The organism is Ferruginivarius sediminum, from assembly GCF_003344765.1.
Taxonomy (GTDB): Bacteria; Pseudomonadota; Alphaproteobacteria; order Kiloniellales; family Rhodovibrionaceae; genus Ferruginivarius; species Ferruginivarius sediminum.
In genome coordinates this window covers 166,553-221,079 of record NZ_QPMH01000002.1, presented here as the reverse complement: position 1 = coordinate 221,079, position 54,527 = coordinate 166,553, and the positions used below count along the sequence as shown (strand labels likewise).

At 67.3% G+C, this 54,527-nt stretch carries 55 protein-coding genes and 1 tRNA gene (2 of these 56 running past the window's edge); 29 read left to right on the top strand and 27 right to left on the bottom strand.

Annotated elements, in window-relative coordinates; all coding sequences use genetic code 11:
- The 4 genes from DRB17_RS03010 to DRB17_RS20440 all read right to left on the bottom strand — a co-directional run.
- Positions 1 to 346: the beginning of an HpcH/HpaI aldolase/citrate lyase family protein gene (locus DRB17_RS03010; protein ID WP_114580681.1), read on the bottom strand. It extends 635 nt beyond the left edge of the window; the window shows 346 of its 981 coding nt (coding positions 1-346); the start codon lies at positions 344 to 346; its stop codon lies off the left edge, out of view.
- Positions 347 to 472: 126 nt separating this feature from the next.
- On the bottom strand, positions 473 to 1,396 hold the full coding sequence (locus tag DRB17_RS03005) for a site-specific tyrosine recombinase XerD (protein ID WP_277738559.1): 924 nt from the start codon (positions 1,394 to 1,396) through the stop codon (positions 473 to 475).
- A 12-nt stretch (positions 1,397 to 1,408) separates the two neighbouring features.
- Positions 1,409 to 3,283 carry a hypothetical protein gene (locus DRB17_RS03000; RefSeq protein ID WP_147274783.1) on the bottom strand — a complete coding sequence of 625 codons (1,875 nt, stop codon included), beginning with the start codon at positions 3,281 to 3,283 and terminating at the stop codon, positions 1,409 to 1,411.
- Positions 3,264 to 3,404 carry a hypothetical protein gene (locus DRB17_RS20440; RefSeq protein WP_164496320.1) on the bottom strand — a complete coding sequence of 47 codons (141 nt, stop codon included), beginning with the start codon at positions 3,402 to 3,404 and terminating at the stop codon, positions 3,264 to 3,266. Before DRB17_RS20440 ends, DRB17_RS03000 begins: the two co-directional genes overlap by 20 nt.
- A gap of 200 nt (positions 3,405 to 3,604) precedes the next feature.
- Between DRB17_RS20440 and DRB17_RS02995 the strand changes: the two genes are divergently transcribed.
- The 4 genes from DRB17_RS02995 to DRB17_RS02980 all read left to right on the top strand — a co-directional run bounded on the left by DRB17_RS02995 (position 3,605) and on the right by DRB17_RS02980 (position 7,431).
- Complete coding sequence (locus DRB17_RS02995; RefSeq protein WP_421778390.1) at positions 3,605 to 4,228, top strand: shikimate kinase; 624 nt, start codon at positions 3,605 to 3,607, stop codon at positions 4,226 to 4,228.
- Positions 4,222 to 5,343: a 3-dehydroquinate synthase gene (gene aroB, locus DRB17_RS02990; RefSeq protein WP_114580678.1), complete on the top strand. Its 1,122-nt coding sequence runs from the start codon at positions 4,222 to 4,224 to the stop codon at positions 5,341 to 5,343. Before DRB17_RS02995 ends, aroB begins: the two co-directional genes overlap by 7 nt.
- A 92-nt stretch (positions 5,344 to 5,435) precedes the next feature.
- Positions 5,436 to 6,755 carry an HlyC/CorC family transporter gene (locus DRB17_RS02985; protein WP_114580677.1) on the top strand — a complete coding sequence of 440 codons (1,320 nt, stop codon included), beginning with the start codon at positions 5,436 to 5,438 and terminating at the stop codon, positions 6,753 to 6,755.
- A 73-nt stretch (positions 6,756 to 6,828) separates the two neighbouring features.
- On the top strand, positions 6,829 to 7,431 hold the full coding sequence (locus DRB17_RS02980; protein WP_114580849.1) for a DUF2889 domain-containing protein: 603 nt from the start codon (positions 6,829 to 6,831) through the stop codon (positions 7,429 to 7,431).
- A gap of 98 nt (positions 7,432 to 7,529) precedes the next feature.
- Here the strand turns inward: DRB17_RS02980 and DRB17_RS02975 are convergent, their stop codons facing one another.
- On the bottom strand, positions 7,530 to 7,895 hold the full coding sequence (locus tag DRB17_RS02975) for a ribbon-helix-helix domain-containing protein (protein ID WP_114580848.1): 366 nt from the start codon (positions 7,893 to 7,895) through the stop codon (positions 7,530 to 7,532).
- 171 nt (positions 7,896 to 8,066) lie between these two features.
- Positions 8,067 to 8,354, bottom strand: coding sequence for a BolA family protein (locus DRB17_RS02970; protein ID WP_114580676.1), 288 nt, complete (start codon positions 8,352 to 8,354; stop codon positions 8,067 to 8,069).
- Between the two features lie 89 nt (positions 8,355 to 8,443).
- Here DRB17_RS02970 and DRB17_RS02965 point away from each other — a divergent pair, with 89 nt between their 5' ends.
- The 5 genes from DRB17_RS02965 (at position 8,444) to DRB17_RS02945 (ending at position 13,413) form a co-directional block, all read left to right on the top strand.
- A complete protein-coding gene (locus tag DRB17_RS02965) occupies positions 8,444 to 9,385 on the top strand; it encodes a DMT family transporter (protein ID WP_114580675.1) in 942 nt (313 codons plus the stop codon).
- Between the two features lie 46 nt (positions 9,386 to 9,431).
- Positions 9,432 to 10,049 carry a DnaJ domain-containing protein gene (locus tag DRB17_RS02960; RefSeq protein WP_114580674.1) on the top strand — a complete coding sequence of 206 codons (618 nt, stop codon included), beginning with the start codon at positions 9,432 to 9,434 and terminating at the stop codon, positions 10,047 to 10,049.
- A gap of 118 nt (positions 10,050 to 10,167) precedes the next feature.
- Positions 10,168 to 11,166 (top strand): cobaltochelatase subunit CobS, encoded by a 999-nt coding sequence (gene cobS / locus DRB17_RS02955; protein WP_421778341.1) that lies wholly within the window; start codon positions 10,168 to 10,170, stop codon positions 11,164 to 11,166.
- A gap of 86 nt (positions 11,167 to 11,252) precedes the next feature.
- Positions 11,253 to 13,139 carry a cobaltochelatase subunit CobT gene (cobT, locus tag DRB17_RS02950; RefSeq protein WP_114580672.1) on the top strand — a complete coding sequence of 629 codons (1,887 nt, stop codon included), beginning with the start codon at positions 11,253 to 11,255 and terminating at the stop codon, positions 13,137 to 13,139.
- Positions 13,140 to 13,230: 91 nt separating this feature from the next.
- On the top strand, positions 13,231 to 13,413 hold the full coding sequence (locus DRB17_RS02945; RefSeq protein ID WP_114580671.1) for a hypothetical protein: 183 nt from the start codon (positions 13,231 to 13,233) through the stop codon (positions 13,411 to 13,413).
- Between the two features lie 522 nt (positions 13,414 to 13,935).
- Here DRB17_RS02945 and DRB17_RS02940 read toward each other — a convergent pair.
- From DRB17_RS02940 to cobB, 3 genes are all read right to left on the bottom strand, one after another.
- On the bottom strand, positions 13,936 to 14,367 hold the full coding sequence (locus DRB17_RS02940) for a copper chaperone PCu(A)C (protein WP_147274782.1): 432 nt from the start codon (positions 14,365 to 14,367) through the stop codon (positions 13,936 to 13,938).
- A 62-nt stretch (positions 14,368 to 14,429) separates the two neighbouring features.
- Positions 14,430 to 15,017, bottom strand: a complete 588-nt coding sequence (locus tag DRB17_RS02935; protein ID WP_206607762.1) for a uracil-DNA glycosylase family protein — start codon at positions 15,015 to 15,017, stop codon at positions 14,430 to 14,432.
- Complete coding sequence (cobB, locus tag DRB17_RS02930) at positions 15,014 to 15,748, bottom strand: Sir2 family NAD+-dependent deacetylase (protein WP_114580669.1); 735 nt, start codon at positions 15,746 to 15,748, stop codon at positions 15,014 to 15,016. Before cobB ends, DRB17_RS02935 begins: the two co-directional genes overlap by 4 nt.
- 84 nt (positions 15,749 to 15,832) lie before the next feature.
- On the opposite strand from cobB, the gene DRB17_RS02925 reads away from it, so the two are divergent.
- The 3 genes from DRB17_RS02925 to DRB17_RS02915 are packed head-to-tail and all read left to right on the top strand — an operon-like array spanning position 15,833 to position 18,125.
- Positions 15,833 to 16,339, top strand: a complete 507-nt coding sequence (locus DRB17_RS02925; protein ID WP_114580668.1) for a low molecular weight protein-tyrosine-phosphatase — start codon at positions 15,833 to 15,835, stop codon at positions 16,337 to 16,339.
- Positions 16,336 to 17,190: a fructosamine kinase family protein gene (locus DRB17_RS02920; RefSeq protein ID WP_114580667.1), complete on the top strand. Its 855-nt coding sequence runs from the start codon at positions 16,336 to 16,338 to the stop codon at positions 17,188 to 17,190. The genes DRB17_RS02925 and DRB17_RS02920 overlap by 4 nt, the downstream gene beginning before the upstream one ends.
- Positions 17,187 to 18,125 carry a DMT family transporter gene (locus DRB17_RS02915; protein ID WP_114580666.1) on the top strand — a complete coding sequence of 313 codons (939 nt, stop codon included), beginning with the start codon at positions 17,187 to 17,189 and terminating at the stop codon, positions 18,123 to 18,125. Before DRB17_RS02920 ends, DRB17_RS02915 begins: the two co-directional genes overlap by 4 nt.
- Here DRB17_RS02915 and thpR read toward each other — a convergent pair.
- The 3 genes from thpR to DRB17_RS02900 form a co-directional block, all read right to left on the bottom strand.
- Entirely contained in the window at positions 18,074 to 18,646 is a 573-nt protein-coding gene (gene thpR / locus DRB17_RS02910) for an RNA 2',3'-cyclic phosphodiesterase (protein ID WP_114580665.1), read from the bottom strand. The two genes, DRB17_RS02915 and thpR, sit on opposite strands and share 52 nt — an antisense overlap.
- 88 nt (positions 18,647 to 18,734) lie before the next feature.
- Entirely contained in the window at positions 18,735 to 19,775 is a 1,041-nt protein-coding gene (locus DRB17_RS02905; protein ID WP_114580664.1) for an NADP(H)-dependent aldo-keto reductase, read from the bottom strand.
- A gap of 32 nt (positions 19,776 to 19,807) precedes the next feature.
- Positions 19,808 to 20,497: an arylesterase gene (locus tag DRB17_RS02900; protein WP_161958674.1), complete on the bottom strand. Its 690-nt coding sequence runs from the start codon at positions 20,495 to 20,497 to the stop codon at positions 19,808 to 19,810.
- A 260-nt stretch (positions 20,498 to 20,757) separates the two neighbouring features.
- Between DRB17_RS02900 and DRB17_RS02895 the strand changes: the two genes are divergently transcribed.
- The 4 genes from DRB17_RS02895 (at position 20,758) to DRB17_RS02880 (ending at position 25,736) form a co-directional block, all read left to right on the top strand.
- Positions 20,758 to 21,039, top strand: coding sequence for a helix-turn-helix domain-containing protein (locus DRB17_RS02895; RefSeq protein ID WP_241503723.1), 282 nt, complete (start codon positions 20,758 to 20,760; stop codon positions 21,037 to 21,039).
- Positions 21,039 to 22,295: a type II toxin-antitoxin system HipA family toxin gene (locus tag DRB17_RS02890; protein WP_114580662.1), complete on the top strand. Its 1,257-nt coding sequence runs from the start codon at positions 21,039 to 21,041 to the stop codon at positions 22,293 to 22,295. The genes DRB17_RS02895 and DRB17_RS02890 overlap by 1 nt, the downstream gene beginning before the upstream one ends.
- Before the next feature lie 180 nt (positions 22,296 to 22,475).
- Positions 22,476 to 23,183, top strand: a complete 708-nt coding sequence (locus DRB17_RS02885; RefSeq protein ID WP_114580661.1) for an ABC transporter ATP-binding protein — start codon at positions 22,476 to 22,478, stop codon at positions 23,181 to 23,183.
- Between the two features lie 6 nt (positions 23,184 to 23,189).
- Entirely contained in the window at positions 23,190 to 25,736 is a 2,547-nt protein-coding gene (locus DRB17_RS02880) for an ABC transporter permease (protein WP_114580660.1), read from the top strand.
- A 23-nt stretch (positions 25,737 to 25,759) separates the two neighbouring features.
- Here DRB17_RS02880 and DRB17_RS02875 read toward each other — a convergent pair whose 3' ends face one another.
- Positions 25,760 to 26,110 carry a hypothetical protein gene (locus DRB17_RS02875; RefSeq protein WP_147274781.1) on the bottom strand — a complete coding sequence of 117 codons (351 nt, stop codon included), beginning with the start codon at positions 26,108 to 26,110 and terminating at the stop codon, positions 25,760 to 25,762.
- 130 nt (positions 26,111 to 26,240) lie between these two features.
- Here DRB17_RS02875 and DRB17_RS02870 point away from each other — a divergent pair, with 130 nt between their 5' ends.
- Positions 26,241 to 26,447, top strand: a complete 207-nt coding sequence (locus tag DRB17_RS02870) for a hypothetical protein (protein WP_114580658.1) — start codon at positions 26,241 to 26,243, stop codon at positions 26,445 to 26,447.
- Positions 26,448 to 26,465: 18 nt separating this feature from the next.
- Here the strand turns inward: DRB17_RS02870 and DRB17_RS02865 are convergent, their stop codons facing one another.
- Positions 26,466 to 28,361 (bottom strand): sensor histidine kinase, encoded by a 1,896-nt coding sequence (locus DRB17_RS02865; RefSeq protein ID WP_241503731.1) that lies wholly within the window; start codon positions 28,359 to 28,361, stop codon positions 26,466 to 26,468.
- A 274-nt stretch (positions 28,362 to 28,635) separates the two neighbouring features.
- Between DRB17_RS02865 and DRB17_RS02860 the strand changes: the two genes are divergently transcribed.
- The gene (locus DRB17_RS02860; protein ID WP_114580656.1) at positions 28,636 to 29,265 is read left to right on the top strand and encodes a dioxygenase family protein; all 630 of its coding nucleotides are present in this window, start codon (positions 28,636 to 28,638) and stop codon (positions 29,263 to 29,265) included.
- Positions 29,266 to 29,335: 70 nt separating this feature from the next.
- On the opposite strand, the gene DRB17_RS02855 is transcribed toward DRB17_RS02860, so the two are convergent.
- Complete coding sequence (locus DRB17_RS02855) at positions 29,336 to 30,061, bottom strand: Bax inhibitor-1/YccA family protein (RefSeq protein WP_114580655.1); 726 nt, start codon at positions 30,059 to 30,061, stop codon at positions 29,336 to 29,338.
- Between the two features lie 163 nt (positions 30,062 to 30,224).
- The gene (locus tag DRB17_RS02850; protein WP_114580654.1) at positions 30,225 to 30,404 is read right to left on the bottom strand and encodes a hypothetical protein; all 180 of its coding nucleotides are present in this window, start codon (positions 30,402 to 30,404) and stop codon (positions 30,225 to 30,227) included.
- Positions 30,405 to 30,764: 360 nt separating this feature from the next.
- On the opposite strand from DRB17_RS02850, the gene DRB17_RS02845 reads away from it, so the two are divergent.
- Positions 30,765 to 31,244, top strand: coding sequence for a GFA family protein (locus DRB17_RS02845; protein WP_114580653.1), 480 nt, complete (start codon positions 30,765 to 30,767; stop codon positions 31,242 to 31,244).
- Between the two features lie 85 nt (positions 31,245 to 31,329).
- Here the strand turns inward: DRB17_RS02845 and DRB17_RS20510 are convergent, their stop codons facing one another.
- The 5 genes from DRB17_RS20510 to hemC form a co-directional block, all read right to left on the bottom strand.
- Complete coding sequence (locus tag DRB17_RS20510; protein WP_206607761.1) at positions 31,330 to 32,019, bottom strand: thermonuclease family protein; 690 nt, start codon at positions 32,017 to 32,019, stop codon at positions 31,330 to 31,332.
- Positions 32,020 to 32,496: 477 nt separating this feature from the next.
- Positions 32,497 to 32,572, bottom strand: a tRNA-Thr gene (locus DRB17_RS02835).
- Between the two features lie 165 nt (positions 32,573 to 32,737).
- Positions 32,738 to 34,246 (bottom strand): heme biosynthesis protein HemY, encoded by a 1,509-nt coding sequence (locus tag DRB17_RS02830; RefSeq protein ID WP_114580651.1) that lies wholly within the window; start codon positions 34,244 to 34,246, stop codon positions 32,738 to 32,740.
- A gap of 3 nt (positions 34,247 to 34,249) precedes the next feature.
- Complete coding sequence (locus DRB17_RS02825) at positions 34,250 to 36,625, bottom strand: uroporphyrinogen-III synthase (RefSeq protein ID WP_114580650.1); 2,376 nt, start codon at positions 36,623 to 36,625, stop codon at positions 34,250 to 34,252.
- 123 nt (positions 36,626 to 36,748) lie between these two features.
- Positions 36,749 to 37,714, bottom strand: a complete 966-nt coding sequence (hemC, locus tag DRB17_RS02820; protein WP_114580649.1) for a hydroxymethylbilane synthase — start codon at positions 37,712 to 37,714, stop codon at positions 36,749 to 36,751.
- Between the two features lie 79 nt (positions 37,715 to 37,793).
- On the opposite strand from hemC, the gene tsaD reads away from it, so the two are divergent.
- The 9 genes from tsaD to DRB17_RS02775 all read left to right on the top strand — a co-directional run bounded on the left by tsaD (position 37,794) and on the right by DRB17_RS02775 (position 45,963).
- Complete coding sequence (tsaD, locus tag DRB17_RS02815) at positions 37,794 to 38,840, top strand: tRNA (adenosine(37)-N6)-threonylcarbamoyltransferase complex transferase subunit TsaD (RefSeq protein WP_114580648.1); 1,047 nt, start codon at positions 37,794 to 37,796, stop codon at positions 38,838 to 38,840.
- Between the two features lie 29 nt (positions 38,841 to 38,869).
- Positions 38,870 to 39,865 carry an NAD(P)H-dependent glycerol-3-phosphate dehydrogenase gene (locus DRB17_RS02810; protein WP_114580647.1) on the top strand — a complete coding sequence of 332 codons (996 nt, stop codon included), beginning with the start codon at positions 38,870 to 38,872 and terminating at the stop codon, positions 39,863 to 39,865.
- Positions 39,866 to 39,949: 84 nt separating this feature from the next.
- Positions 39,950 to 40,228: a YciI family protein gene (locus DRB17_RS02805; RefSeq protein ID WP_114580646.1), complete on the top strand. Its 279-nt coding sequence runs from the start codon at positions 39,950 to 39,952 to the stop codon at positions 40,226 to 40,228.
- Positions 40,229 to 40,231: 3 nt separating this feature from the next.
- Positions 40,232 to 40,645 carry an EVE domain-containing protein gene (locus tag DRB17_RS02800; RefSeq protein WP_114580645.1) on the top strand — a complete coding sequence of 138 codons (414 nt, stop codon included), beginning with the start codon at positions 40,232 to 40,234 and terminating at the stop codon, positions 40,643 to 40,645.
- Positions 40,642 to 41,034 (top strand): Rieske (2Fe-2S) protein, encoded by a 393-nt coding sequence (locus tag DRB17_RS02795; protein ID WP_114580644.1) that lies wholly within the window; start codon positions 40,642 to 40,644, stop codon positions 41,032 to 41,034. Before DRB17_RS02800 ends, DRB17_RS02795 begins: the two co-directional genes overlap by 4 nt.
- 189 nt (positions 41,035 to 41,223) lie before the next feature.
- Positions 41,224 to 43,179, top strand: a complete 1,956-nt coding sequence (acs, locus tag DRB17_RS02790; RefSeq protein ID WP_114580643.1) for an acetate--CoA ligase — start codon at positions 41,224 to 41,226, stop codon at positions 43,177 to 43,179.
- 103 nt (positions 43,180 to 43,282) lie between these two features.
- Positions 43,283 to 43,843 carry a DUF488 domain-containing protein gene (locus tag DRB17_RS02785; RefSeq protein WP_114580642.1) on the top strand — a complete coding sequence of 187 codons (561 nt, stop codon included), beginning with the start codon at positions 43,283 to 43,285 and terminating at the stop codon, positions 43,841 to 43,843.
- Between the two features lie 85 nt (positions 43,844 to 43,928).
- Complete coding sequence (locus tag DRB17_RS02780) at positions 43,929 to 44,609, top strand: M48 family metallopeptidase (RefSeq protein WP_241503722.1); 681 nt, start codon at positions 43,929 to 43,931, stop codon at positions 44,607 to 44,609.
- 145 nt (positions 44,610 to 44,754) lie between these two features.
- Entirely contained in the window at positions 44,755 to 45,963 is a 1,209-nt protein-coding gene (locus tag DRB17_RS02775) for a multidrug effflux MFS transporter (RefSeq protein ID WP_241503721.1), read from the top strand.
- 19 nt (positions 45,964 to 45,982) lie between these two features.
- Here the strand turns inward: DRB17_RS02775 and DRB17_RS02770 are convergent, their stop codons facing one another.
- On the bottom strand, positions 45,983 to 48,034 hold the full coding sequence (locus DRB17_RS02770) for a transglycosylase domain-containing protein (protein ID WP_114580639.1): 2,052 nt from the start codon (positions 48,032 to 48,034) through the stop codon (positions 45,983 to 45,985).
- Positions 48,035 to 48,216: 182 nt separating this feature from the next.
- The gene (locus tag DRB17_RS02765) at positions 48,217 to 50,310 is read right to left on the bottom strand and encodes an AsmA family protein (RefSeq protein ID WP_114580638.1); all 2,094 of its coding nucleotides are present in this window, start codon (positions 50,308 to 50,310) and stop codon (positions 48,217 to 48,219) included.
- A gap of 195 nt (positions 50,311 to 50,505) precedes the next feature.
- Here DRB17_RS02765 and DRB17_RS02760 point away from each other — a divergent pair, with 195 nt between their 5' ends.
- Positions 50,506 to 51,000: a septal ring lytic transglycosylase RlpA family protein gene (locus DRB17_RS02760; protein ID WP_114580845.1), complete on the top strand. Its 495-nt coding sequence runs from the start codon at positions 50,506 to 50,508 to the stop codon at positions 50,998 to 51,000.
- Positions 51,001 to 51,021: 21 nt separating this feature from the next.
- Here DRB17_RS02760 and DRB17_RS02755 read toward each other — a convergent pair whose 3' ends face one another.
- The 4 genes in view from DRB17_RS02755 to aroA are tightly spaced (at most 27 nt apart) and all read right to left on the bottom strand, a layout consistent with a single transcriptional unit that may run on beyond the window.
- On the bottom strand, positions 51,022 to 51,909 hold the full coding sequence (locus DRB17_RS02755; RefSeq protein WP_114580637.1) for a transglutaminase-like domain-containing protein: 888 nt from the start codon (positions 51,907 to 51,909) through the stop codon (positions 51,022 to 51,024).
- A 27-nt stretch (positions 51,910 to 51,936) separates the two neighbouring features.
- Entirely contained in the window at positions 51,937 to 53,433 is a 1,497-nt protein-coding gene (locus tag DRB17_RS02750) for an alkaline phosphatase family protein (RefSeq protein ID WP_114580636.1), read from the bottom strand.
- Positions 53,433 to 54,197 (bottom strand): class I SAM-dependent methyltransferase, encoded by a 765-nt coding sequence (locus DRB17_RS02745; RefSeq protein ID WP_114580635.1) that lies wholly within the window; start codon positions 54,195 to 54,197, stop codon positions 53,433 to 53,435. The genes DRB17_RS02750 and DRB17_RS02745 overlap by 1 nt, the downstream gene beginning before the upstream one ends.
- A protein-coding gene (gene aroA, locus DRB17_RS02740) for a 3-phosphoshikimate 1-carboxyvinyltransferase (protein ID WP_161958672.1) crosses the window boundary here: on the bottom strand, positions 54,190 to 54,527 show its 3' end. Its footprint extends 991 nt past the window's final position; only the last 338 of its 1,329 coding nucleotides appear in the window; its start codon lies off the right edge, out of view — the gene reads right to left on this strand; it ends in the stop codon at positions 54,190 to 54,192. The genes DRB17_RS02745 and aroA overlap by 8 nt, the downstream gene beginning before the upstream one ends.

Genomic DNA, 54,527 nt, shown 5'->3' with positions numbered 1-54,527 from the left:
CATAGACGTCGGCGGCGGTGCCGACCTTCGGGATCATGATAAGGTCCAGCCGGTCGCCGGTGCGCTCCAGCACCTCGACCACGTCGCGGTACATGTAATGGGTGTCGAGGCCGTTGATGCGCACCGATATCGTCTTGTCGCCGAAATCGATGTCGTTCAGCGCCTGGATGATGTTCTCGCGGGCCTGCTCCTTGTCGTCCGGCGCGACGGCGTCTTCCAGGTCCAGAAAGATCACGTCGGCCGCCGACGTCGCCGCCTTTTCGAGCATCTTCGCGTTGCTGCCGGGAACGGCAAGCTCGCTGCGGTTCAGGCGGGCAGGCGCTTGCTGGACGATCTTGAAGCTCATCGGCTGTTTCCCCCTTGGGTGGAACGGATGGTTATCGTGAACCGGTATGCGGCGTTGCCGCAGTTGGCGACGACACTCGCCTTTCGCGGCGAGATTTTCAAGCCGCCCCCTCGGGCGGGTAGGCGCCTACCCGGACGGTAAGCCGCGCGCCAGCGGGTGTTTCTCCGTGACCAGCGCCTTCAGCCGCTCGTCGAGCACGTGCGTGTAAATCTGCGTGGTCGAGATGTCCGCATGGCCCAGCATCTCCTGCACCGAGCGCAGGTCGGCCCCGTGGCCCAGCAGGTGCGTCGCGAAGGCATGGCGCAGCACGTGCGGCGTCACCTTCGCCGGGTCGAGCTTGGCGTCGAACGCCAGCTTCTTCAGCATCTGCGCGAAACGCGCCCGCGTCAGGTGGCCCTCCCGAGACCGGCGCGAGGGGAACAGCCACGGGCTGTCCGCGCCGCCGGGCGCGAAGCCGCGCCGCACTGGCAGATATTCGGCCAGCGCTTCCCGCGCCGGTTCGCCCAGCGGAACCTGCCGTTCGCGCCCGCCCTTGCCGCGGACCAGCAGCAGGCGCGGGTCATTCCTGGCCGCCCGGGCCGGCAGCGTCACCAGCTCGCTGACGCGCAGGCCGGTAGCGTAGAGCACCTCCAGCAGCGCGACGAGGCGCAGCCCCTCCGCGCCCTCAACTGTGCGGGCCTGTTTCAGCAGGTCGCCCACCTCCGCCTCGCTCAGAACCTTCGGCAGCGGCCGGCCGCGCCGGGGCGAGTCGAGCGGATCGGCGGGATCGTCGCCGCGCATGCCCTCGGAATAGAGAAAGCGGTAGAACTGCCGCAGCGTGGACAGCCGGCGCGCCAGGGTGCGCGGGCTCAACCCCGCCTTGGCAAGTTGCCCCAGGAAGGCACGCAGGTCGTCGGCGCTTGCCGTCGCCACCGCGCCGCTGCGTCCCGCAAGGAAGTCGGAGAGATGCCGTAGATCGACGCGGTAGGCGTCGACGGTATTGATGGAGGCGCCGCGCTCGCCCGCCATCATCTCCAGGAACCGCTCAATGACGAGGCTGTCGCCGTCCACGCCCGAAAGCCCTCAGATACCGCCGGCCACGACGGCTTCGATGGCAAGTCGCCGCGCCTCCTCTTCCAGCCCTACCTGGTTCAGAGCCTTCAGCGCCATGCCAAGAGCCACCGGATGGCAGTCCGAAATGCCGGTTCCACCGAGGGCCATCACCGACAGCAGGACCGCTTCGCCCAGCCGTCCGCCCTCCCCCGCTTCCTGCAAGGCGAACAGCAGGGCGGCCGGCGGCGCCGCGCGGGTGTCGCCCGGTCCCTCTGCGGCAATTTCCGCCCAGCTTCGCGATTCCCGCGTCCCGAAAGCCTGGAAGGCGGTCTGCAGCAGGCTTTCGCGCGCGGCCACACCGTCATCCCCGCCGACCTGGGTCGAGCGCCACGCGGCAAGGCCGCCGTTGACCGGCACCTCGCCGCCGCCCGAGAGCCGGGCGTAGGGCCACAGCATGGTGACGGCCGCCGCGGCCTCCGGATTTATGATGGCCTCCTGGCGCGCCATCATCAGCCAGCGGTTGGCGGCCTCGGCCCGGTTCGCGGCATACAGCGCCCGGCCCGCCGTGGCCGCGAACCACGCCAGTTCCGGCTTTACCTCGATATCGGCCAGGATCGGCGCGAACAACCGGGCCAGCGGCAGGTAGAGGCCACCGTCGGCGGAATTCAGGGCTTCGCGCACCAGCTCGGCCCGCACGGCGGCGGCCGGGTCGCTGCGCGCGGCCTGATACAGCAACGCGCGCCGGCGGACCGGCGTCATGTTTTCGTCCGCCGCCGGGCCGTTCAGACTGGCGGCGTTGCGCAGGCGGGCTTCCTGGAACTCGAAGCGCATGTAGATCGGCCGCAAGCGCTCCGCCGCCAGGGCCCCGCGCGCGGCGGCAAGCTCGGCCGCGACGGCGCGCACCTCGGCGGAGGTGCCCTCGTGCGCGGCCACCGACATCAGGCCGGCAACCTCCATGCCGGCCAGCGACTCCTTCGCGACCGGCAGTCCGCCCGCGAACATCAGCGCAAGCTGCATGGGCCCCGGCGCCTCGACCACAGGGGCCGATCCGGCGCCCTGCTCTACCGCGGAGAAAACTGCGAAGAAAGGCACGTCCGTGTCGCGGCCGACCTCCCGCAGCAGGGACACCGTGAGGCTGGCCTGACCGATATGCCCGGCATGGATCTGGCAGACCGCCATCGCCTTTTGCCAGAACACCGCGTCGTATTCGCCGACAGCGTCGCGGACCTTGTTACAGGCTCGGTCCCGCTGGTGGGCAAGCAGCAGGGCCTCGACGTGCAGGCGCGTCAGTTCGGCGTCGCTGAAGCGCTGCGGCGCGACGCGCAGCAGGTCGATCAGCCCGCCGGTCTCGCCAAGCGCGGCGAGACGCTCGGCGCGCAGCTTCAGCAGGTTGTCCTCGCCCGCCTGCGCGGCCTGCTGGCGATGCGGCGGGGCGGCGCTGGACAGCAACAGCCGACGGGCCAGCGCGCGTAGGCTGTGCGAGCCGATGTCGGCGGGAATGCGGGGAATCAGCGCCTCGACCACGCCGCGCGGCGTGCCGGCCCACATGTCGGCGCGAAAACCGCCCGCGCCTTGATCGAGCACGCCGACGGAACCGGTGGTCAACTCGTCCAGGCGGTCGACCTCGATCCCCTCGATGTCGCGGCTGCTCGACGGCTTTTCCTTGGCGGACCGCCGTTCGGGCGCGCTCTCTTCGGGATCGGCCGTGTCAGGCTCGCCGCTGGACACCGCTTCGCTGTCTGCGGCACCGCCCGACGACGCCTCGCCCGCCGGTTCCGGGTCGAGGGGCGCAAGGCGCAAGGGCTCGCCGACGTCGTCCTGCGCCGCCGCCATCCCGGGCACGAGGCACAGGACGAGCGCGGCAGCGGCGATGGATGCGCGCACCCTAGCGGTCGAAACGATCATTCGGTATGACCTTCTCCACGGTCCGGGTCGGAGCCGGGATCTCCCAGGTCATGAGGAACACGCCGCCGGCGACGATCGCCGCGACGACCAGGACTAAAAGGGCAACACTCAAGCTCTTCATCGCTCGCCCATGCTGGGTCGCTTCTGGATCATCGGGCCCGGACAGCGACCCGGCGCCCGGCTCTATTCCGCTGCGCGGACTTGCATCCGACCAGCGCGGTCGTGATAGGGTCCGAGTATGGCGAATTTGCGGCAACGCCCCGCCGCGCGCACGCCCCGGCGGGGGTTGAACGGCGGGTGCGGCACCCCTTCTCTAGTAGCGTGATGCCCGAGAGCACATCCGAAATCAAGGTTCCGCGGACCATCGTCCTGGTCGGCCTCATGGGGGCCGGCAAGACCTGCATCGGCAAGCGCCTGGCCGCCTGTCTGGGAACCGAGTTCGTGGACGCGGACGCCGAGATCGAATCGGCCGCCGGCATGTCGATCTCCGAGATCTTCGAGGTCCATGGCGAGAGCGGATTCCGCCAGGGCGAGCGCCGCGTGATCGCGCGACTGCTGCGCCGGCCGCCACACGTAATGGCGACCGGCGGCGGCGCGTTCATGAACGAGAAGACGCGCGAACTGATCAAGCGGCGCGCCATCTCGGTCTGGCTGCGCGCCGATCTCGACCTGCTGGTCCGGCGCACCTCGCGGCGCAGCCATCGCCCGCTGCTGCGCGGGCGCGACCACCGGGAGGTGCTGGGCAAGCTGATGGAGGAACGTCACCCGGTCTACGCCAAGGCGGACGTCGTGGTGGACAGCGCGGACGGCCCGCCGGAGGCGATGGCGGAACAGGTTGCCCGGGCGGTCATGGATTATGTCCGCCGCAGCGGCATCGATGGACCGGAGGAGGTGGCCGACGATGGCTGCATCCTGCCGGAGAGCGACAAGGAAATGACCTGGTGAGCGAGATCGAACGGCTGCGCGTCGAGCTTGGGGCGCGCGGCTACGACATTCTGGTGGGCCCCGGCCTGCTGGCCACGGCCGGCAAGCATATCGCCCCGGTGCTGCGCCACGAGCGCGTCTTCATCATCACCGACGAGACCGTGGCTCGGCTGCACCTGGAAGCCTTGGAGCGGGCGCTGCGCGAGGCGGGAATCGCCTACGAGGCCCTCGTCCTGCCGGCGGGCGAGCAGGCCAAGAGCTTCGAACACCTGGAGCGACTGACCGACAAGCTGCTGGCCTTCCGGATCGAGCGGCGCGACGCCCTGATCGCGCTGGGCGGTGGCGTCATCGGCGACCTGGCCGGCTTTGCCGCGGCGATCACGCTACGCGGCGTGGACTTCGTGCAGATCCCGACGACGCTGCTGGCGCAGGTGGACAGCTCTGTGGGCGGAAAAACCGGCATCAACAGCGCGCATGGCAAGAACCTGATCGGCGCCTTCCACCAGCCGCGGCTGGTGCTGGCGGATACGGAGGTGCTGGACACGCTGCCCCGGCGGGAGCTGCTGGCCGGCTATGCCGAGGTGGTCAAGTACGGCTGCATCGACGACGCGGAGTTCTTCTCCTGGCTGGAGACGCGCGGCCTCGACGCCATCGAGGGCGATCCGGCTGCCCGGCGCCATGCCATCGTAACCTCCTGCCGGCGCAAGGCCGCCGTGGTCGCGCGCGACGAAACCGAGTCCAGCGGCGCGCGAGCACTGTTGAACCTGGGCCATACCTTCGGCCACGCGCTGGAGGCGGAGTGCAAGTACGGCGGTGAATTGCTGCACGGCGAGGCGGTCGCCATCGGCATGGTGATGGCCGCCGACCTGTCGGTCGAGCTGGGCCTCTGCCCGTCCGAGGACGCGGCGCGGATTCGCAACCATCTTGCCGCCGTCGGCCTGCCCACCGGGTTCGAGCACATGCCGGGCCGCGTGTGGTCGCCGGCCCGCCTGCTGGACCATATGAGCCGCGACAAGAAGGTACAGGACGGGCGCGTAACCTTCGTCCTGCTGCGCGGTATCGGCCAGGCCTTCGTCAGTCACGAGGTGGACCCCGCGGCGGTCGAGGCGCTGCTTACAAACGCGATCGCGGCATGACCCACGCTTGCGCGCGAAGCGCGGGAGAGATGACGATGCGTGACGGGAACGTGGGGCGCCTGAGAGGTCAACGGACGGTTCACTTCGAATAGATGGACACACATATCCTATTTTTGCTTGGCGCCATTGTGCTGTTGCTGGTGGCGTCCGGCTTCTTCTCCGGCTCGGAAACCGCGCTGACGGGGGCTTCGCGACCGCGCATGCACTCCCTGGAACAGCAGGGAGATACAGCGGCGGCGACGGTCAACGCCCTCTGGCAGCGCAAGGAGCGCCTGATCGGCGCCATCCTGCTGGGCAACAACCTCGTCAACATCATGGCCTCGGTGATCGCCACGGGCGTCTTCATCACCCTCTTCGGCGAGGCCGGCATGGTCTACGCCACCATCATGATGACGGTGCTGGTGCTGATCTTCTCCGAGGTGCTGCCGAAGACCTACGCCATCCATCACGCCGACCGGATGGCACTGGCGGTTGCTCCGATCATGCGGGTCATCGTCATTGTCTTCGGCCCGGTGAACCACGCCGTCTTCCTGATCACACGCTCGACCCTGCGCATTTTCGGGGTGGACATAGGCTCACCCCTGGGCTCGGCCCAGAGCGAGGAGGAGCTGCGCGGGGCCATCGACCTGCACGCCGGCGGCAGCGAGGAAGTGCGCCAGGAGCGGCAGATGCTGCGCTCCATCCTCGACCTGGGCGACGTCGAGGTGAGCGAGATCGTCACCCATCGCAAGAACGTCGTCACCCTGAACGCCGACATGCCGATCGAGGACCTGATCGGCGAGATGTTCTCGATCCCCTATACGCGGGTCCCGGTCTGGCGCGGCACGCCGGACAACATCGTCGGCGTCCTGCACGCGAAGGAGCTGTTCCGCGCCTACAAAACTGCCCACGGCGAGGTCGGCGGCCTGAACGTGGCCGAGATCGCCAATCCGCCGTGGTTCATCCCGGATTCCACAGACCTGCTAAGCCAGCTTCAGTCGTTCCGCCGCCGGCACGAGCATTTCGCCATCGTCGTGGACGAGTATGGTGAGATGGTCGGCATCGTCACGCTGGAGGATATCCTGGAGGAAATCGTCGGCGAGATCGCCGACGAGCACGACATCCATATCGAGGGCGTCAAGCCGTTGAAGGACGGGGCCGTCATCGTGGAGGGCACGGTGACGATCCGCGACCTGAACCGGCAGTTCGAGTGGCGCCTGCCGGACGAGGAAGCCTCGACCATCGCCGGCCTCGTGCTGCACGAGGCCCGGCGCATCCCCGAGGTGGGCCAGGTGTACGTCTTCCACGGCTTCCGCTTCGAAATACTGGGCCGTCAGCGCAACCAGATCACTTCAGTCAAGATGACGCCGCTGAGCGACGGCGAGGACGACGCCGGGCCGGTGCCGGAAGAGGACGCCGGGACGCCAGGCTGAGCGCCGCACGCTTGACCGCCCACGGCCAGCCTCTATGCTGCGACGCAGCATGTTTCGGGAGGGCACAATCGCCATGCCGCTGTCGCAGCCAGCAGAGCGCGAAGAGCTACACCACCGCCGCTACGATTTCCGTGGCTTTCGCCGCGCCGACGGGTTGTGGGACATCGAGGGACGGCTTTGCGACATCAAGGCCTATCCGTTCGAGAACGAGGACCGTGGCACGATCCAGCCGGGCGAGGCACTGCACGACATGGAGATTCGCCTGACCATCGGCGAAGACTTCGTGGTCCGTGATGTCGAGGCCACGACGAATTCCGGGCCGTTCCATGTCTGCCCGGCCATTGCGCCCAACTACCGGAAATTGATCGGAAAACGCCTTGGGGCCGGCTGGCGGCGCACCCTGCGGGACGAGGTGGGCGGCACCGAGGGGTGCACGCACTTGACCGAGATGCTGGGCGCCATGGCGACCGTGGCGTTCCAGACGCTCTATCCCGTCCTGGCAAGCGAGGGAAAGCTGAAGGCCGCATCCGGAAGGCGTCCGCCGCTGATCGATAGCTGCCACGCCTTCCGTAGCGATGGGCCGGTGGTCAAGCGCGAATGGCCGAAGCATTACACCGGCGAGGACGAGCCCGCCGAAGAGCCCGTTCACGAGACCGCCAAAGCCGGCAAGCCCTAGAGCATTTCCGCGATTGGCGGAAACGCGAAAATGCCCTGGCTTCTTGATTCGGCGTGTTTCAGGACGACGAACCGGTCCCTGCTTCAGCCAGGATTGCTCTAGCCTGCACTCGGCTGCACCGAATAATCGCCGTTCCAGCCATTGCCGTTTGCGCTGTTTGCGGGCGCGCCGTTCTTGTCGTTGCCGAACAGCACACCGTGGCCGGCCAGGAAATGGCCGCGCTCCGTGGCGGCACTGCGGAAATAGCTCAACACGAACACCCGAACGCTGGATGTCAGGCCGGAGCCCCGGCGATAGCGGTCGACATAGGCGACGATATCGCTCGTCCGGCTTCTCTCGCGCTGGCAGATTTCTTCCAGACCTTCCCACATCTCCGGTTCCAGACGCAGGCTTGTCCGGCGGCCGTTGATCGTCACGTTCCTGCTGACGAGCCCGCTGGCCTCGCTGTCATCTTGTTTGTTCATGATTGCAACCTGCTTTTGAAGCATCCCCCAAACGTCTGTAGTTTGTATCACGCCAGGGTATGCAAGTTATGCGATTTTGCAACCATAAATTACCGAATTCGAGAAAAAAACACGTGTTACGTGTATCGCGGCTTCCATACACCGGTTGTTCGAGTCGCTAACCATCTGATTTCATAGCGCTTCCGTCTGCCGGTCCTGGTCCGGCGTCATCGCCTTGATCTGCAGTGCATGGACACGTTCCGCCAGCTCCTCCGACAAAAGCGCATAGACCATGCGTTGCCGCTCCACCCGGCTCCGGTCCTCGAAGGCCGCGGACACGATTTCCACGTGGAAGTGCGTTTCCCCGCCGGGTCGCCAGCCCGCATGGCCTTCGTGCTTGTGTGAATCGTCCCGGACCTCAAGACGGACCGGGTCAAGCCCCTCGCGAAGCTTGCGCTCGATGCGTTCGGCAATCTGCATGGCTGGGTCTTGCTAACCGTGATTGTGGACAGGGGGGAACCTGATACCGTCCGCAGCGACCTGTCAAGCAAGCCCATGAGCACTCCAGCATGACCCGGACAGATCAAGCCCCAGCCACGGCCGCCCGGCAGCCGGTGACGGCGCGCGGCGCCTATCTGCTACTGGGCGCTATCGTGCTGCTGTGGGGCGCCAACTGGCCGGTCATGAAGGTGGCCCTGGACTACGTTCCGCCGCTATGGTTCGTCGCCGCCCGCCTCCTCATGGGCCTGGTCACGCTGGCAGCGATCCTTGTAGCCTCAGGGCGGTTCATTCTGCCGCGGCGCGGCGATATCCCGGTGGTGATATCGGTAGGGTTGCTGCAGATGGCGGGGTTCCTCGGCTTCGTGAACATCGGCCTGCAGGAGGTCGACGCCGGCCGGTCCGCCATCCTGGCCTACACGACCCCGCTGTGGGTCACGCCGGCCGCCATCCTGCTTTTGGGAGAGCGCCTGAACTGGCGCAAGGGACTGGGGCTGCTGCTGGGACTGGCGGGCGTTGCGGTCCTGTTCAATCCGCTGAACTTCGACTGGTCCGATACGGAAAAGGTGACGCACAATGCTGTGCTGATGCTGGCGGCGCTGTGCTGGGCCGGTGCCATCTTGCATATTCGCGGGCACCGCTGGATATCCTCGCCCCTCCAACTCGCGCCCTGGCAGATGGCCGTGGGCAGCGTGCCCCTGCTGATCGCGGCGTGGGCATTCGAGGGGCCGCCGACGGTGGAGTGGTCGCCGGGCATTGTCGCCGCCATCGCCTACAACGGTCCGCTCGCGACTGCCTTCTGTTTCTGGGCCTCGGTCACGGTAAGCCGGAGCCTGCCGGCGATCTCGACATCGCTCAGCCTGCTGGGTGTGCCTGCCGCCGGGATGCTGTTGGCCGCCGTTACCCTGGGCGAGATGCTGTCGCTCACGCGGCTGGGCGGCTTCGCCCTGATTTTGGGCGGGCTTGCGATGGTCCAGCTTACCGACCTTGCCAGGTCCGGGGGCGCGCGCTGAGCCCGGCTTGTCAGGCCGGGGGGCTGTCCCCATACTTGGCAGTGCCATGAGTCGCACGCAGCCAGATGCCCTGTCGCGCCCCTTCCGACGTACCGGCCCCGGTGCGGAGCGGCATGTGCGCGCCTGCGACCATCCCGATTGCCCGGAAGAGGGCGTGCACCGCGCGCCGCGCTCGCGCGACCGGCTGAACGAGTACTATTGGTTCTGCCTGCAGCACGTGCGGGAGTATAACCGCGCCTGGAACTACTTCGCCGGGATGAACGAGGACGAGATCGAGTACGAGCGCCAGCGCGACACCACCTGGCACCGACCCTCCTGGCCTTTTGGCAGCATCGGCGCCGGCCCGTACCGCCCCGGCACCGGCGGCTTCCGTGACGACTTCGGCTTCTTCTCGGAAGAGCGGGATGACGAGGCAAACGAGCGCCGCCAGTGGAACAGCGGCCGCCGCGAGCGCGCGCGCTGCGGCCAGGCGAGCGAGGAGGACCAGGCCCTGGACGAGCTTGGCCTGGATCCGCCGGCCACCTTCGCCGAGGTCAAGGTGCGCTACAAGGAGCTGGTAAAGCGCCTGCACCCCGACGCCAACGGCGGCGACAGGTCGCAGGAGGACAAGTTGAAGGCGGTAAACAGGGCGTACGCTACGCTGCGAACCCTTTATGTGAAGTGAGGGCGCACACGCCTCGGGGGTACCCAAGGCGCCGGCCAGCACTTACATTACCGATGGGCGTAACCTCCCGAATTTCAGGACGGCGCCTGCCCGTCGTGGCAGGCGGATGATGGAAAGGATGACTATGGCTGCTGACACGACAAATGCCGCACCGGCGGACGGGCCCGACATCAAGATCTCGGTGCGCCAGACGTTCGGCATCGATTCCGACATGCAGGTGCCCGCGTTCAGCCAGCCGACGGAACATGTGCCCGAGCAGGACGAGACCTATCGCTTCGATCGGGACACCACGCTGGCGATCCTGGCGGGCTTCGCCTATAACCGCCGCGTCCTGATCCAGGGCTATCACGGCACCGGCAAGTCGACGCATATCGAGCAGGTGGCCTCGCGCCTCAACTGGCCTTGCGTGCGCGTCAACCTGGACAGCCATATCAGCCGCATCGACCTGATCGGCAAGGACGCCATCGTGCTGCGCGACGGCCAGCAGGTGACCGAGTTCCGGGAGGGGCTGCTGCCCTGGGCGCTGCAGCATCCGACCGCTCTTGTCTTCGACGAGTACGACGCCGGCCGCCCCGACGTCATGTTCGTGATCCAGCGAATCCTGGAGGTCGAGGGCAAGCTGACCCTGCTGGACCAGAACCGGGTCATACACCCGCATAAGGCGTTCCGCCTGTTCGCCACGGCGAACACCGTGGGCCTGGGCGACACGACCGGCCTTTATCACGGCACGCAGCAGATCAACCAGGGCCAGATGGACCGCTGGAACATCGTGGCCACGCTGAACTACCTGCCGCACGACGAGGAAACCCAGATCGCCCTGCAGAAGCTGCCCGGCTACGATACGGAACAGGGGCGCCAGACCATATCGGCGATGGTGAACTGCGCGGACTTGACCCGCAGCGGCTTCATCAACGGCGATATCTCCACGGTGATGAGCCCGCGCACGGTGCTGACCTGGGCCGAGAATGCGCAGATCTTCAACGATGTCGGCTTCGCATTCCGGCTCAGCTTCCTCAACAAGTGCGACGAACTGGAGCGACCCGTGGTGGCGGAATACTACCAGCGCTGCTTCGGCACGGACTTGCCGGAAACGGGCGTCGAGGCCACGCTGGTCTAGAGCATTTTCGGGCGACGAGCCGGTTCCCACTTCGTCTGAAAACGCTCTAGCGGGCGTTCAAGCGGCACCGCGGCGGTAGTGAGGCGATGAGCGACCAAGAGAACCCCATCGAGCGTTTCAAGCGGGCGACGGCCGCCACCATGCGGGCCATCGCCGAGCGCGACGACCTGACCGTGAATTTCTCCGGCAAGGGCCAGGGGATGCGCGGCAGCGAGGCGCGCCTGCCCCTGCCTGGCCGCGAGTTGAGCGCGCAGGACGCCGCGATGGTGCGCGGCGAGGCGGATTCCCAGGCGCTTCGGCTCAAATATCACGACGACTCCGTGCATTCTTCGAACCGGCCGACGAACGAGGCCGCGCGCGAGATTTTCGACGCCATCGAGCAGGCCCGCTGCGAGGCGCTGGGCAGCCGCCGCATGGCCGGCGTCGCCGCCAACCTGGATGCCGCAATGGACGAGCACTATCGCGCGCGCGGCTATTCCCACATCCAGCACCGCGAGGACGTGCCGCTGTCGGAGGTGCTGCGCGTCATGGCGCGCGAGTCCCTGACGGGCATGAGCCCGCCGCCCTCGGCCAAGGCGATGCTGGACGCCTGGCGTCCCACACTGGATACGCAGGTCCTGCGCGATATCGACGAGCTGAGCCAGGTCGCGGACGACCAGGGAAACTATGCCAAGGCGGTCCGGCGCATGCTGCGCCATCTCGACCTCGACGCCTCCTCGGAGGAGGAAGAAGCGGCCAGCGAGGAGGACGAGCAGGCCGAGGCGGAGGAGAGCGAGGACCAGCAGGGCGAGGGCGAAAGCCAGGGCGGCGAATCGGACTCGTCCGAATCGACCACTTCGATGGAAGGGGATTCAAGCGACGAGGGTGATAGCGCCGGCGCCGAGGAGGAGGACAGCGACAGCGAGGGCCAACTTATCTCGGGCTCAAGCTCGGAGCAGCCGGGCCGGCCGGGCTCGCAGCCGCGCCATCAGGACCGCCGCAACGCCCGCGACGAAGAGGCCTATGGCGCCTATACGACCGAATTCGACGAGACCATAGACGCCGCCGAGCTCTGCGATCCGGACGAGCTGACGCGCCTGCGCCAGATGCTGGACCAGCAGCTTGCGCACCTACAGTCCGTCGTTTCCCGCCTTGCCAACCGGCTGCAGCGCCGGCTTCTGGCCAAGCAGACGCGGGCGTGGGAGTTCAACCTGGAGGAAGGCGCGCTCGACACCGCCAGGCTGGCGCGCGTGGTGGTCAATCCCGAGTTCCCGCTGTCCTACAAGCAGGAAACCGAAAGCGACTTCCGCGATACGGTGGTCACGCTGCTGATCGACAACTCAGGCTCGATGCGCGGACGGCCGATCACCGTGGCGGCGATGAGTGCGGACATCCTCGCCCGCACGCTGGAACGCTGCGGCGTCAAGGTCGAGATTCTGGGCTTCACCACGCGGATGTGGAAGGGCGGCCAGTCGCGCGAACGCTGGATCGCCAACGGCAAGCCGGCGAATCCGGGCCGTCTCAACGACCTGCGCCATATCGTCTACAAGGCCGCCGACACGCCCTGGCGGCGGGCGCGGCGCAAGCTGGGCCTGATGCTGCGCGAGGGCGTCTTGAAGGAGAACATCGACGGCGAGGCGCTGTTGTGGGCGCACAACCGTCTGATTGCCCGCTCGGAGCAGCGGCGCATCCTGATGGTGATCTCCGACGGCGCGCCGGTCGACGACTCCACCCTATCGGTCAATCCGGGCAACTACCTGGAACGTCACCTGCGCGAGGTGATCGACGAGATCGAGCGCCGCTCCCCCGTGGAGTTGACCGCCATCGGCATCGGCCACGACGTCACCCGCTACTACCGGCGGGCCGTCACAATCTTCGACGCGGAGCAGCTTGGCGGCACGATGCTGGAACGCCTCGCCGATCTGTTCGACGAAGAGCCGCTGACCCCCACAGGCCGGCGGGGCGGGGCACGGGCGGCCGGCGGTCGGCGGTAGCGATACATCCCGGTCCGCCTCTACCTGTTGACGTAGCCACCGCGCACCATCATGTGCGGAGCAGGCATCCGGCAACCGAAGAGAGGCCGAGATGACGGACAAGCTCAACAAGATCAGCTTCGATCTCCAGGGCGCCATGCGACAGCTGGGCCGCATGACCCGCAAGGGCGTCGACACGGTAAAGGGAAAGGCCGAGGCGCTGTCGGAGGACGACGACCGCGAGGAGCGGAATACCCGTCGCGACCGTGCAGCCCGAGGCGACAGCGGCGAATAGGGCGAATAGTCCGCGCTACGCCACACCTGTATCTCCATCACTTTCGGGACGGCGTGCTCCCCCTCATCCCCCTGCCTGCCTTTTGGCGGGCGGAGCGGCTGCCTTGTGTGTCATGCAGTTTGCCATGGTGTAGCGGTCCTGATGATGGTGTTCAGGATACGGAGCAGGCGAGGAAGGCAACCTTCTTGGGTCGGCCTTGGGCTTGGTCGTTTCGGGGCCGTGACACCCCGTCGGCCCCTCCGCATATGCCGGCAAACGCGTCAGGATTCAGGGTGTTGGATTGATTTGCCCGTTTTACGGGTGGTTTGAGCGGGCGCCTATAACCCGGCCAGCCGCAGGGATGGCCGGCGGGTGATAAATGTCTGCGAGAAACTTGTGACTTGCAACTTTTTCGCCACCCTCCTTTCTTGCCGTGCCGCAAAGCCGCGGCACGGCAAGAAAGGAGGGACTGTATGGAGCATCCTGAAGCCCCTCTAATTTCGGTTCTCCAGCCGCATTCGTCGAGAAATTTTACACGCAACCTCAGTGCCCCGGCGTCGACTCCACGATCACGTCGATGGCGACCTCCCCCGCATCCTTGAAACGCAGGGTCAGCAGGAAGCGGTCGTCGACCTTGAGCGGGCGCTTCAGGCCCTCCATCCAGACATGCACGCGCCAGGCGGCCAGGGCCAGCGGCTGTCCGGGCTGCAACACCAGGTCGCCGATCCGCTCCGCGTTCGCGCCCTTGCCGGTGCGCAGATAGACCTTCTCGGCGACTGGCGACGACAACTCCACGAGATGCACCTCGCTGTCGCCGTCGTTCAGCAGCGGCATGTAGACAGGCCCGGCATCCGCCTCCGTCGGCGGCGCCCAGGCGTGGCCGATAGCGATCTTCTCCAGCTTCGCCGAATGCGCCAGCGCCGAGCCCGGCAGCAGCAGCAACAGAACGGCGAGCGTCAGGGCAATGCGACGCATGGATACCTCCTTGTCCCGGATGATGTGGGGTTTCGCTCGCGCGGCGCCACCCGTGCCGCGCTTCACAACAAGTCGTGCACCCGCTTTCGCAGGACCGGCAGCAGCTCGGCCTCGAACCAGGGATTGCGCTTCAGCCACGCGGTGTTCCGCCAGCTTGGGTGCGGCAGCGGAATGCAGGCGGGCAGATACTCGGCGAATGCACGCACCGTCTCGCTCATGGTGCGCTTGCGCTGGCGCCCCAGGTAATAGGCCTGCGCGTAGCTGCCGACCAGCAGGGTCAGCTCCACGCGGGGCAACACCGCCAGCAGGCGTGCATGCCACAGCGGTGCGCACTCCGGCCGGGGCGGCAGGTCGCCGCCGCGCGGGTCGCGGCCCGGATAGCAGAACCCCATCGGCGCGATGGCGATGCGCGTCTCGTCGTAGAAGGTATGCCGGTCGATGTCGAGCCAGTGGCGCAGGCGGTCCCCCGACGGATCGTTCCAGGGAATCCCGGTGTTGTGTACCTTGGTGCCCGGCGCCTGTCCCACGATCAGCACGCGCGCGCCCGAGGCGGCGCGGACCACCGGACGCGGCCCCAGCGGAAGCTCCGCCGCGCACACCTCGCAGGCGCGGATTTCGTGCAGCAGCTTTTCCAGGCTTTCCCCGCTCACTGGGACTCCGGAATGCCCTCGCGCAGCAGCCGCTCGACATAGGCCGGCACGATCTCGCTTGCAGCGCCATGCAGGTGCTCGTGGAACTGCACGCTGCCGTCGGAAGGCTCCAGGTTCAGCTCCACCGTATGCGCATCGCCATAGAAGCCGGCCTCCTGCACGAAGCCCGCGGCGGGGTAGACCGAGCCGGACGTGCCAATCGAGATGAACAGGCCGCAGGTGCCCAGCGCGGCATAGATACGCTCCATTTCGAACGGCATCTCGCCGAACCAGACCACGTGCGGTCGCAGCCGGCCCACGGCGCCACAGGACGGGCAGGCCGTCTCCACCGTGATGTCGTCCTTCCAGGAATGCGCCTCGCCACAGGCTTCGCAACGTGCTTTCAGCAGTTCGCCGTGCATGTGGATCAGGTTTCGCTGCCCGGCGCGGTCGTGCAGGTCGTCGATGTTCTGCGTGACCACCAGGACCTCGCCGGGCCACGCCTGCTCCAGGCGGACCAGCGCCTCGTGCGCCGCGTTCGGCTTCACATCGGACTCGACAAGCTGCCGGCGCCGGTCGTTGTAGAACGCCTGCACCCGCGCCGGGTTGCGGTGGAACGCCTCCGGCGTGGCGACATCCTCCAGCGACACCCTGGACCAGATGCCGTCCTTGTCGCGAAAGGTGTCGAGGCCGGATTCCTTGGAGATTCCGGCGCCGGTCAGGACGACGATGGACGGACTTGCTTTCGACATGGCGGCGGGGATGGTAAACGATGGCGCGCCAGGAGCAACCCGCTGTCCAGGCGCGTACCGCACACAATCGCGAGGGCCAGACCCATGACCGGCGCCAGCGGCGAGCCGACCCGCGTCCTTTTCGTCTGCACAGGCAACATCTGCCGTTCGCCAAGCGCGGAGGCAGTGGCCGCGCGCATTGCCGAGAAAGCCGGGCTGGGCGCGCGCTTTGCCTTCGATTCCGCAGGCACCGGCCGCTGGCACATCGGCGAGCCGCCGGACCCCCGCGCGATAGAGGCGGCGGCGCGGCGCGGCTATGAACTCCACCATCTGCGTGCGCGCCAGGTGGAAGCCGGCGACTTCGACCGTTTCGACCTGATCCTGGCGATGGACCGGGGTCACCACCGCCAGCTTCTGGCAATGTGCCCGGACGGCAAGGCGAACAAGCTGCGCCTCTTCATGGAGTTCGCACCGCCCGGCAGCGGCGGGATCGATGTTCCCGACCCATACTACGGCGACGACTCCGGCTTCGAGACCATGCTGGACATGATCGAGAACGGCGGCCGCGGCCTGATCGAGCAACTTGCCGGGGACGGAGCCAGCGCGCGATGACCCTCGCGGCCGATACCGCCGCACGCATCGAAGCGACGCTCGGCCGCAAGCCGCTCTCGGCACGGCCGCTGCCCGGCGGCTGCATTGCCGAAGTCCTGCGCGTCGAGTTGTCAGACGGCGGAACCGTCGTCGCCAAGCTGGCCCCGAAGGGCGGCCTCGCCATCGAGGCCTACATGCTGGACTACCTGGCACGGCACTCGTCCCTGCCCGTGCCGGCGGTCCTGCGCGACGACGACGACCTCCTGCTTCTGGAGTTCCTGGACGGCGGCGACCGGATCGACGCGGCGGCCCAGGAAGACGCGGCGCATCACGTCGCCGCGCTGCACGCGGTGACGGGCGAGAACTTCGGGCTGGAGCGGGATACGCTGATCGGCCCGCTGCACCAGCCGAACCCGCCGACGGCGCGCTGGGTGGACTTCCTGCGCGAGCAGCGCCTGCTCTACATGGGCCGCACGGCGCTGGACAGCGGCCATCTGCCCCGGAAGGTCTTCGCGCAGCTTGAGGCGTTCTGCGGCAAACTTGAAAGGTATGTCGAGGAGCCGGCCGCCCCGGCGCTGATCCACGGCGACATGTGGGGCGGCAACGTCCTGGCCCGCAACGGCCGCATCGCCGGTTTCATCGATCCGGCGATCTACTACGCCGACCCGGAGATCGAGCTGGCCTTCACGACCCTGTTCGCCACCTTCGGCGAGCCGTTCTTCAAGCGCTATGCCGAGCTGATCGGCCTGCGCGACGGCTTCTTCGAGGTTCGCCGCGATATCTACAACCTCTATCCGCTTCTCGTTCACACGGCGCTGTTCGGCGGTGGCTATGCCGGGTCCGTCGCCCGCATTCTGGAGAGGCTCGCATGACCGCGCATGTAGCGGCGGGCGAGAGCCGGACGGGCCTGGGCATCGCGGCGATGATCGCCGGCATCTTCTGCATGGCCTCGATGGACGCCATGGCGAAGTGGCTGGGCGAGGGTTATCCGGTGGCGCAGGTGGTATTCTTCCGGGGCCTGTTCGGCCTGCTGCCCGTCCTGCTGCTGGCGCAGTGGTCGGGCGGCCTGCGGTTGCTACTTCCTGGCCGACCCTGGGTTCACGTCATGCGGGGCGGACTTGCGGCCGCGGCGATCTTCAGCTTCTTCACGGCGTTGCAGTACATGCCGCTGGCCGAGGCATGGGCTATCGGCTTCTGCGCGCCGCTGGTGGTGACGGCGCTGTCGCGGCCGCTGTTGGGAGAGCCGGTGGGCTGGCGGCGGTGGCTGGCCGTCGGTGTCGGCTTCCTGGGCGTCCTCATCGTGGTGCGGCCGGGTCTGGCGGCGTTCCAGCCGGCCTCGCTGCTGGTGCTGGTCACGGCCGTCTGCTACGGCCTTATCATGATCACCGCGCGCAAGTACGCGGCGACGGAGAGCACGCCAGCGCTGGTGTTCTACACCACGCTGACGCCGATGCTTCTCGGCGCGGCGATGCTGCCGGTGGAGTGGACGACACCGGCGGGCCTGGACTGGGTCCGCTTCGTCGTGCTGGGCCTGCTGGGCGGCTCGGCGATGCTGCTGCTGACGCAGGCATTCCGGCTGGCCCCGGCGGCCGTGGTCGTGCCCTTCGACTACACGGCGCTTATCTGGTCGACCGGCTGGGGCTGGCTGATCTGGAACGACTGGCCCGATACCTACGACTGGCTGGGCGCGGCAGTGGTGGTCGGCGCCGGCCTCTACGTCATGCATCGGGAGGCGCGGTTGCGCCGGCGCGCGGCTCAGGCGGACGCGCTGCGCGCTTCGGAAGAGACTTCCACCTCAAGCGGGTAGACCGCTTCCTCGCGATAGATCGGCCCCTTCGGCGTCAGCTTGCTGGAGTACAGCACGAAGCGGTCGACGTGAATTGGACCGCTGCGGAACAGCGCATGCTCGTGCAGGAAGTTGCCCAGCTTCGGCCCCGGCGGGCCCTTGAAGCGGGCGATGGTGACGTGCGGCCGGAACTTGCGGCGCTCCGGCTCCACCCCGGCCCGCTGCACGGCCTGTTCCACCTTCGTCTGCAGGCGAGTCAGCGGCTCCGGCGCCTCGACACCGACCCAGAGCGCATTCACCTTCTTGCCGTTGCCGAAGCTGCCGATATCGGCAAGCTCCATGTCGAAGGCAGGCACCCGGATCTCGCCGAGCGCGGCATCCACGTCGGCGGCTTCCCGGCCGTCAAGCTCGCCCAGGAAGCGCAAGGTCAGGTGCATGTTGTCCGGATCGACCCAGCGGGCGTTGTCCAGGCCGCCAGCCATAAGCGCGAGGCGGTCGGTCAATTGTTCCGGCAGCGGAATGGCGACGAACAGGCGCATCATGGCGACCCCCGTCTTTCGCGCTTACCAGCCTTCGCCCGGATAGGTCAAGCGGACTTGCTGTTCGCCCCTTGGGTTTGAGTGCCCCACCTCAAGGGCAGGGGTAGGTGTAGACCTTGTGGATCGCCTCGATCTCGTCCAGCACCTCGTTTGACAGCTTCACCTCCTCGGCGGCGATGTCGGTCTTCAGGTGCCACATCTTGGTGGCGCCGATGATGGCCGAGGTGGTGAAGGGCCGCGAGACGACGTAGGCAATCGCCATCTGCGCCGGGTCCAGACCGTGCCGCTTGGCCAGATCGACATAGGCGGCGACGGCCTTTTCCCCCTGCGGCGTGCGGTAGCGGCTGTTCTGCGGTTGCAGGGTCAGGCGCGCGCCTTCCGGGTTCGCCCCGCCCAGGTACTTGCCGGTCAGCGTCCCCGCCGCCAGCGGCGCATAGGCCAGAAGGCCGCAATCCTCACGGATCGCGATCTCGCCCAACCCCGCCTCGAAGCTGCGGTTTAGCAGGCTGTAGGGGTTCTGGATCGAGGCGATGCGCGGCCCCTTGCCCCTGTCGGCCTCCTGCAGGTAGCGCATCGTGCCCCAGGGCGTCTCGTTGGAGATGCCGACGTGGCGGATCTTGCCGGCGCGGACCAGACCGTCCAGCGCCGCCATCGTCTCCTCGTAGGAGGCCCAGTCGCCCGGATCCTCGGCCACGTCGTAGCCCAGCTTGCCGAAGAAGTTCGCCGGCCGCTCCGGCCAGTGAAGCTGGTAGAGGTCGATGTAATCGGTTCGAAGGCGCCGCAGGCTGTCATTCACCGCCTCTTCAAGCTGCGCCTTGTCGAAGCGCGGGCCGCCGCGCACCTTCGTGAACCGCTTGCCGGGGCCCAGCGCCTTCGTCGCCAGGACCACCTTGTCGCGCGTGCCGCGCGCGGCGAACCAGCTCCCGACAATCTCCTCGGTCCGCCCCAGCGTCTCGTCGGCATAGGGCGTGGGGTACATCTCGGCCGTGTCGAAGAAGTTGACGCCCCGGTCGAGGGCATAATCCATCTGCTCGTGGCCGTCGGCCTCGGTGTTCTGCGTGCCCCAGGTCATCGTGCCCAGGCAGATCGCGCTGACGCGCAGGCCGGTTCGGCCCAGCGGCCGGTATTCCATGTTGCTGCTCCCCCTTGTCCGCGGCGGCTTGGTCAGCCTTGTGTCTCGCGACTTTTGCGCGCTTTCTGAATCAGATCTTCGACTTTTGGAAGTATATTCTCGACGATGACGGCCACGCCCTCGGCGTTGGGATGAATGCCGTCCGCTTGATTGAGGTCGCGGTTGGTGGCGACCCCCTTCAGGAAGAAGGGATAGTAGACGACGTCGTGGTTCCGCGCCAAGCTCGGGTACAGGCCGTCGAAGCTGTCGACATAATCCGCGCCCATGTTGCGCGGCGCCTTCATGCCGGCCAGCAGCACCGGAACGCCCTTCTCTTCCAGCTTGCCGAGAATGGCGTCCAGGTTCCGGCGCGTCACGGCCGGGTCGATGCCGCGCAGCGCGTCGTTGGCCCCCAGGACGACGATGGCCGCGTCCACGCTGTCCCGCATCGCCCAGTCCAGCCGCGCCCTGCCCGCCTCCGTCGTGTCGCCGGAGTTGCCGCCATTGACGACATCGACAGCATGGCCCCGCGCGCGAAGCGCGGCTTCAAGCTGCGCGGGAAAGGTATCGCCCTCCGTCAGGCCATAGCCGTGCACCAGGCTGTCGCCGAACGCCAGCAGTTCCAGCGTGGCCGGCCGGTACGGTCCGTTCGGCGTCGCCATGACGGCGAGCGGCAGGGCGGCGAGCATGACCGCAACCACGGCCGCGAAGCCGGCCCCGCGTGTAGTCCGGACGAATTGCATAGTCTCGTCTCGCAGTCATCCAATTGAATCCTGCTACCATATCGGCGGGAGGTGCGATAGCAGCAACCCAGCCGGGCCTCTTTGCAGGATTGGTGTTGCCTTTAGAGACTTAAGAATACGAACGCATCTCGGTGGTTCAGGCACGCAGCCGGCACGAAAGCCGCTGGTTGAATCTTACCGATTGGGATGATTTGGGCTTGCGCAATGGCGGGGTGTGATTCATCTTACCGATCAGTAAGAATACGGGAGCGAGGTGTGCGTTGGCTGGTGAATCTGACCGATCGGTAAGCCTGGAGACAGCTGCGGACTTCGGCCGTATGGTCCGGATGCGCCGGCGCGAGCTTGGGTTGTCGCAGCAGGATCTGGCCCTGACGATCGACAGCGGGGAGCGGTTCATCGTCGACCTGGAAAAGGGGAAGGCGACTTGTCAACTGGATAAGGCCCTACGTGCGGCAGCGGCACTCGGCATTCGCCTGGGGGACATCTCGCGCCGTGAACGTAGCACAGGAGGCGGCGGCTACCAGGGATTGTTCGACGATTGATGACCATCCCGTTGTACTACGAAACTTTTCAAGTCGGCGTCGTCGAGCAGCAAGGCCATGGCCCGGTGTTACTCTACGATCCCCGGTGGCGCGCCACCCCTGAAGCGTTTCCCGTCTCCCTCAGCATGCCGATGGAGCAGGCCGAGCATCCGACGGAGACACTGCTTCCATGGTTGATGAATCTCCTCCCCGAGGGAGATCCGTTGCGCACGGTCGGCAGCGTACTCGGCAAAGCACCGGAAGACGTACTCGCGCTGCTGGAGCGCATCGGTGCGGATACGGCCGGCGCTCTCTCGGTGGGCGCGCCGCGGGATCGCGAGCGGGCGGGCTATCGCCAAGTTAAGAACCAGGTTGATCTCGCCAAGATCATCGACGGGCTGCCCGCCAAGCCTTTCCTGGTCGACGAGCAGGGGGTGTCGATGTCCCTCGCCGGGGCGCAGTACAAGCTGCCGATTCACCTGGCGGACGACGGGACGATCGGGGTCCCGGTGTATGGCGCGCCCTCCACGCATATTCTCAAGCCCGACAATTCGCGCTTGCACGGCAGCGTCGCCAACGAAGCCCTGTGTCTGATGCTGGCGCAAAGGGTCGGACTTTCGACCTGTGAGGTGACGACGGGTCGCGCGGGCGACCGCACATACCTGATCGTCACGCGCTACGACCGTGAGCGACGGCGCGACGGCCGAATCCGGCGCCGACACCAGGAAGACTTCTGTCAGGCCCTGGGCCGGCCGCCAGGCGCGAAGTACGAGCACAACCAGACGGGCTGGCGCGGGCCCGGCCTTGCGACGATGGTGGACCTTGTCCGCAACAGCCTCGTTCCGGGACAGGTTCCGAAGTTTCTCGATGCCGTGATATTCAACATCGCCGTCGGCAACGTCGATAGCCACGCGAAGAACTACAGCCTGCTCTACCCGTTCGACGGCGGGCCGCCGTCTCTTGCGCCTCTGTATGACTTGATGAGCGGCTTGGCTTGGGAGGGGGTGACGGAGAATCACGCGCAAGACATCGGCGGCCAGAACCGTGGCCGACACATCTACGGGCGTCACTGGGAGCGTATGGCCCGCTCCTGCGGACTCAACGCAACACGAACGCGCCAGCGCGTGATCGACACCTGCGATCGTGTGCTCGATCAGCTGCAATCCGCCGCCGACGATGTCACCCGGATGCCGGCCGGCGATCACGGCATGCTGGCGGTCTTCGTCGATCGTATCGCCGAGCGGGCTTCCACGGTGCGGACCAATGCGCGGGGCTGAGCAAGCCATCGTTCCAGCAAAACGGGAATTACCGTCCGCTTAGAGCTCTCCCCGCGCTTCCAAGTGCAGCACTTGCGTTCGCATTCGGCAGACCGCGCCCGACATTGATTGCCCCACTGCGCGCGCCATATGGCGTAGGGCGCCACAAACGGGAGGGGAGCCGCCTTGACCTCCGTGCCGATGATCGAACTCGACAACCTGGACCTGACGCTCTCCAGCCAGGCGGGACCGGTGCACATTCTGCGCGGCCTGAGCCTCACCATCGATGCGGGCGAAACGGTCAGCGTGGTCGGCCCTTCCGGCTCCGGCAAGTCCTCCATGATGATGGTGGTGGGCGGCCTGGAACGGCCCAGCGGCGGACGGGTCACGGTCGCCGGTCACAATCTCGGCGGCATGAGCGAGGACGCGCTGGCCACCTTCCGCCGGGACAACGTCGGCATCGTGTTCCAGGATTTCCACCTTATTCCGACCATGACGGCGCTGGAAAACGTCGCCATTCCGCTGGAGTTCGCCGGGCGACGCGACGCCTTCGAGCGGGCGGCGGAGTGTCTGCGCCAGGTCGGCCTGGGCGAGCGCCTCAGCCACTATCCAGGTCAGCTTTCAGGCGGAGAGCAGCAGCGCACCGCTCTGGCCCGCGCCTTCGCCGCCGAACCGAAGCTGCTGCTGGCCGACGAGCCGACCGGCAACCTGGACGGCGCCACAGGCCAGCACGTCATGCAGCTTCTTTTCGACCTCTGCCGGCAGGACGGCACGACGCTGGTGCTGATCACCCACGACGAGGACATCGCCGCCCGCTGCGCGCGGCGGGTCCAACTTGTGGACGGACGCATCCTGGACGACGGCCACGCGACACGGGCGGCGGCCGAGCACGCGGCGGGGGCAAGATAGGTGACGATGGCGCGGATGCCGTTCACGTTGCCGCTGGCCTTCCGCCTGGCGCGACGGGAGCTTCGCGGCGGGCTGAAGGGCTTCAAGATCTTCCTGGCCTGCCTGCTGCTGGGCGTGGCGGCGATTGCGGGCGTCGGCTCGCTCTCGCAAGCCATGCTCCAAGGCGTCAAGGATGACGGCCGGGCACTGCTGGGCGGCGAGATCGACGTCCGCCTGATCCATCGCCAGGCCAGCGAAGCGCAACTCGCCTGGCTGCGCGACAACTCGGCCCGGCTTTCGCGGACGGCGGACCTGCGCGCGATGGCCCGCAGCCGGCCAGGGCAGGACAGCGGCGAGCGGACGCTGGTCGAGCTGAAGGCCGTGGACGACGCCTATCCGCTGTACGGCGAGGTCGGGATAAAGCCGGAACAGCCCCTGCAAGAAGTGCTGGACAATCGCGGCGGCCGGTGGGGCGCGCTTGTCGATCCCTTCCTGATGACGCGGCTGGAGCTTGCCATCGGCGACCCGCTGAAGATCGGCGAAGCGGTGTTCGAGGTGCGCGGCAGCATCGAGCGCGAGCCCGACCGAGCAGCGCGCGCCTTCACCCTGGGCCCGCGCGTCCTGGTGTCGCACGACAGCCTGCCGGCGACCGCGCTGGTGCAGCCGGGCAGCCTGATCTACCACCACTACCGCGTCGATCTGCCGGAGGGCGCCGATACCAAGGCCTGGACACGCGACCTCAACGCGGCCTTCCCCGAAGCGGGCTGGCGGGTGCGGGGGCTGGAGAACGCGGCGCCGGGCATCACCCGCTTCATCGACCGCGTGACGCTGTTCATGACGCTGGTGGGGCTGACCGCGCTTCTTGTGGGCGGCGTCGGCGTGGCCAATGCGGTGACCGCCTACATGGACGGCAAGCGCGCGACCGTGGCCACCTTCAAGTGCCTGGGCGCGCCGGCGCGGCTGGTCTTTCTGACGTATCTGGCGCAGATCCTGGCGCTTGCCCTGCTTGGCATCGCGCTGGGCCTGCTGCTCGGCGCGGCAATACCGCTGGCCGCCGGGCCGGTCCTGGCGGGCTACCTCAACTTCGTTATTCCGGTGGGTGTCTACCCGTGGCCGCTAACCGTCGCGGCGGTGTTCGGCGTGCTGACGGCGCTGGCCTTCGCCCTGTGGCCCCTGGCGCGTGCGCAAGGGATTCCGGCCGCCGCGCTGTTCCGCGATGTCGTCGCGCATCAGACGACGCGCCTGCCAGCCTGGGCCCTGAGTGCCATCGCGGCGACCGGCGGCACCTTGGGCGCGCTTGCCGTGCTGAACGCGGACGACAGGCTGTTCGCACTGGGCTTCGTTGGCGGGACGGTCGGCACCCTGGTTGCGTTCCGACTGGCAGCCACCGGTATCGTTGCGATAGCGAAACGGGTGCCACGGCCTCGCCGGCCCGGCTTGCGGCTCGCGCTTGCCAACCTGTACCGGCCCGGCGCGCCGACGGGCAGTGTCGTGATGTCGCTGGGCCTGGGTCTGACAGTGCTTATCGCGGTGGCGCTGATCGAGGGCAACCTGTCCAGGCAGGTCGGCGAGGAGATGCCCGAAGAGGCGCCCGGCTTCTACTTCATCGACATCCAGCCGCAACAGCTTGAGGCCTTTACTGACTTGGCGCGCAATTTCGAAGGCGTGTCGGAGGTCCACGACGTCCCGATGCTGCGCGGACGCATCACGGGGGTGAACGGCACGCCCGTGGCGGACCTCGCCATTCCGGACGACGTCAAGTGGATATTCCAGGGGGACCGGGGCATCACCTGGGCGCGGACGCCGCCGGACAACGGCGAGATCGTGCGCGGCTCATGGTGGGCGCCCGACGACAGCGGTCCGACCAAGGTCTCCATCTCCGCCGAGTTGGGCGAAAAGATGGGGTTGGAGATCGGCGACACCATTACCGTGAACGTCCTTGGCCGCTCCGTGGATGCGGAGATCGCGAACTGGCGGCGCATCGACTGGTCGGAACTTCGCATCAACTTCGTCATGGTGTTCTCGCCCGGCCTGCTGTCGAACGCGCCGCAAAGCTACATCGCGACCGTCCACATCGCCCCGGACCGCGAAGCCGCGCTGCAGCAGGCGGTGAACGACCAGTTCCCGAACATCTCGGCGATCCGCGTCAAGGATGTGCTGAGCCGCGTTTCCGAATTGCTGGGAAACATCGCCACCGCCGTGAGGGCAACGGCGGCCATCACCGTTCTCGCCGGAACGTTGGTGCTGGCGGGTGCGGTGGCCGCCGGCCAGCGGCGGCGGATCTACGATGCCGTCGTCCTCAAGGTCCTGGGCGCGACGCGGCGGAACGTCACCATGGCCTTCCTGTTGGAATACGGGCTGATGGGGCTGGCCACGGCGCTGATCGCGGCCGTGATCGGCTCCGTCGCGGCCTGGGTGGTGATGACGCGGGTGATGGACGGCGACTTCGTCCTGCTGCCCTGGTCGATCGCCGTGACCGCCATCGCCGCGACGGCCGTCACCCTCGTCTTCGGTTACGCCGGAACCTGGCGCGCGCTACGGCAGAAAGCCGCCCCGCTGTTGCGCAACGAGTGAGCGTTCGCCGGTCGGGGCTGTGCCTACCGTGACACCGACATGCGGATCGTCGTGCCTGGACCGGCAGTGGTGGCCGAGCGGCTGATGCTGTTGCCCCGGTCGTTGCGCAGCGTCACGACAAGCCGCCCCCGAGAGCGCGGCTCGATCTCGCAGTTGACGGTGCGTGCCGCGAAACCCCGGCGATAAGGGACGCGCTCGTCCAGCGTCACGGTTTCGCGCCCGCCATCACCTTCCACCCGGCACCGCGCGGTGAAGGGAAGGTCGGCGCTGCCGCCGATCTCCAGCCAGAGGGTGAGCGCCTCCGCCGCCACGGGCGACGCGGATAGGAGCGCCGCCAGCATTGCCGAAGAGAGAAACGACAGTTGCTTTCGCATGCAGGGACCTTCCCCTGGTCGGGCACGGGCCGATCCACACCTCGAAGGTTCACATTCGGAACTTGAAATGTCCCGAACCGCAACCAGATCAGAATTGGTATCGCCAGGAATTTTCGGGGGAGAACCAGGAATGATCGGCCGCCTGATCGCGCTTGTCGTCCTCGTGGCCGCCGTGCTCGTATTCCTGTGGGGATACCAATCCGACTACGAAGGCACATTCGACCGCACACGCGAGGCTATTGGCTTCGATGCCGGACCGGGCGAAGGCGACCCGACCACGCCCGTTCCCGACTACGAAGCGCGCGGGGAACGCATCGGCGGCCCCAACCGCCACTAGCCGGTCAACTCGTCGACCCTAGGAAGCCACGTTCGCCCGTAGCGTCTGCTCGCCTTCCGTTTCGTCGGCCTGTTCCTCGGCTATCTCGGGAAGGATCGTGCGCTTGGGCGGGAAATGAAGGGTGACTGTCGTGCCCTGCCCCGGGCAGGTATCCACACCCACCTCCGCGCCGTGCATGCGCGAGAGGGAAGCCACGAGCGACAGCCCCAGGCCCGTCCCCTCGAAGCGGCGCTGGAAGTTGACGTCCACCTGGGCGAACGGCTGGAAAGCGCGCGAGACCAGCTTCGGGTCCATACCGATTCCGGTATCCGCGACGGCCAGGTCGATACCGCCGTCCGCGCGTTGTGAAGCCCGCACCGCGACGCTGCCCTCCTCCGGCGTGAACTTCACGGCGTTGGAAAGCAGGTTGATCAGCACCTGCTTGACCGCCCTGTCGTCGGCGAAAAGCTGTGGCAGGTCCGGCGCGATCTCGGCGGACAGCTTGAGCGATTGCGCCTCCCGCCGTCCGCGCACGAGGCGCAGGGCCGAATCGACGAGCGCGCCGGTATCGACCGCGATTTCCTGCAGCTCGAAATGCCCGGCCTCGATCTTCGACAGGTCCAGGATATCGTTGATAAGGCTCAACAGGTGCCGGCCGCTCATCTGGATGTCGTCGGCATATTCGCGGTAGCGCGCGTCGGCTTCGTGCGGGAAGGCCTGATTGCGCAGGAGTTCCGAGAAACCGATGATGGCATTGAGCGGCGTGCGTAGCTCGTGGCTGACGTTGGCCAGGAACTCGCTTTTCGCGCGGTTCGCAGCCTCCAGTTCCATGTTCTGCTGCATCAGCCGTTCCTGGGCGTCGCGAAGCTGCGAGATGTCGGTCAGGTGCCCGTAGCAGTGGATCTGCCCGCCCGCCGCGCTGTCGAGGAACGCGGCCTGCATCAGGCACGGCACCTCGCGCCCGCTGCAGCCTTCGACGATTACCTGCACGCCGTTCACGCGGTCATGGATCGCCTCCGGCAGCGGCCGTCCAACCTCCTCGCCCGGCATGCGCACGCGCGGGCGTCCCGCCGCCTGCATCTGCTCAAGGTTGTCGCAGCCGGCCAATTCCCGGCAGGCTGCGTTGGCGTAAACGATATTGCCGGCCTGGTCATAGGCAATGATGGCATCCGAGGCCTGGTCGGCCATCGTCGTCATCAGCATCAGGTCTTCGCGGTAGGTCCGCGCCACGCGCCCGAACAGCCGGTCCACGGCCTCGCCAAGGTCGTTCCATTCGTCCCCGCCGCCCCGGAACTTGCGCTGATCGGCGTGGGCGGGATCGTCGTGCGCCGCGGCCAGGTGGTCCCGCAGTGCCAGCATCGGCGCCATCGCCTTGCGCCCGACGATGATCATCGTCGCCGCGCACACCACGGTCGATATCATCAGGACAAGGGTGAGGATGCGCCAGACAAAGCCATTCAACTCCGCAGCGATCCACGTTGCGTCGAGGCGCGCGGCCACGCCGTAACGCGTGCCCAGCTCGTCGGCGCTGTAGAACACCTCGTAGCGGTCGCCGCCGGCGGTGCGGCGCGGCGCCTTTACCAGCGCGGCGCGGCCGTATTCGGGCGCCTCGGAAAAGGCGCCGAGAATCTTGCCGTCGGCATCGTAAAGCCGGCCGCCGAGAACCGAGCCGTCCTGGCTGATCAACCGCCCGGCGATGAGAAGGTCGCTGGTGCGGGCATGCGTCTGCGGGCGGAAGGTCGCCGACAGCGCGGCCCGCCCGGCGTGCGCCAGGCGATCGTGCAGATCGGCACGGTAACTGAAGTACGACGGGACGAGGATGGCGCCCTCGACCACCAGGATCGACAGGAACACCACGCCGGCGATCCTTCGGCACAGCCGGCATCGCAACGGCTCCACAAGCCGTGCAAAAGCATTTCGCGTCAGCTTCGGCATTCCGGTCACCACACCCCCTTGGCACCCCAATATACCGTCAGGTTGAAACATAGAGTCTTAATGCCGCGTCAAAGGTTCATCACACGCCTTCAATTCATCGTGAACATATGCCGTCGCCGTGGCCCGCGCGAAGCGCTTGCATGCCCGTGGAACCGGCCCGGTCGCGCTCCGGTCTCTCGACGGCCCCGCCCCTTCTTTATTGCCGTTCCGGACCGGCGGGGGCCGGCGATATACTATGAAATAACGGGCCGTAGAGTTGGGCTGGAGGCTTATCATGCACCGCAGACACCTGCTTGCCGGCGGCCTAGGCGTCGCCGCCGCCGTGACGCTGCACCGCGCCGCGCTGGCCGCGCTTGTGCGGACGCCGGCGCAAACGGCGGGCCCATTCTATCCCAACCGCCTGCCACTCGACCGTGACGCCGACCTGCTGCGCGCCGGCCCGGACGGAGGGATGGCGCAGGGGGAACCGGCGGAGGTGTTCGGCCGTGTGCTGGACCTAGACGGCCGCCCGCTGACGGATATGGAGGTGGAAATCTGGCAGTGCGACGCCCAGGGCTACTACCACCACATCAAGGAGTACACGGGCGGCGACCCGAACTTCCAGGGCTTCGGCCGCACGGCCACGGGAGCGGATGGCGCCTATCGCTTCCGCACCATCAAGCCGGTGCCCTATGGCAGCCGCACGCCGCATATCCACTTCAGGATCCGCGGCCGTGGAACCGAGGGCCTGACGACGCAGCTTTACATCCGCGACCATCCGATGAACGGGCAGGACTTCGTCCTGGCCCGCGTGCCGGAGCGGCTGCGCCCCTCGGTGATGGCCGATTTCAAGCCGGAAGAGACGGGCGGCCCCGCGCTGGCCCGGTTCGATATTGTCCTTGGCCCCGCATTCGTCGGCGACTGAGCGCACAAAGAAAACGGCCCGGGAGAAGCCTTCCCGGGCCGCTTAATGCGATATCCAGTGCCTCGCGCGGCTACTCGCGCATGATGCCCAGGATGTTGAGGACGTGGATGAACAGCACGACGAAGGTGCCGTAGAGCATGTAGGCGCCGAAGATGGCCTTCTTCGCCACGACGTCGCCCATGTCGCCTGCGCTGTACATCGTCTTGATCTGCTGCGTCTCGTAGGCGGTGATGCCCGAGAACAGCAGGACGACGCCGATCGAGGTGATCAGGCTCATCAGCGTGCTCTGCACGAAGAAGACGTTGATCAGGATCGCCACCAGGATGCCGATGGACGCCATCATGAAGAAGGTGCCGAGGCCCGAAAGATCCTTCTTCGTCGTGTAGCCGACGAGGCTCATCCCGGCGAAGGTGGCGGCCGTAATGAAGAACGCGCGCACGATGATCATCGGATCCATCTGCGCATAGACGTAGAAGATCGGTCCGAGCAGGATGCCCCACAAGGCGGCGTAGACCCAGAAACACGCCTGCGCGGCGGCCACGGACTTCGTCGTCATGATCCGCGGCGCGAAGAAGCCGAGACCGAGAATGGCGATGAAAAACACCCAGATCAGGCTGGAGACGGTCTGCACCAGCGCCTGGTTCGTCGCGACGATCATGGCAAGCGCGCCGGTGAAGGCAACGCCAAGCGCCATGTAGTTGTAGACACGCAGCATGTAGCTGCGAAGGCCGACATCGACTCCCGCAGCCTCGGCCTGCGTGTGCGTCATGTAACGGCGGTCGGGACCTTGAGCCATCGAATGTTGTTCCTCTATCCCATGCGGTTGCCAGGATTGTGCCGGATATATTGGCGCGCGGCAAACCGCAATCAAGAAATTTGCGCAGCGCCGGCGCGAAAATTCGGGTTCCACCGTACGGATGACTGTGGGAACTTGGGCACCCCAACCCAATGGATACATTCTATCGGCGTTCTCCGCCAGAGTATTCCAGTTGCCGTGCCTCCCACCGCACGGCGTCCTTCGCGGCACTCAACAACCTGGACGTCAGATGGCAGCCTTGCCGCTCCGCCTGTTGCTGAAGGTGCGTGATGGCTTCGGCCAATCCCTCGGGTGTGCCGTCCTGGCTCTCCCCCATCTTCATTCGTTCTCCCGCCTCATGTCGAAAACCGCAGACACTTTAGAAAAATCGAATGGGTTGGCACACCTACCGATATTCGTAGGTTATTATGCGTCCAAAAATTCAGCCCCGCCGCATGATGCGGCGGGGCTGGGATCACGCCTAAGGGGACTGCGGCATGAGAGACGTCCACGACGTCTTCATAAGATAGACATTGCAAGGCGCCTTCTTATTCCGTCACCCGATATCCGCTGTGCATCCTGCCTGGCCGATCTTTATGGAAAGGCCTTCTGCCTGGGCGTTGTTCGGGCCATCTCGTTTTATCGCACAACGCACCTTTTGCTACGCTGTCAGCTTGCTTGAATGTCGAGAAAGGGCGGACCGATGCGGCTCGAAGGCTCCTGTCACTGTGGTGCCGTGCGATTTACGGTCGAAGCCTACGCGCCGGTGCCTTACCAGCGCTGCTATTGCTCGATCTGCCGCAAGACGGCAGGCGGCGGCGGGTACGCGATCAACCTGGGCGCCGACGCCCGAACGTTGGAGGTTCAGGGACGCGAGGCCATTTCCATGTTCCACGCCAGGGTCGATGGCCATGAGAGCAGCGGCGAGCGGCGGTTCTGCTCGCACTGCGGCAGCGCGCTGTGGGTCTGCGATCCAGCCTGGCCGGACCTGGTGCACCCTTTCGCCAGCGCCATCGACACGCCGCTGCCGGAACCGCCGGAGACCGTGCATATGCTGCTGGCTTCCAAAGCGAACTGGGTACAAGTCGATGCTCGTCCGGGAGACGCCGAATACGACGGCTATCCGCCGGACTCCCTGGAGGAATGGCACCGGACGAGGGGATTGCTTGATGACGGCGGGTAAAGGCGTCTGCCGCCGCCAAAGACATTAAGCTGAAGACACAGACGGGCGCCACTGACGAGCCTGCCTCGAACCACGGCATATGCGGTCACTGATGGGCAGATTGCGCAAGCCGCTGTCCGCGCCGCCAGTCCCAGGGCTGCACGAATCGCCCGCGCCAGATGCCGGCGCGGGCAGCCTTTGCCCAGCGTTCTTCCGGCACGTAGTCGCGGCTGTAACGACGATAGGCGAGCGCCCACCCCTGGCGCACCATCCAGGCATTAAGGTCCGTGCCGTCCGCATAGCAGACCGCAAGCACCCGCTCATATCGATCGCGGCCGTCGCCTTTGCAGCGAACCGTGGCGGCACCGATCCTGTTTTCCAAGGCACGCGTGCTGTCGCGGCCACACGGCCAGCGGCGGCCGTCGTGCCGGCACGATTGACGGCTTTCCGGCGCGTCGATCCCGCGCAGGCGAAAGCGCTCGCCGTCAATTTCCAAGGTATCGCCATCAATGACGGAAGCGTGGGCTTGCCGCATGCCCTGCGCCGCTTGGGTGACGGGCGGCGGGTTCTGCGTGAAAGCAAACCGGTTCGGCTGTGCGAGGAATGCGCCGCAAGCAACGACCGCGGCGAGCGCAGCAAAGCCTGCATATCCTGCCGGGCCCGTGGAGGTGCGTCGCCAGCGACGAGAACGAGACGGATGCTGTATATCCTTCCCGACATTGTCGCGAGCGCGCGCCGGAAACGGCCGTCCGGCACTATGCACGAGTCTCGGCCTTCGTCGGGCTTTGAACCACATGGCCTCGTGGCCCCTCCAGTGTTCCCGCCAAGGAGAACACCCGGAATGGTAGATACGCCGATTGCCTTATTTTACCTGTGAGGAGTTACGAGAGAGTCAACGGGCCGCGAGCGGCGGCTTCGCTACGGCTCCCGAATCAATAGCGATGCCTGGACCACGACCGAAAGAAAGCCCTGCCAACGTCGGCTGGCAGGGCAAGGTGCGGGAAACGCGGACGGTCGGATAGCATTTGCCGCGTTCTGAGGAGGCAGAATAGATGCGGCCGGCGGACCATATCCACTCCCAAGGTTGGGAGGGATGCCCGCTATCTCCACCGCTGCGTTAACGGGCTGGCCGCGTCATGCTGCACCCCAGACCAAGACCTGCGGCGCTTCAGGCTTGTCATTTCAACCTAAGAAGCTTCGCGGCTGCTTCGACCGACATCGCACTTACGAGTGTAAACACCGAGGGACGGGCAGTTTAAAGCAGCATGAAAAATGGTGCCGCAGGACGGATTTGAACCGCCGACCCACGCATTACGAATGCGTTGCTCTGCCAGCTGAGCTACTGCGGCATACCATGAACGACGCTACGCGCGCCAAGTGGCGCGGGCTTGGGCGGAACGTAATGGAGGGCGGCGGGCGCGTCAACGCTGTGTGCAGCGGATTCGTGCGTTTTTGCTGCGTCCGACGACGCCCTGCACCGCCGGAAGTACCCCCCGGAAGATCACCGCGCCGAATCAGGACGGCTGGCGTTCGGCCTGGGCGCTGTCGGCCTCGGGGCGGACCTCGCTTGTCGCGGCCTCACCGGCGGGCGCCTCGGTCGTTTCCGCGTCCTCCACCGCCGTCGCCTGTCCCGAAGCTGCCGCCGCGGCGGCAGCAGCGGCCGGTTTCGCGGCTTCACCCTCCAGCCGGGCATGCTGGGCGGGACCGGCGAGATACTCGGCCTCAGCCTCGGTGATCTGCGGCGGCGTGCGCCAGGCGAAGCTGTCGAAACTGCCGCAATGCCCGCAGGCCGCATGCCAGTCCGCCGCGACGACACCGCAGTGGCCGCAGACCCAGGCCGGGTCCCCCGGCGCGTCGGTGGCGCGGATCAGCCACTGGCGCGCGGCATCCTGATCGCCGTTCTCGCGCTCCTCCAGCTCCGCCATCATGCGGCAGACGGTTTCGCCCGGCGAATCGCCGTCGGCCTTGTCCAGGTGCCGGCGCGCCTCGCCCCACAACCCGGCGTCCAGGGCCGCGCGGGCCAGCGCGATCTCGCTCTCCCGGTGGCCGGGGTTGCGTTCGGCAAGGCGGTTCAGCTTGGTGACGCGGTCGATGGCGTCCTTGGCGGGCCGCGCCTGCCGGTAAAGCTCGATCAGGTCTGGATGCGGATGGCGCGACCAGGTTTCCTCGATGGTCTTCGCCGCGGCGCGCTTGCGATCCTCGGCCAGCAGCACACGTGCGCGCACCTGCGCGGCGGCCGGCAGTTCCGGCACTAGCTTGTGCGCCTGCTTGGAGGTATCCCGCGCCGTGACCTCGTCACCGTCGGCAAGCGCCCGCCGCGCCTTCTCGGTCAACAGCAGACCGCGCCGGCGGTCCGCCTCCTCCCGCGTCAGGACGCCCTGCCGGCGCGAATCGGCGGTGGCCTCCAGCGCCCGGTCCGGGTCGCCGGCGCGCAGCGACAGCTCGAACAGCGAGGACAGCACCCACGGCGTGCGCGGGCGCAGGTCGTAGGCCTGCTTGGCGTAATCCAGCGCCGCCTGCCAGTTGCCGTCGCGCTCCGCCTGCCGCAGAAGGCCGCGCAGGCCCAGGAACCGCGTCTCAGGATTCTCCAGCATGGCATTGAAATAGCGCGTCGCCGCCTGCTCGTCCCCGTTGAGCTGCGCCGCCTGCGCCGACAGCAGCATGGTCAGGGGCGGCTCTTCCAGCAGGTGGTCGGCCTTGCGCGCGAAGCGCCGCGCCTCGTCCGGCTCGCCGGCGGCGACCGAGACCATGCCCTGCGTCAGCGCCTCATATCCGCGACGCCGCCGCCGCCCCTTCGCCCAGCCCGCCACGGAGCCCGGAAGCCGGATGAATCGGCCCCAGAAGCGGTACAGAACCGCCGCCACGCCGGCGACGAGCAGGACGGCGAGAATCAGGATGCCGACGGATGTCTCGATGCGGTAGCCCTGCCACTCGATCAGCACCTGGCCCGGCTGTTCGGCAATCCAGACGGCGGCGGTTACCAGAACCGCCAGCTTCAGGAAGAAGATCAGACCGCGCACCATGGCTTACGCTCCGCCGCCGGCTTCGGCCAGCGTCTCCATTAACCGGGCGCCGATGGCGCTCAGCGCCTGCTCCGCGCCGAGCCTGGCCCGCGCCTGTTCCAGCCAGGGCTGCATCGCCTTTGCCGGCTGTCCGCCAAGCCCCTCGACCGTCTCGACGGCGGCCCGCAGATCACCAGTGTCGAGCCGCGTCTCGGCGCGCGCCAACACGGCGCCGGGGCTGCCCCCCTCGACGTCCTCGCCGACGGGACGCACGGTGACCACGTCGTTCAGCCGCCGCAGCACGCCGCCAACCCAGCCATCCTGCGACTCGCCGGCCGCCGCGGCCACGGCCTGCGCCGCCGCCGGCTCGAAGCGCTGACGCAGCTCGTCGCGGGTGGGGATGCCGCGCTCGGCATAGCCGGCCAGCGCATCCAGCGCCGAGACGACCTCCGAGTCCGCCGGCAGCACCTTGCGTGCGGCCTTCAGTTCCTGCGCGAAGGGCGCGGAGAAGCGCAGCGCGTCGCGCAGCTCGGCGACGGCCAGCGCCTCCATCACCTTCTGGGCGGCGACGGCTCGGGCGACGTCTTTGATGTCCCGCTGGCTCTCCACACGATCCTTCAACGCCGCGAGATCCGCCATGCCCGCTTCAAGCTCGTCGATACGCTGGCGAAGCTGCCCCACCGTCTCGGTCGTGGCCGCCGTCTTCGCCACCTCGTCCAGCCGGCTTCCCAGCCCCTCGACGCGCGCGGCAAGCTGATCGATCCGTCCCGCCGCCGTCTCCATGCGCGCGGAGGCCTGCTCCAGGCGCTCGCCCTGTGTTTCCATGCGCTGCGCCGCCTGCGACAGGCGGCTGTTCAGCCCGGCGACACGCTCGTCCAATTCCTCGATGGGCTGCTGGCCGACAGCGCCGTCCTGTGCCTCGACGGCGCCCAGCCGTTCCTCCAGGTTGGCGACCTGCGCGCTCAGGTCCTCGATGCCCTGCAGGCGCGCGGTATCAGGCTGCACCACGGCGGGCTGCTCGCCCAGGTAAGGCAGCCAGTGGTCGCGCGTGGCCACGGCCGCCGCCGCGCCGGCCACCACGATGGCCGCGCCCAGCAGCATCCCCGGCACCCAACCCAGCGGACGCGGCGCGGGTGGCGGCGGCGGTGGCGGTGCGGCCGCCGTTTCGGAAGCTTTCCCCGCCCCGCCACCTGTCGTGCCGGCGGTCGTTTCGCCGCCGGCGGCCGTGGCCTCGGCGCCGACCGCGTGTTCCGCCGCGGCCGCTTCGCGAGAGGCTTGCTCCGCCGTATCGGCCGCCGACGCGGCGCTCGCCTCGGCGCCGACGGCGTGCTCGCCGGGCGTGGTCTCGACGATCTCGGCGTCCTCGATCGCCTCTTCCTCGCTGCTGGCCCTCAATTCGGCGCGGTCCAGCTCGACACCCTGCTCGCGCGCGGCCGCCAGGATCTCGTCGTGGCGCTGGGCCGGGATCACGCCGCGGTTCTTCCAGCCCTGCACGGTGGACACGGCAACGCCCAGCTTATGCGCCATCGGGCGGATGCCGCCAAAGCGGGCGATGACCGCGTGGGCCGGATTGGCGGGGTCGCCATGCGTGTCGCGCGAATCGTCGTGCGAGGCCGTCCCGTCCGTGGGCTTGTTCGTGTTGTCCTGGTTCATGGCGTCCTTCGTTGCGGCGGATCCCGTCTCTGCGTCGACCGCGATCGCCTCAAGCGCGTCCAGCAGTGCCCCGCGCTCGGGCCGGGCAGCGACACGTACGCTGCGCCACGGTACGGCCGCGGCCTCGTCCGCCACCGCTTGCGACAGGCACACGGCGTGCACGTTCGCGCAGGCGGCGGCAAGGCCTACTTGGTTAACGAGCGTAACAAAGGTGCGTGCCGTTCGGGGAGAGAAAAAAAGTGCGGCATCCAGTCCGCCGGCTTCCAGGGCCGTACGTATTTCCTCCGGCAGGGCCGATGCCGGCTCGGCTTGGTAGAGCGGGGTGCGGCGCACCGTGAAGCCGGCTTCCTCCAGGTTTTCCTTCAATCCGCCCTTGGTAACAGTGCCGGCGGCGTGGAACAGGACTCCATCCGCCGGGTCCAGGCGCTCGCGCACCAGGCGCGCAAGGTCGCGCGCGTCGCCGCCGGCGGCCTCCACCGCAGGGAATCCGGCCTGCCTCGCGGCCCGCGCGCTTGCCTCGCCGACGGCAAGCACCGGCAGGTCGCGCCATTCGCAAAGCCCGGCGAAGGCGCGCACGCCGTTCGCCGAGGTGAACAGCACCGCCTGTACGTCCGATAGATCGACACTGGCGTCCGAACGTACACTTATACCGAGCATCGGCGCCAGCGACGGCACGTGGCCGTGCGTGCGCAGTTCGCCGGCCAGCGGCTCGGAATCTTCAACAGGACGGGTGATCAGAACGCGCATGTGCCTGTTTCGGACCTCAAGCATGAAAACGTACGGCCAGGATGCAGCGCCGTTGATGCGGCGTCGAGGGCGCAGGCGCCGATGGCCCTTGGCGCCCCATCGCGAAAGTGCTCTCCGGAATGTTCAGAAGATATCAGCCAGCGCCTCGAAGAAAGCCTCGCCCGCGGCCTTGCGAAGCTCCGCCCCGGCATCGCGGGCCAGCGACTCGGCCTGTTCCGCCGCGCCGGCGCGTTCGGCGCGCCAGACGCGGCTGCCGTCCGGGGCGGCCACCAGGGCGCGCAGACGCACCTTCGCCGCGTTCTTGCCATCCTCCCCGAACTCCGCCAGGACCCCGATCGGCGTACGGCAGGAACCGTCGAGAACGTCCAGGCACGCGCGCTCTGCATTCACGCGAAGGGCGGAGGGCGCATGGGTCACGGCAGCCACCAGGTCGTGCGCCCTGGCATCGTCCGCCCGCACTTCCAGGCCGATGGCGCCCTGTCCCACCGCCGGCAGTAGCTCGTCCGTCGACAGCACGGCCGTCGCCTTGTCGGCCATGCCCATGCGGCGCAGACCGGCCAGCGCCAGCATCGTCGCGTCGACCTCGCCGTCGCCAAGCTTGCGCAGGCGCGTTTGCAGGTTACCCCGGAAATTTACCACCTTCAGGTCTGGCCGTTGCGCCAGCACCTGGGCCTGGCGGCGCATGCTGGCGGTGCCGACCACGGCACCTTCGGGCAGCGCGGCGACGCTGTCGCCCTTCGAGGAGAACCAGGCGTCGCGCGGGTCTTCCCGTTCCAGGATGGCGGGGATCGAAAGCCCCTCCGGCAGCCACGTCGGCACATCCTTCATCGAATGCACCGCAACGTCGATGCGGCCGTCGAAAAGCGCGTCCTCCAGTTCCTTCGTGAACAGGCCCTTGCCGCCGATTTCCGCCAGACGGCGCTTCTGTTGCTTGTCGCCGGTGGTCTTGACGACGACGATCTCCACCGCCCCCTCGGCGGCAAGCTCGGGGTGGGTTTCGCCGAGGCGGGCCTTTGCGGCCTCGGCCTGGGCAAGGGCCAGCGGGCTGCCCCGGCTGCCGAGGCGCAGGATGGGTCGGGTTTCGCTCATGACGCCCCGTGTCTAGGACGGGCGGCGCGCGGGCGCAAGCCGCTGGCATCATCGCGGCCTTATCCCTATTGTCCGAGCCATGATTGTGCTGGGCATCGAAACCTCCTGTGACGAGACGGCGGCGGCCGTCGTGGACGACACGCGGCGTATCCGGTCGAACCCGGTGCTCTCGCAGCTTGACGAGCATCGCCCGTTCGGCGGCGTGGTGCCTGAAATCGCCGCGCGCAGTCACCTGGACCATCTGGATTCGCTGATCCTGCGCGCGCTGGACGAGGCGGATGTCGGCTTCGGCGATCTGGATGGCGTTGCGGCGACCGGCGGGCCGGGCCTGATCGGCGGCGTCTTCGTCGGCGTGATGATGGCGAAGGCCATCGCAGCGGCGCGCGACCTGCCCTTCGTCGCGGTGAACCATCTGGAGGCGCACGCCCTGACCGCGCGTCTGACCGACGGGATCGAGTTTCCCTACCTGCTGCTGCTGGTTTCCGGCGGGCACTGCCAGCTTGTCGCGGTGAACGGCGTCGGCGACTACACGCGCTACGGCGGCACCGTGGACGACGCGGTGGGCGAGGCCTTCGACAAGACGGCCAAGCTGCTCGACCTCGGCTATCCCGGCGGACCGGCGGTGGAGCGCGTCGCCAGGGACGGCGACCCGCTACGCTTCGCCTTGCCGCGCCCGATGCTGGGGCGGCCCGGCTGCGACTTCTCGTTCTCGGGCCTGAAGACCGCCGTGCGGCAGGCCCGGCAGGGACTGGACAGCTTTGCCGCGCAGGATGCCGCCGACCTTGCCGCCTCGTTCCAGCAGGCGGTGGCCGAGGTGCTGGCCGATCGCTGCCGCCACGCCCTCGATCGCTTCCAGCAGGAACATGGGAAGGCCGGACCATTAGTGGTTGCCGGTGGCGTGGCGGCCAACAGAACGCTGCGCGCGACGCTGTCCGAGGTCGTGGGCGGGCATGATGCCGCTCTGCTGGCGCCGCCGCTGCCGCTTTGCACCGACAACGCGGCGATGATTGCCTGGACCGGGGTTGAACGCCTGCGCCTGGGTTTGAGCGACCCGCTGGACTTCGCGCCGCGCCCGCGCTGGCCGCTGGAGGATCTGCGTGTGCCCTCGCCCGTTTCGCCCGCATAATCGACCGATGCGTTAAGGAAGCCGAAGCCATGCAGACCATCGCCGTCATCGGCGCCGGCGCCTGGGGAACGGCGCTGGCCACTACTGTCCGCCGGGCCGGTCGCGACACCGTGCTGTGGGCACGCGAGCCCGAGGTGGCAAGGCAGATTGCCGAGGAGCACGAGAACACGGCGTTCCTCCCCGGCATCGCGCTGGACCCGGCGATCCGGGCCACCGACGATCTGGAAGCCGCCGCGCGCGAGGGCGAGGCGTTGCTGCTGGCCGTGCCGGCGCAGCACCTGCGCGAGACCGCCGCGCGGCTGGGCGAAACGCTTGAAGCGCCACGCCCCCTGGTAATCTGCGCCAAGGGGATCGAAGTCGGCAGCGGCAGGTTGATGTCCGAAGTGGTAACGGAGACGCTGCCGGGCTGGCCCGTTGCGGTGCTGTCGGGGCCGACCTTCGCGGCCGAGGTTGCAAGGGGACTGCCGACCGCCGCGGCGCTGGCGACCAAGGATGCCAATCTGGGCGAACGGCTGGTCGCGGCGCTGGGCAGCCGGTCATTCCGGCCCTATCTGGGCGACGACCCGATCGGCGCGCAGATCGGCGGCGCGGTGAAGAACGTCGTCGCTATCGCCTGCGGCATCGTTGCCGGGCGCAGATTGGGCGAAAACGCGCGTGCCGCGCTGATCACCCGCGGCCTGGCGGAGATTGCGCGGCTTGGCGCGGCCAAGGGCGCGCGGGCGGAGACTTTGCGGGGCCTCAGCGGCCTGGGCGACCTGACGCTGACCTGCACCGGCCCCGCCTCGCGGAACTACTCGCTCGGCATCGCACTCGGCGAGGGCCGCAGCAAGGACGAGATCCTGGGCGAGCGGCGCTCGGTGGCGGAAGGCGTCTACTCCGCCGAGGCGGTGGTGGCGCTGGCCCACAAGCTTGGCGTCGACATGCCGATCTCGCAGGCGGTGGACGACGTCCTGAACCGCGATGCCGACATCGACGCGGCCATCGAGGGGCTGCTGGCCCGCCCGTTCCGCGCCGAGCAGGCGTGAGCGTCTTTATCCCCGCCATGGCATCGGCTAGCCTCACCGCTCACGAGATTCGGCCAAACAAGCTGAGATGAGAGACCCGGTTTCATGCTTTTCGTCATTCATGCCGTCGACAAGCCCGGCCACGGGCAGGTCCGCGCCGACAACCGCCCCGATCACCTGGAGCATCTGAAAGCGCACAGCGAGCAGATCATCACCGCCGGCCCGACGACGAGCGATGACGGGAGCGAGATGACCGGCAGCCTGCTGATCGTGGACTTCTCCGACCGTGCGGCGGCCGAGCGCTTCGCCGCGGAAGACCCCTACAGCAAGGCCGGCCTGTTCGAGCACGTCGAGATCCAGCCCTGGAAGAAGACCTTTCCCTGAATCATGGCGTACTGGCTGATGAAGTCCGAACCGGGCACCTGGTCGTGGGACGATCAGGTCCGGGACGGCACCGCGGAATGGGACGGCGTGCGTAACTACCAGGCCTCCAACAACCTTAAAGCAATGAAGGTGGGCGACCGCGCGTTCTTCTATCACTCCGTCAACGAGAAGCGCGTCGTCGGCATCGTCGAGGTGGTGAAGGAATACTACCCCGACCCCACCGACAAGTCGGGCCGCTTCGGCATGGTCGACGTCAAGGCGGTGAAACCGTTCGAGCGGCCGGTGAGCCTGCAGGAGATCAAGGCGGACCCGCGCCTGCAGGAGCTGCCGCTGATCCGCCAGTCGCGCCTGTCGGTGATGCCGATCGACGCGGAGTCCTGGCGGATCATCTGCGAGATGGGCCAGACGCAGCCATGACCTTCTTTGCCCGGCCGCCGCGCCGCGAGGACAGGCCGGGGACGCGGTTGTGCCCCCTGGCGGAGATTCCGGAGGGCACGGGCAAGGGCTTCGAGCTGACGGACCGGGATGGCCGCGTCCGGGCCATCTTCGTCGTCCGCCGGAACGGGTGCGTCGTCGCCTACCGCAATGTCTGCCCGCACGCGGGCACGCCGCTGGATTTCAAGCCGGATACCTTTCTGGCGTCCGACGGCGAGACCATCCAGTGCGCCACGCACGGCGCCCGCTTCCGTATCGAGGACGGAGCCTGTATCGCCGGCCCTTGCAATGGAAAGGGACTGACAGGCGTTGCAGTGGAAATCGACGCCAACGGGGCGATCGTTTTGACCCATCGGAGCAACTTCAATTGACCTCGCCGGGTTGTGCGCGACACCCATAGCGCCGATAATGCATCTCGGAAACGCGGGGTCACCGGCGTACGTTATTCCCCGCTCGTCGCGACGACATTGACACCGAGTCAAGAGCAACGATGTCGATACGCAGGCGCGACGAACGCAAAAAGGGGACGGACCCAAGCTACAGGGAGAGAGCGCTGAGCCATGACGGAGGTCGAAACCTATCAGGTTGACGATGAGATCGCGAAAAACGCGTGGGTCGATGAGCCAACCTATTTCAAGATGTATCAACAGTCCGTCGACGACCCGGAAGGCTTCTGGGCCGAGCACGGTAAGCGGATCCACTGGTTCAAGCCGTTCAGCAAGGTGAAAGACGTCAACTTCGGTGCGAACGACGTCCACATCCGCTGGTTCTACGATGGCACGACGAACGCCTGCTACAACTGCCTGGACCGGCATCTTCCCGAAAAGAAGGACGAGACCGCCATCATCTGGGAGGGCGACGACCCGCACGAGTCGCGCCACATCTCCTATGGCGAGGCGTACGAGGAGGTTTGCAGGCTGGCGAACGTCCTGAAGGCGCAGGGCGTGGGCAAGGGCGACCGAGTGACCATCTATATGCCGATGGTGCCCGAGGCCGCCTATGCGATGCTGGCCTGCGCGCGCATCGGCGCGATCCATTCGGTCGTCTTCGGCGGCTTCTCCCCCGACAGTCTTGCCAGCCGCATCCAGGACGCCGAGGCCAAGATGGTCATCACGGCGGACGAGGGCCTGCGCGGTGGACGCAAGGTGCCGCTGAAGAAGAACACGGACGAGGCGGTGACGAACTGCCCGACCATCGAGAAAGTGCTGGTGGTGCGGCGCACCGGCGGCTCCATAGAGTGGGAGGACGGCCGCGACCTTTGGTACCACGAGGAGCTGGCCAAGGTCTCCGACGACTGCCCGGCAGAGGAGATGGACGCGGAGGATCCGCTGTTCGTTCTCTATACCTCCGGTTCGACCGGCAAGCCGAAGGGCGTGCTGCACACGACGGCCGGCTACATGGTCTTCGTGGCGATGACCCAGCAGTACATCTTCGACTATCACGACGGCGAGGTATACTGGTGCACCGCCGACGTCGGCTGGGTGACGGGTCACAGCTACATCGTCTACGGGCCGCTTGCCAATGGTGCGACCACGCTGATCTTCGAGGGCGTGCCGAACTACCCCAGCCCGTCGCGGCACTGGGAGGTCATCGACAAGCACAAGGTCAATATCTACTACACCGCGCCGACCGCCATTCGTGCCCTGATGCGCGAGGGCGAGGGGCCGGTGAAGAAGACCAGCCGCAAGTCACTGCGCATCCTTGGCACCGTCGGCGAGCCGATCAATCCGGAAGCGTGGCGCTGGTACCACGACGTCGTGGGCGAGAAGCGCTGTCCGGTCGTGGACACCTGGTGGCAGACCGAGACCGGCGGCATCATGATCAGCCCGCTGCCCGGGGCCACGCCGCAGAAGCCGGGCTCGGCCACGCGGCCGTTCTTCGGCATCAAGCCGGTCATCGTCGATAGCGACGGCCACCATCTGGAGGGCGCGACACAGGGCAACCTCTGCATCGCCGATAGCTGGCCCGGCCAGATGCGCACAGTCTACGGCGACCACGAGCGCTTCGTGCAGACCTACTTCTCGTCGTATCCGGGCAAGTACTTCACCGGCGACGGCTGTCGCCGCGACGAGGACGGGTATTACTGGATCACCGGCCGCGTGGACGACGTGCTGAACGTCTCGGGCCACCGCATGGGCACGGCCGAGATCGAGAGCGCGCTGGTGCTGCACGACAAGGTGGCCGAGGCCGCCGTGGTCGGCTATCCGCACGACCTGAAGGGCCAGGGCATCTACGCCTACGTCACCCTGGTCGCCGGCGAGGAGCCGAGCGAGGCCTTGCGCAAGGAACTGAACGACCTTTGCCGCAAGGAGATCGGGCCGATCGCCAAGCCGGACCTGATCCAGTTCGCGCCCGGCCTGCCGAAGACGCGTTCCGGCAAGATCATGCGGCGTATCCTGCGCAAGATCGCCGAGGACGACTTCTCGAACCTGGGCGACACCACGACGCTGGCCGACCCGACCGTCGTGGACGACCTGATCGAGAACCGCATGAACCGCGGCGAGGCGGCGGAGTAAGCGTCACCGCTCCGGCTTCACGATAGTATCGCGGCGAAGGGCCGGAAGCCGGACGCGGTTTCCGGCCCTTCCTGTTCGACCGTCTCCACCTGGACGGACCGCCATGCCGATCCTTTACACCATCGGCCACTCCAACCATCCGCTCGAACGGTTTCTCGAACTGCTGCGCGGTCATAGCGTGAACCTGCTGGTGGATGTCCGGGCAGTGCCCTACTCGCGGCGGTTCCCGCAGTTCCGCAAGGATGCGCTACGCACGGCGCTGAGCGAGGCCAGGATCGACTATCGCTGGATGGGCGACCGGCTGGGCGGCATCAAGCGGCGCGGCGAGTTCGCTTCTTTCGACGAAGTGGCCGCAAGCGCCGGATTCCGTGATGGCCTGGACGAGCTGGAACGGCTCACCCGGCAGGCCACGCCCGCCATCATGTGCGCCGAGCGCGAGCCGATGGACTGCCACCGCACCATCCTGGTCGGCCGCCACCTGCGCCACCGCGACATCGGGATCCGCCATATCCTTGCCGACGGCGAAATCGAAACCAACGACGCCTTCGAGCGCAGGCTTGTGGAAACCACAAAAGTCGCCGATGCGCCGCTTTTCGAGACGCCGGACAGCACGATCGACGCCGCCTACAGCGCCCGCGCCGCCCGGATGACCGCCAAACGGTAAAGAAGCCGCGGCGAATGGTGCCTTGTCGAGTGCATGGCGGCGCGGATATACCAGATGCATGTCCAGGCGCGCGCCCGAGACCCAGATGTTGCGGATCGAAGACCGTGAGCTGCCGGTCGACGTGCGTACGCACCCGACCGCGCGGCGCATGACGCTGCGGGTGGACCGTGCCAGCGGGCGACTGCGACTCACGCTGCCGCCGGGGGTTGGCGTGGCCGAGGGGCTGCAATTCGCCGAACGCCATCGGGGCTGGGTGCGTGCGCGCCTTGCGGAACTGCCGGATCAAGTGCCTTTCGCCGACGGTGCGCGGCTGCCGATTCTGGGCGACGAGCATGAGGTGCGCCACCGCCCGGAGATGCGCGCCGGCGTGTGGCGGGAGGCCGGCGTTATCCACGTGTCGGGGGCCGGCGAGCACCTGCCCCGCCGGCTGCGGGACTTCCTCAGGAAGGAAGCGCGGACGGAAATCGCGCCGCGCGTTCGAGACTTGGCGACACGAGTCGGCCGCCCGGCGGGCCGTATCACGCTGCGCGACACCAGTAGCCGCTGGGGAAGCTGCACCGCGCGAGGCGACCTCAGTTTCTCCTGGCGGCTTATCTTCGCGCCGGAAGCCGTGCTGCATTACGTCGTCGCGCACGAAGTCGCGCACCTCGTCCACCTGAATCACGGCCCAAAATTCTGGGCGTTGGTCGACGAACTGATCGACGACGTCGCCGGCCCGCGCCGATGGCTGCGCCGTCACGGCGCGGAATTGATGCGCTACGGTTAGAGGCGTTGGCCGCATACGCGGCTATTCCTGACTTTCGGGAAACGGCGCGTTGGCAAGCCATGGCCTTGGCCGATCAGCCACATGGCGTTATATGCCATGTACATCCCCCGGCCCTCTCGCTTTAAAACGGAGGCTTCGCAAGATATTGCGCGCCCGTCCCGACAGCCTGATCGTTGTTTGCCTGCTGACCTGTCTGGTCGGGCTGGGGCCGGTTTCCACCGACCTTTACCTGCCTTCGCTGCCGGCCATTGCGGAAACCTTCGAGACGGACGCCGGCCAGGTCCAGTTGACGCTGTCCGTGTTCATGTTCGGCTTCGCGGTGAGCCAGCTTGCCTATGGCCCGCTGGCGGACCGCTTTGGCCGGCGGCCGGTATTGCTGTTGGGCCTGTCGATCTATCTCGTGGCCACGATCATGTGCTTTCTGGCGCCCAGCATCGAGGCGCTGATCGCCGCGAGGTTCCTGCAGGCACTGGGCGCATGCGCCGGGCCGGTCGTGGCGCGGGCGGTCGTGCGCGACGTGTTTCCGTTCTCCCGCGCGGCGCAGGTGCTGTCCTACATGGCGATGGCCATGGCGCTGGCCCCCGCCGTCGGACCGATCGTCGGCGGCCAGCTTCAGATCGTCTTCGGTTGGCGGGCCACCTTCGCCCTGCTGGCGATCTTCGCCGTCCTCGTGATCGCCAGCGTCCTGGTGATCCTGCCGGAGACGAACGCCAACAAGGACCCGAAGGCCACACGGCCCGGCCGGCTGCTGACGAACTACCGCACGATGCTGGCCGATCCCGTCTACCGCGGATATGTCGCCGTTCTCGGCCTCACCTTTTCGGGGCTGTTCGCGTTCATTTCCGGCTCTTCCTTCGTGCTGATCGAGGTCGTGGGCCTGCGCCCGGACGCCTTCGGCTTCAGCTTCGCCGGGGTTGTCGCCGGCTACATGGTGGGAACCTTCGCTTCGGCGCGGATGACGCGGAAACTCGGGCCCGAGCGGACCGTGTCCCTGGGCTTGGCGATTGCGTTGCTCGGCGCCGTGCCGATGGCGCTATTCGCCTTCGCGGGTTTCGCGAAGGTGGCGACGGTGGTGCCGCCCATGGCGGTCTTCATGGCGGGTGCGGGCATGGTGCTGCCGAACGCCACGGTCGGCGCCGTCGGGCGCTATCGCACGGTTGCCGGCACGGCCTCGGCGCTGTTGGGTTTTCTACAGATGGGAACCGGCGCGGTTGCCGGCGTGGCCGTCGGCCAGCTTGCCGACGGCACGGCCCGCCCGATGGCCGGCGTGATTGCCCTTGTCGCGGTGCTTGCGGCAGCGGCTCACTGGCGGGGTCACCCAGCCCGTCGGGCGGCGGAAGCGGCTGCGGAATAGGCCTGGAAGAAAGCGGGTTTCAGCGGCCATGCTGCCTGTATTCACCACTGTTCTCGCGAAAATCGCTCCGCACCTTCGCGGGTTCGCCGCTTCTATTGTCCTTGTCCCCCCCCAACGAGCGGATAATGCGGCTGATAAGGCCCCCATCCCCGCCGCCTTCGTCACTGGGCGTACTCTCGGCCACCCGGATCTCCATGCCCGGCAGCGGCTGCGGCGGCTGGCCTTCCAGGGCTGCGACGGTCGTCCGATGCCAGAGCTGGGCCGGCAGGCTGCCGCCGGTGACGCGGTCCATGGGCCGCCCATCGTCGTTACCGACCCAGACGCCTGTCACAAGTTCGGCCGTGAAGCCGACGAACCAAGCGTCGCGGAAGTCCTGGCTGGTTCCCGTCTTGCCCGCCGCCGGCCGGCCCGGCGCGGCGGCCTTGCCGGTGCCCCACGCGACGTTCGCGCGCAGCAGATCTGTCACGCGCTGCAGGTGGCGCGGCTGCACGACGCGGCCGGTACCGCTGCTCTGTCGGCGGTACAGCACGCGGCCCTCGCTGTCGCGGATCTCCTCGATCCCGTGCGGGAAGACGGCATTCCCGCGATTGGCGAATACCGCATAGGCCCCCGTCAGTTCCAATAGCGAGACTTCCGAGGTGCCGAGCGCCAAGCTGGGGTGCGCCTTGAGGTCGGCGGAAATGCCAAGCCTGTGCGCGGTTTCGGCGACCTTCTGCGCGCCGACCCGTTGCAGCACCCGCACGGCAACGGAATTGAGCGAGCGCGCGAACGCCTCCCGCAGCGTCACACGGCCATGATAGCGGCCGGCATAGTTGTCGGGCGACCAGCCATCGACGCGGATCGGCCGGTCCTCCATCTGGTGGTCGGGCGTCAGGCCGTCTTCCATGCCGGCCAGATAGACGAACGGCTTGAAGGCGGAGCCGGGCTGCCGCATCGCCTGGGTGGCGCGATTGAACTGCGACTCGCGGTAATCGCGCCCGCCCACCATGGCGCGGACGGAGCCGTTTGGCGTCATCATCACCAGCGCCGCCTGCCGGGCGTCGCGTTCCGCGCCCTTCTCCGCCAGAAGCTTGCGCAGATTGGCCTCCGCCAGGCGCTGCAACCGGCGGTCCAGCGTGGTGCGGACGACCAGGTCCCTGGAATGATAGCCGAGGTAGTCGCGAACCTCCCCAAGCACCCAGTCCGCGAAGTAGCGTCCGCGCCACGCCGCAACGGCCTGACCCTGGCCGCGACGGCTCGCGGCGCGCCTGGCATCGGCCTCGGTGATGTAGCCGGCCTCTACCATGTCCTGCAGGACGATCATGGCGCGCTCATGCGCGGCATCGGGGTCGCTTGCCGGGTTGTAGCGCGAGGGCGCCTTCAGGAGACCGGCCAGAAGCGCCGACTCGTAAAGGTTCACCTTGGACGCCGGCTTGCCGAAGTAACGCCGCGCCGCCGCGTCCACGCCGTAGGTGCCGGCGCCCAGATAGACCCGGTTCAGGTACAGCGCGAGAATCCGGTCCTTGTTGAACCTGTGCTCCAGCCAGAACGCGAGGATCAGTTCCTGCACCTTGCGCTTGATCGTGCGCTCGGGCGTCAGGAACAGGTTCTTCGCAAGCTGCTGCGTGATCGTGGAGCCGCCCTGCACGATGCCGCCGGCGCGCACGTTGGCGACCATCGCGCGGGCCAGACCGAAAGGATCGACACCGAAGTGGCTGTAGAACCGCCGGTCCTCCGCCGCCATCACCGCCCTGGGCAGCGCGGGCGGCACGTCCTCCAGGCTGACGCTCTCGCCATAGAGCTTGCCGTAGGAGGCAAGCACCGTCCCGTCCTGGGCCAGCAGCGTCACGCTGGGCTTGCGCGTGGCCTCGGCCACCTTGTCCACATCGGGGATGTCGTGGGCGTAATAGACGATGACACCGGCGGTGGCGACGCCAAGCCAGATCGCCAGCACCAGCGACCACACCACGAGACGGCGCAGCCAGCGGCGCCCCGACTTCCTCGGCTTACGCGGCGGCGCGGCACGGTCGTTCCGCTGCCGGCCGTTGCCGCGCGGCTGTTGTTTCGCTTTCTGTCGATTCGGACGGGCCATGACCTAGATGTAGCCGACGGAACAGCTCGTAACCATAGATATCCGGCTACGGCGCTTATGCATCATGCGCTTTCGAAACGCCCCACTTGCGAGGGATCGAAGCCCGGAAACATGGCCACGGCATGGCAGAAGCGCGGGTGCCGGGGCAGAAACCGCCCGCACCCGCGCATCCAAAGGCCGCATTAATCGCCGAACAACTTCTTCAGGGTCTCGCCGGGATCGGACGTCCCCTCGCCTTCCTGCGATTCGCCGCCGGCGCCGCCCAGCTTCTCCAGCACACCCTTCAAGTCGCCGCCTTCCTTGATGCTTTCGATTGTCTCTTCGGCCGATTCCTTGAGCTTCCCAGGGTCCTTGATGGCGTCCTTCACCAAGCTTTCCAGGTCCGGGCGATAGCTGAGGTCGTGCCATGGCCCCTGGATAACGACCGGCACCGCCAGCCCCTTCTTCTCCATCTCGCTGCCTTGGCCCTCAAGCGAGGCCACGGCCTTCGGCGTCAGGCGGTAATTGACGGTGCGCTTCGGGATGTTCGCCGTGCCCTCGCCCTGAACGCGCAACAGCGGATTAAGAAGCACCATGTCCTTGTTGGTGAGGACACCGTCGTCGATGGTGAAAGTGCCCGATAATTCGGCGAAATCGGTCTTCTGATTCCCGCCGGCCTCCGAGAAGGCCGAGGTGACATTGCGGACCATCGCGGCCAGATTGATGCCAACGACGGCGCCGTCCCGGAAATCGATGGCGCCCTTGCCATCCAGCGCCTCGACCATCGCCTTCTGCGAGCGGCCCTGGGTGCTGATGTCGATATTGAGCGTGCCCTGACCTTCCAGCCGCTCGAAGCCGGCGGCGTCGGTCAGCAGCGGCTTCGCCTGCACGCCGCTCAACGCCATGGTCTTCGTCAGCTTCGGCATATCGCCGCGGGCGTCGACGACGACCTGGCCCTTGCCCTGGCCTTCGTAGAGGTTCAACTCGTTCAGGTCCGCCTGCAACCGGCCGCCCTTCAGGTGCAGGGCGAGGGCACTTTTTCCGACTTTCACCTCGCGCGCCTGGATGCCCTCGACGCTGAGTTCGAAGTCGGCATCTGCGGCGTGCAGGGCGGAGACGTCGATCGGCTCATCGCTCCACTGCGTCTGCGCCGCCGCGCCGTCGCCGCCGCCCGAAGAGCCATCGCCTCCGGACGTTTCGCCGGAAGCCGCGCCGCCATCCGCCTTCTCGCCCGCGGGCTTGGTCGGCTCCGGCAGATAGGGCGTCAGGTTCAGTTTGGCGAGATCCAGGCGTCCGTTCAGGTACGGCTTCGCGCCGCTGAGGTCGAGGCCGAGCGAACCGTTGCCGGAAATATCGTCAAGACGCAGCGTTTCCGCGCTGAAGGCATAGCTCTGGCCTTGCGCCGAAACGTCGCCCGCCAGTTCGAATTCCTCCAGCGTGCCTTCCGCCGCGGCGATGGGATTGCCGGTCCACGCCGCCAGCCCCTTCACCGAGGGGATCGAAAGCTCGACGCCACCCTCCAGCTTGCGCGGCTCGGCATTCGTGATCTCGCCGTCGTAGGACAGCGTGATCGGCTTCGAGTCGACGTTGAGCGCCAGCTTCGTCGGCTTGCCGGCCATCAGTTCGCGCGGCGCGCCGGCGTCCAGCGATATCTCGACGGTCTCGCCATTCCATTGCATGGAGCCGTCGGCGGAGAACGGCTGGTCCAGCGCCTGCAGCGACACGCTCAGATTGACCTCGGAGAGCGTCTGGCTCTCACCCGTCTTCATGTCGGTGTATGTGACCGTGCCGTCGACGAGACGCACGTCCCGCAGGCCGACATCCTTCAGCGGCAACCCGCCAGCGCCTTCCGACGGCACGGTGGGCTCCGCCCCTGCCGCGCCGGTATCGGGCTTGGCCGCCGCGCCCGGCGTCCCGAAAGCCCAGTTCGGCGTGCCGTCCTTGTTGACCGCCAGATAGATGACCGGCTTTTCAAGCACGAAGCTCTCGATCTGCAACTCGCCCGACAACAGCGCGAAGGGGTCGATGCGCACCTGAAGCTGCTCAAGCTCCGCCATCTGCGGCTGCTCGGCCCACGACGGGTTGGAGAAGGAGACCTTCCCGACGGTGAGTTGCGTGCGCGGCAGGATGGACAGGTTGATATCGCCCGCGACCTGCAAGTCCCGGCCCGTGGCAGAGCGCACCTGATTGCGGATTTCGTCCTTGTAGGTTTCGACCGGGATCAGGAAGGGGGCCGCGACCACGACGACCACAAGCACGACAACGATGGCGGCAATCGCCCAAAGGATTTTCTTCATCGGCTCTCAGCTCCTCTACGCCTCCCGCCCGGCGATGCGCATGACACGGCTTTGGCGAATATACAAGCGCCGGAATATTTCAGTATAACCTATATGGGACGAAGGAACGTTTGTGGAAACCGACCGTGTGACCGGTATATGACACGTGTAACGAAATTCCGAGCCCTGTGTTTCACTTGAACGGCCATGGCCAGCATGCGACGGAAACCAAAGGTCACGAGAAGCCGCTCCGCCGAGTGGATAGCCTTGGCGGGCGTGGCTTTCCTGGTCCTCGTGGCGGCGCTGGTCTGGAACCTGGGCTATGAAGGCCCGCTGGGCCTGCACCCTTACGAAATCGACGGCGTCAGCTACGCGCCGCACGGCGCCACGGGGTACGACGAGGAAGGTACCGCTTCCTGGTACGGCGCGCCGTTCCATGGCCGGCCGGCCGCGAACGGGACGATCTACGACCAGGAGGCGTTCACGGCGGCCCACAAGACCCTGCCGCTCGGAACCGAGGTCCGGGTGACCAACCTTGAGAACGGCCGCTCGGCCCTGTTGCGGATTACCGATCGCGGCCCCTTCGTCGATGGCCGGATCATCGACGTCTCGCGCCGGGCCGCGCGTCGGTTGGGCTTCCTCGGCGATGGACTGGCGCGGGTTCGGGTCCGGGCGCTCGTCTCTCCGCTGCAAAGCGCCGCGCGCGAATAGCGGCGCCGAAACGACGTTCGCTCAGGCCGGGTCGACCAGCCCGGCGCCGGCGCCCAGCGCCTCGGCCATCTCGGGCTCGCAGGCACGCAGCGTCGTCGTGATCTCCGCCTCCATCACGCCACCATCGGCGAAAACCCAGTGCGGACGGGCGAAATGGCTGATCGGCTCGGTCGTCAAATCGTCCAGCGCGAACGTCAGGCCGCGCCCCGCCGAGGCCGCGACACGCAGCCCGCCGGCCGGATTGAGGCCGGGCACGACGGGGATCTGGCCGGTCTGCAGGCAGTGGGCGATGTCCCAGTGCCGTTCGCGCCCCGCCACGCGGGTTGTCACCCAGCAATGCATGCCGTCGGCCCGGGTTCCCGGCTCGGCGGTCTTGAAAAAGAAGCCGGCGCGATAGCACGCCTCGATCCCCGCGGCCTGAAACGCCGAAAGCAGGATCGTGTTGATGTCGATGCAGTTGCCGGTGGCGATGTCGCAGACAAGCTGCGGCGTCGTCAGGTCCGGATTGCGGGCGCCGTAGTCGAAGCGCTGCGCGACGAAATCCACGATGCGGCGCACCGCCTCGTCATCGCTGCCGGCGGTGGCGACCTCCGCCTCGACCGCCTCGCGTAGGGCCGGCGGCGCCTCGGTGTAGACATTGTCGAAGCGCCGGTACACCTCGTCGGGCGTGGGCTGGTTTCCCGGCCGGAAGACGAGGTTGAATGAATCGCCTTCGCGCGGCAGGGCCGAGGTGAACATGGCCCGCTGCCCGTTGTTGGCGCCCGGCACGCTGCCAAGACGCCAGCGTCCCGGCGCCTCGAAGCCGATGAAGGTCTGCTCCGCCGTGCGCGGTGGCTCGGGCAGCAGCAGGCCGAGCGGCTGTCCCGCCTCCGGCGGCAGCGGTTCGACGGCGATGCGGATTGTGACCATGACCGGCTTCCGAACCTCCCTGATGCTCTAGGCCGTTGCCCGCTCGTGGCGATGCACCCGCAAAAGCGGCGCATCCATGCCCTCGGCGCGCGGCAGGCCGAACAGCGCCAGGATCGTGGCGGCCACGTTCGACAGTCCGCCCTCCCGGCTTGTCCATTCAAGGCTCTGGTGTTCGGCCGGAATGACGGTGAATGGCACCGGATTGCCGGAATGCGAGCCGACGGGCCGGCCTTCGTCATCCAGCATGCGGTCCGCGTTGCCGTGATCCGCCGTCAGCACCAGGGTCCAGCCCTGCCGTCTGGCGGCGGCGACGATGCGCGCCAGGGCGTTCTCGACATGGCCGGCGGCCTCGCGGACGACCTCGACACGGCCACAGTGGCCGACCTGATCCAGGTTGGCGAGGTTGGCGACAATCCCGCGCGCGTCACGGTCCAGCATCGTCTCCACGATGGCGTCGGTGACGGCGGACAACGCCATCTCCGGCCGCTCCTCGGGCGTCTCGGACAGGCCCGGCAGGCGGATCTGCCGCTCGCCCAGGCTTTTCCGGAAGCCGTTGAAGAAGAAGGTGACGTGCGGGAACTTGCAATCCTCGGCGATGCGCACCGGCGCGATATCGTGCTGGCCCAATGCGGTCGCCAGCCCGTCCTCGATGGCCTGGGTCGGATAGAAAACGCGTTCCGCCGGCACCGCGTCGTCCAGCGTCACGAGCGCATGGACATTCGCCTGCCGCCCAAGCGCGAGCGCGGACTGCCGGGCCCTGTCGGCGCGGTGACTGGAGACGATGACGTTGTCCCCGGCGGCGATAGTCGTTCCGCCTTCCGCAAGATGGGCGGGAAATGTCGATTCGTTCTTCTCCGCCATATGTTCTTCCAGCACCGCGTCGCTGAACGCCGGCAGCGCCGCCTCGCCCTGCAACGCCGCGGCAAAGACGTCGGTCAGCTCGAACCCGCCGGAACGGTCGGCGAACCACTTGCGCCCCATCACGACGCCCAGCCGCACGCCCGCGCCCAGCGCGGACAGCTTCTCGCGCAGCACCTCCAGAAGCTCTTTGGCCGTACCGGCCTGCGAATCAACGCCATCGAGGATCGGGTGGACCACGACGTCGGGAATACCACGCTGGACCGCCAATTCGGCCGCCTGCCAGATGGTCCGCAGGTGCGCGTGGACGCCGGCGTCGGAAAGCATGCCGACAACGTGCAGCCGGGGCGCGTCGGCCAGCTTGTCCCACAGCGCATGCGCCCGCCACGAGCCGTCGCGGTATGCCGTGTTGATGCGCGACAGCGCGGAGGGTTGCACGCGGCCAAGCCCCAGTGTGAGGTGACCGACCTCGGAGTTGCCGATCTGTCCTTCCTCCAGCCCGACAGCCGGGCCGGAGGCCTGAAGCGCGGCGTGGCCATGCTCCTGCATCGCCTGGAACAGGGTGGGCAGCGTTCGCGGGGTCACGGCGTTGCCGGGACCTTCCGGGGCAAGCGCGGCGCCGTCGAGCACGACGAGCGCCACCTTCGAAACGGGATCCTGATGCATCACGCGGGCTTTCGGGCGATATAGACGAAGAACTCGACGCTCGCCGGGTCGAAGTCGGCCTGGAAGTCGCCGTGCACCTCAAGCCCCCTGAAGCCGGCACCGCTGATGGCCGCGCTCAGCTCCGCGCGACGCCAGGGATGGGTCTCGATCCGGTAAACGTCGCTACAGCCGATCTTGTAGGTGATGGTCACCCGTTCCGGCCCGGAAAGCTCGAGCGAGACGTCGGCATCGTTGCCCACGCAGCAATAGTTGCGATTGCCGCAACTGGCGGTGCCGTCGAGGACACGGTCGTAGTTCCGCGAATCCAGAACGAACAGGCCGCCCGGCGACAGCACCTCGTAAAAGCTGCGCAGGCTGGCGGCGAGGTCGGCCTCGGAGAACAGGTGCCCGAAGGAATTCCCCAGGCACACTACGGCGTCGAACGGACCGGGGGCCGTCGCCGCCAGGTCGCGCCAGTCGGCGACCTCGCAAGCCACGCCCGGATAGCCGCGCGCCGCCAGGTTCGCGCGCGCCCTGGCGACCATCTCCGGGGCGCCGTCGACGGCCGTCACGTCATAACCGGCGTCGGCAAAGGCGACGGCGTGGAAGCCCGTGCCGGTGGCGGCGTCCAGTATGCGCCGCGCGCCATGCTCGCGCAGGAGGTCGAGGAAGAACGCCCCTTCCGACTTCGAACGCGCCTCCCAGCCGACAAGGTCGTCCCAGCGGCCGACAAGGCCGGTTCCGTACTCGTCCAGGTATTGGTCCGAGGTAACCGCGTTAGACATGCTCAGCCTCGGCGCTGTGGTGAGCCCTGAAACGCTCGTATTCCTCCCAGAAGTTCGGAAAGGACTTGGCGACACAGCCGGGATCGGCGATCTCGATGCCCGGCCGCAGCAGCCCCGCCAGCGCGAACGACATCGCCACCCGGTGGTCGTTGTAGGTCTCGATACGCGCCGGCTTGATCGGGTCGCCGGGGTGGATCTCCAGGCTGTCGTCGTGCTGTATCGCCTTCACGCCCATGCGGCCCAGCTCGGTCGCCGCCGCATCGATGCGGTCGCACTCCTTGACCCGAAGATTGGCGATGTTGGTGATCCTCGTCGGCCCTTTCGCGAAGG

Excerpts from the sequence above, each read along its gene's own strand:
- DRB17_RS02800 (WP_114580645.1), top strand. The coding sequence starts at position 40,232 with ATGGCGTACTGGCTGATGAAGTCCGAACCGGGCACCTGGTCGTGGGAC.
- DRB17_RS20440 (WP_164496320.1), bottom strand. The coding sequence starts at position 3,404 with ATGAAGAGCTTGAGTGTTGCCCTTTTAGTCCTGGTCGTCGCGGCGATC.
- DRB17_RS02825 (WP_114580650.1), bottom strand. The coding sequence starts at position 36,625 with ATGCGCGTTCTGATCACCCGTCCTGTTGAAGATTCCGAGCCGCTGGCC.
- DRB17_RS02975 (WP_114580848.1), bottom strand. The coding sequence starts at position 7,895 with ATGAACAAACAAGATGACAGCGAGGCCAGCGGGCTCGTCAGCAGGAAC.
- DRB17_RS02920 (WP_114580667.1), top strand. The coding sequence starts at position 16,336 with ATGACCCTCGCGGCCGATACCGCCGCACGCATCGAAGCGACGCTCGGC.
- DRB17_RS02755 (WP_114580637.1), bottom strand. The coding sequence starts at position 51,909 with ATGGTCACAATCCGCATCGCCGTCGAACCGCTGCCGCCGGAGGCGGGA.
- DRB17_RS02765 (WP_114580638.1), bottom strand. The coding sequence starts at position 50,310 with ATGAAGAAAATCCTTTGGGCGATTGCCGCCATCGTTGTCGTGCTTGTG.
- DRB17_RS02810 (WP_114580647.1), top strand. The coding sequence starts at position 38,870 with ATGCAGACCATCGCCGTCATCGGCGCCGGCGCCTGGGGAACGGCGCTG.
- DRB17_RS02770 (WP_114580639.1), bottom strand. The coding sequence starts at position 48,034 with ATGGCCCGTCCGAATCGACAGAAAGCGAAACAACAGCCGCGCGGCAAC.
- DRB17_RS02915 (WP_114580666.1), top strand. The coding sequence starts at position 17,187 with ATGACCGCGCATGTAGCGGCGGGCGAGAGCCGGACGGGCCTGGGCATC.
- DRB17_RS02870 (WP_114580658.1), top strand. The coding sequence starts at position 26,241 with ATGATCGGCCGCCTGATCGCGCTTGTCGTCCTCGTGGCCGCCGTGCTC.
- hemC (WP_114580649.1), bottom strand. The coding sequence starts at position 37,714 with ATGAGCGAAACCCGACCCATCCTGCGCCTCGGCAGCCGGGGCAGCCCG.
- DRB17_RS02785 (WP_114580642.1), top strand. The coding sequence starts at position 43,283 with ATGCCGATCCTTTACACCATCGGCCACTCCAACCATCCGCTCGAACGG.
- DRB17_RS20510 (WP_206607761.1), bottom strand. The coding sequence starts at position 32,019 with ATGTGGTTCAAAGCCCGACGAAGGCCGAGACTCGTGCATAGTGCCGGA.
- acs (WP_114580643.1), top strand. The coding sequence starts at position 41,224 with ATGACGGAGGTCGAAACCTATCAGGTTGACGATGAGATCGCGAAAAAC.
- DRB17_RS02850 (WP_114580654.1), bottom strand. The coding sequence starts at position 30,404 with ATGAAGATGGGGGAGAGCCAGGACGGCACACCCGAGGGATTGGCCGAA.
- DRB17_RS02960 (WP_114580674.1), top strand. The coding sequence starts at position 9,432 with ATGAGTCGCACGCAGCCAGATGCCCTGTCGCGCCCCTTCCGACGTACC.
- DRB17_RS02965 (WP_114580675.1), top strand. The coding sequence starts at position 8,444 with ATGACCCGGACAGATCAAGCCCCAGCCACGGCCGCCCGGCAGCCGGTG.
- DRB17_RS02880 (WP_114580660.1), top strand. The coding sequence starts at position 23,190 with ATGGCGCGGATGCCGTTCACGTTGCCGCTGGCCTTCCGCCTGGCGCGA.
- DRB17_RS03000 (WP_147274783.1), bottom strand. The coding sequence starts at position 3,283 with ATGATCGTTTCGACCGCTAGGGTGCGCGCATCCATCGCCGCTGCCGCG.
- DRB17_RS02890 (WP_114580662.1), top strand. The coding sequence starts at position 21,039 with ATGACCATCCCGTTGTACTACGAAACTTTTCAAGTCGGCGTCGTCGAG.
- DRB17_RS02980 (WP_114580849.1), top strand. The coding sequence starts at position 6,829 with ATGCCGCTGTCGCAGCCAGCAGAGCGCGAAGAGCTACACCACCGCCGC.
- cobS (WP_421778341.1), top strand. The coding sequence starts at position 10,168 with ATGACTATGGCTGCTGACACGACAAATGCCGCACCGGCGGACGGGCCC.
- DRB17_RS02900 (WP_161958674.1), bottom strand. The coding sequence starts at position 20,497 with ATGCAATTCGTCCGGACTACACGCGGGGCCGGCTTCGCGGCCGTGGTT.
- DRB17_RS02885 (WP_114580661.1), top strand. The coding sequence starts at position 22,476 with ATGATCGAACTCGACAACCTGGACCTGACGCTCTCCAGCCAGGCGGGA.
- DRB17_RS02860 (WP_114580656.1), top strand. The coding sequence starts at position 28,636 with ATGCACCGCAGACACCTGCTTGCCGGCGGCCTAGGCGTCGCCGCCGCC.
- DRB17_RS02795 (WP_114580644.1), top strand. The coding sequence starts at position 40,642 with ATGACCTTCTTTGCCCGGCCGCCGCGCCGCGAGGACAGGCCGGGGACG.
- cobB (WP_114580669.1), bottom strand. The coding sequence starts at position 15,748 with ATGTCGAAAGCAAGTCCGTCCATCGTCGTCCTGACCGGCGCCGGAATC.
- DRB17_RS02945 (WP_114580671.1), top strand. The coding sequence starts at position 13,231 with ATGACGGACAAGCTCAACAAGATCAGCTTCGATCTCCAGGGCGCCATG.
- DRB17_RS02830 (WP_114580651.1), bottom strand. The coding sequence starts at position 34,246 with ATGGTGCGCGGTCTGATCTTCTTCCTGAAGCTGGCGGTTCTGGTAACC.
- DRB17_RS02845 (WP_114580653.1), top strand. The coding sequence starts at position 30,765 with ATGCGGCTCGAAGGCTCCTGTCACTGTGGTGCCGTGCGATTTACGGTC.
- DRB17_RS02925 (WP_114580668.1), top strand. The coding sequence starts at position 15,833 with ATGACCGGCGCCAGCGGCGAGCCGACCCGCGTCCTTTTCGTCTGCACA.
- DRB17_RS02855 (WP_114580655.1), bottom strand. The coding sequence starts at position 30,061 with ATGGCTCAAGGTCCCGACCGCCGTTACATGACGCACACGCAGGCCGAG.
- DRB17_RS02970 (WP_114580676.1), bottom strand. The coding sequence starts at position 8,354 with ATGCAGATTGCCGAACGCATCGAGCGCAAGCTTCGCGAGGGGCTTGAC.
- DRB17_RS02745 (WP_114580635.1), bottom strand. The coding sequence starts at position 54,197 with ATGTCTAACGCGGTTACCTCGGACCAATACCTGGACGAGTACGGAACC.
- tsaD (WP_114580648.1), top strand. The coding sequence starts at position 37,794 with ATGATTGTGCTGGGCATCGAAACCTCCTGTGACGAGACGGCGGCGGCC.
- DRB17_RS02865 (WP_241503731.1), bottom strand. The coding sequence starts at position 28,361 with ATGCCGAAGCTGACGCGAAATGCTTTTGCACGGCTTGTGGAGCCGTTG.
- DRB17_RS02940 (WP_147274782.1), bottom strand. The coding sequence starts at position 14,367 with ATGCGTCGCATTGCCCTGACGCTCGCCGTTCTGTTGCTGCTGCTGCCG.
- DRB17_RS02875 (WP_147274781.1), bottom strand. The coding sequence starts at position 26,110 with ATGCGAAAGCAACTGTCGTTTCTCTCTTCGGCAATGCTGGCGGCGCTC.
- DRB17_RS02905 (WP_114580664.1), bottom strand. The coding sequence starts at position 19,775 with ATGGAATACCGGCCGCTGGGCCGAACCGGCCTGCGCGTCAGCGCGATC.
- DRB17_RS02985 (WP_114580677.1), top strand. The coding sequence starts at position 5,436 with ATGGACACACATATCCTATTTTTGCTTGGCGCCATTGTGCTGTTGCTG.
- cobT (WP_114580672.1), top strand. The coding sequence starts at position 11,253 with ATGAGCGACCAAGAGAACCCCATCGAGCGTTTCAAGCGGGCGACGGCC.
- thpR (WP_114580665.1), bottom strand. The coding sequence starts at position 18,646 with ATGATGCGCCTGTTCGTCGCCATTCCGCTGCCGGAACAATTGACCGAC.
- DRB17_RS02780 (WP_241503722.1), top strand. The coding sequence starts at position 43,929 with ATGTTGCGGATCGAAGACCGTGAGCTGCCGGTCGACGTGCGTACGCAC.
- DRB17_RS02805 (WP_114580646.1), top strand. The coding sequence starts at position 39,950 with ATGCTTTTCGTCATTCATGCCGTCGACAAGCCCGGCCACGGGCAGGTC.
- DRB17_RS02750 (WP_114580636.1), bottom strand. The coding sequence starts at position 53,433 with ATGCATCAGGATCCCGTTTCGAAGGTGGCGCTCGTCGTGCTCGACGGC.
- DRB17_RS02760 (WP_114580845.1), top strand. The coding sequence starts at position 50,506 with ATGCGACGGAAACCAAAGGTCACGAGAAGCCGCTCCGCCGAGTGGATA.